We start from the raw sequence: 57093 nt of genomic DNA on the forward strand, positions 1-57093 counted from the left end.
GCCGAAGTGGCAGGTCGAGGGCCTGGTCGACTGGCAGATGCCGGACGACGACGCCTTCACCGACTACCCGCGGCTCACCACGGCGTCGAAGAAGAAGATCCTCGGGCTCAACGCCGCCAAGCTCTACGACATCCCGGTGCCGGCGGAGTGCCAGCTGCCCACCTCGGCGGACGAGCCGATGCAGCCGGGCGAGGAGCTCGTGGAGGACAAGGCGGGGGCGCAGGCGTGACGGATCTGCCTGCCCCCGAGAAGTCGAGGCAGTGGCAGGCTGTGTGGAATGCCTTGGAGACGGTGCTCGACCCGGAGCTGGACGAGCCCATCACGGATCTCGACTTCGTCGAGTCGTGCACCGTCTCCCCCGACGGGGACGTCGCCGTCGGGTTGCGGCTGCCCACGTTCTTCTGCGCGCCCAACTTCTCGTTCCTGATGGTCGCGGACGCCTACGACGCGGTGTCCGCGGTCCCCGGGGTGCGGAACGCGACGGTCACGCTGGCCGATCACCACGCGTCCGACGAGATCAACGGCGGGGTCGCGGCCCACGCGGGCTTCGTCGGGTCCTTCGCCGGTGAGGCGACGGCGGAGCTCGACGAGCTGCGGCGCACATTCCTCACCAAGGCGGCGATGGCCGGTCAGGACCGGGTCGCGCGGCCGCTGGCGGACGCCGGGGTGTTCCCGGAGGAACTGGCGGAGCTCACGCTCGGCGAGATGCCTCCGTCGGAGGAGCTGACCCGTCTCCGCGAGCGTCGTCAGTGGCTCGGCCTGCCCTGCGACGACGACGCCCCGCTGCTGCTGCACGTGGACGGCAGCCGGGTGACGACGGAGCAGGTCCCGCTGCACCTGCGCCGGGCGCGACTGCAGCGGGTCGGGATCGAGACCAACGGCGAGTACTGCAAGTCCCTGTTGCAGACCCGCTACTCGGCGGCGGCCGCAGGACGCAGCTGACGCTGTCCGTGAGCGGTAATCGTCGCCAGGGCGACGATTACCGCGCACGAGCTGCGGGGCAGGCCTCGAGGACGCGGAACAGGTTGTTCAGCCGGTAGCCGCCGGCCTTGGTGCGGAAGCGCGCGAGGCCGGCGGCCGCCGTCTTCCGCACGACAGCGGGTCCGGCCCGGTTCGCGGCGTACCGGCCGATGTCGGACAGCAGCAGCGGGCCCAGCAGCGCGTCCTCGTCCGGGTAGTCGAACGCGCAGGTCACCTCGTCGAGCGCGACGACGTCCAACCCGGCCATACCGGCGATCTTGCGGAACCGGTCCGGCTCGGTCAGCGGCGGTGGCCCACCCGGTGTGCGCCGGGCGTCGCGGGGCGGCAGGAACGCGGCGAGGGACTCCCCGAACGCCCGGACGTCGCACTCCTCCTCACGGCCCCACACGGTCGCGACGATCCGTCCTCCCGGCACGACCAGCCGGGCGGACTCGCGCAGGACCTTCAGCGGGTTCGTGACGTGCGCGAGGACCTGGATGCAGGCGACGACGTCGAACGACCCGTCCGGGAAGTCCGGCCGGTGCGCGTCCCCGGTCCGGAACTCCGCGCCGGGCACCGCGGCGGTCGCCGCGGCCACGGCCCGCCGGTCCTCGTCGATCCCGGTGACGCGCAGGCCGCGGTCGAGCGCGAACGCCGCGAACGCCCCCGGCCCGCACCCGATGTCGAGCACGGACGCGCCCGCGGGGACGCCGTCGAGCGCGCGCGCGTAGAGCGGCAGCCCCCACCCCGCGGGTTCCTCCATGGGCACCTCCGGTGCACGGGGGCGTCAGCCCCAGACGTCCTGCGCCACATCGACGATCAGCCGCAGCTTCGCGATCTCCTCGTCCGGGGTGAGGGAGTTGCCCTCGACGGTGGAGGAGAAGCCGCACTGCGGGGAGAGGCAGAGCTGCTCCAGCGGGACGTACTTCGCGGCCTCGTCGATCCGGCGCTTGAGGGCGTCCGCGTCCTCCAGCCTGCCGTTCTTCGTGGTCACGAGCCCGAGGACGACCTGCTTGCCCGGCGGGACGAAGCGCAGCGGGGCGAACCCGCCGGAGCGCTCGTCGTCGAACTCGCAGAAGAAGCCGTCGACGGCGAGCTCGCCGAAGAGGGCCTCGGCGACGAAGTCGTAGCCGCCCTCGGCCGCCCAGGAGGAGCGGAAGTTCCCGCGGCACATGTGCGTGGTCACGAACAGGTCCGACGGCCGGTCCGCGATCGCCGAATTGATCTGCCTGATGTAGCGCAGGTGCTGGTGCTCGGCGTCGTCGCCCTTGGCGGCCATCTCGGCGCGCTGGGCCGGGTCGTTGAGGTACGCGAGGCTGGTGTCGTCGAGCTGGAGGTAGCGGCAGCCGAGGTCCGCCAGGGCCCGCACCTCGTCCGCGTAGGCGGCGGAGAGGTCGTTCCAGAAATCCTCGACGTCCGGGTACACGCCGCGGTCGATCGCCGCCGTCCCGCCCCGGTAGTGGACCATGCTCGGCGACGGGATCGTCAGCTTCGGGACCGCCGTGGTGGTCTGCTCGGCGAGGAACCGGAACGCGTCGGCGAAGATCGGCTCGCGCAGCCGGACCTTCTCGGTGATCGCCAGGCCGGCCGAGGTGAACGCGCCCTCGCCCTCGGCGTTGATCATGCGGACCCGGATCTGTTCGTCCGTCTTCGTGATCCCGCCGAGCTGATAGATGAAGTCCATGTGCCACGAGGTGCGGCGGAACTCGCCGTCCGTGGCGGCCTGCAGCCCGATCTCCTCCTGCAGCGCGACGACGTCGCGGATCGCGAGGTCCTCCGCCTCGCGGAGCCCGTCGGCGTCCAGCCGGCCCTTGGCGTGCGCGGCCCGGGCGTCGAGGAGGGACTTCGGGCGGAGGAGGGAGCCGACGTGGTCGGCGCGGAAGGGGGGTTCGGTGCGGGGCGCCATGGTCCGAACCTATCGCCGGACCCGCCTCGCCGCCCGGTTCCCGACGAAGATCGACCGAAACGCCGGGAACTGACCGGACCGCGCGATCGCGACGCCCCGGATGGCAAGGTGCAGATCATGGACTTCGGCGTCGTCACCTTCCTGACCGACTACGGGATCGCCCCCCTCGAGCTGGGCCGCGCGGCCGAGGAGCGGGGCTTCGGCTCGCTGTTCCTCACCGAGCACACCCACATCCCGACGAGCCGGACGTCGCCCTGGCCGGGGGGTGCGGAGCTGCCCCGCAAGTATTCGCACACGTACGACCCGTTCGTCGCCCTGGGCGCGATCGCCGCGGTGACCGAGCGGATCACGCTGGGCACCGGGGTCTCGCTGATCAACCAGCATCACCCGATCACGCTGGCCAAGCAGGTGGCGAGCGTCGACCGCCTCTCCGGCGGCCGGTTCGAGCTCGGCGTCGGGCCCGGGTGGAACGCCGAGGAGATGGCGAACCACGGCGCGAACCCGAGGCGGCGGACGGCGGAGATGCTCGAGCGCCTCGACGCGATGCGCCTGATCTGGACGGAGGACGAGCCGGAGTTCCACGGCGAGTTCGTGGACTTCGACCCGATCTGGTCCTGGCCCAAGCCCCTCCGGCTGCCGCCGGTGCTGATCGGCGGGGGCGGGCCGAGCGTCCTCGACCGCGTGCTCTCCCACGGCGACGGTTGGATCCCGCTGCGGGTCCCCGTCTCCGGCCTCGACGAGTTCGGCCGTCGGATCGCCGAGCTGCGGGAACGCGCGGCGAAGATCGACAAGCCGGTGACCGTGACGGTCTACGGCGCGGCCCCGAAGCCGGCGGCGCTCGAGTCCTACGCGGCCGCCGGCGTCGACCGCGTCCTGTTCGAGCTGCAGGACCACGACGGCGCGAAGGACACGCTCACCGAGCTCGACGCCCTCGCCGAGCTCGCTCGCTGACGCCCACGTTCGCGTGCCCACGAACGTCTGCGTGGGCACGCGGACCTGTGCGTCAGCGGTCAGGTCGCGATCGCCGTGCCGGCGCGGCTCGCCCGGTCCGCCGCCTCCCGGACGGCGTGTTCGAGCTCCCAGCGCCGCGCGCCGAACTCCGCCCGGGTGACCGACACCCCGATCGCTCCCGCCGGCGCGCCGCCCGGCCCCCGCACGGCCACCGCGATTCCCGCGACGCCCCGATGGAACTCCTCCACCTCCACCGCCGCCCCGGCGGTGCGCACCCGCAACAGCTCGCGGTCCAGCGCCCGCCGGTCCGCCACCGTGCGCGGGGTGAGCGGGTCCAGCCCGCGCCGCCCCAGGACGTCCGCCAGCGTGGCCGGGGCGAGACCCGCGAGCACCGCCTTGCCCAGGGCCGTCGCGTGCGCCGGCGCGGGCTCGCCGACGCGCAGGTCCAGCGGCCCGGGGTGGTCGGCACACCGGTCGATGTCCGCCACCACCACGTCGACGTCCCGCAGGACGGCCAGGTAGGCGGCCGCGCCGACGCCGGAGTGCAGGTCCGCGAGGACGGCGCGGACGGCCGTCGACGGGCGGACCTGCGCGGTGAGGCTGCGGTGCAGCTCCGCGACCCGGTAGCCGAGCCCGTAGCCCCGCACCGCGTGCAGCCGCACGAGGTACCCCTCCTCGACGAGCGTGCCGAGCGCCCGGTACGCCGTCGGGAGCGGGCAGCCGAGGCGGCGTGCGATGGCCTTCGCGGTGACCCCGTCCCCCGCCGCGGCGACGGCCTCGATCACCCGCAGGGCGCGCAGGACCGAGCCACCGGTCCCGCCGTCCTCGCCCGTCACGGGACTAGTTTTGGGTACTCGTCACCGGAGGGGCAAGCAGTGGAGGACGGCATGGCGGACGACCGGAACATCCGGCACCACATCAGCGAGCTGGTCGAGGAGGAGCACCGTCTCGAGCGCGCCCACATCGGCAAGCCCCTCTCCGAGGAGGAGCAGGCCCGGCTCCAGCTGATCAACGTCGAGCTGGACCGCCTCTGGGACCTGCTCCGCCAGCGGGACGCCCGCCGCGCGGCCGGCGAGGACCCCGACGCGGCGCAGGAGCGGGACCCCTCGGTGGTGGAGAACTACCGGCAGTGAGCCCGGCCCGATCCGCGAACGGAGCCCGATCCGGGGACGGGACCCGGTCCGGCGGGATCCGCCCCGTCTCCCCCGAGGTCCTGGCCGAGCACGTCACCGCATTGGTCACCGCGCGTCCGGGCAGGGTCCGGCTGGTGGTCGACGGCGCCCCGCCGACGGGGCCGGACCGGCTGGCGGCGGCCGTCGTCGAGGCGCTGCGGCCGGCGGGGCGGGCGGCGCTGCACGTCCGCGCGGCTGACTTCCTGCGGCCCGCGTCCGTGCGGCTCGAGTACGGGCACCGGGACGAGGAGATGTTCCTCGACGGCTGGCTCGACGAGGGGGCGTTGCGTCGCGAGGTGCTCGATCCCGCCGCCCCGGACGGCGCCGGCCGGGTGCTCCCCCGGCTGTGGGACGCCGAGCGGGACCGCGCCTACCGCGAGGACTACCGCGACCTGGGCCCGTCCGGGGTGGTCGTGGTGTCGGGCTCGCTGCTCCTGGGCCGGGGCCTGCCCGTCGACATCGCGGTGCACCTGCGCATGGGAGCCGCCCAACTGCACCGCCGGACGCACGCGGACGACCTCTGGACGCTTCCCGTGTTCGAGCGGTACGAGCGCGAACGGGACCCGGGGGGCGTCGCGGACATCCTCGTGATGGCCGATCACCCGGACCGGCCCGCGGTGCGCGGGTGAAGCAGGCCCGGACATGAAGAAAGGCCCCGCGGCTGCGAGGCCTTCGATCATCGGGAGACTACGTCCCGTCGAGAGGAACTGTGGGCGAGGAGGGAGTTGAACCCTCACGTCCTTTCGGACACACGGACCTGAACCGTGCGCGTCTGCCATTCCGCCACTCGCCCTGGCGAGAGAAAAGCTAGCACGGGGCCGTTCCGGAGCCCTGCACGGGGGGTCCCCTCGCGTCGGCCGGGACCCCTGACCGGAGCGCCCGGAACGATCTTCGCCGTGATCACCCCGCGCCGACCGGCCGTGCTGTGCCTGGCGTCACACCACTCCGCGAACCGGGCTCCGAGTCCGACCGAGACGGGCTCGTGACCTGCACGTCACCGCTTTTCATCCCCCTGTCACCATGAGCCCCCGGTCGGGCGTCACCACCCGACCGGCTAGCACAGATACGATCGTGCCTGCCGGTAACACGCCGATGCGAACGGAGGAAGGTCGTTGGGCCGCGTCGATCGTTTCGAACGCCGTCTCCAGGGGATGGTGGGCGACGCCTTCGCGCGGGTCTTCGGAGGCAGTGTCGTTCCCCAGGAAGTCGCACAGGCACTGCTCAGGGAAGCCGAGGATCACATCGAGCCGCTCGCGGGAGGGCGCCTGCTGGCACCCAACCGGTACGTCGTGCAGCTCAGCCCCAGCGATCTCGATCGCATGGCCGGCGACGTGGAGGGTTCGGCGGCGGTCGTCGACTCGTTGTCCTCCCACGTCGCCGAACAACTCGCCGACCAGGGATGGGACACCTACGGCGAGGTCGTAGTCTTTCTGGAGCGCTCCGAGGCGCTGCACACGGGACAGTTCCGCACCCGCTCGTCCGTGGACCCCGACGCTTCCCGCCGGACCGCCGTTCGAGCTCGCAACGCAGGAGAAGCACCCATGAGCCAGCAACCGGGCCACCCCGAGGAGAACGGGCAGTACGGCTACGACCGTGGCGCCCCCGGCGGATACGGCCAGCAGACCTACGCACCTCCGGCGGGCGACCGCCGGGAGGGGCAGGGCCAGCAGTACGACCAGCAGGGCAACGCCTACGGCGCGCAGCAGGGTGGCGCCTACGGCCAACAGGGGTACGACCAGCAGGGCGGGCACGGCCAGCAGGGTGGCTACGGCGCCCAGCAGGGCGGCGCCTACGGAGACCAGCAGTACGGCGGCCAGCAGGGCTACCAGCAGGGCGGCTACCAGCAGCCCGGTCCCGGCCAGCCCGGATACGACCCGGGCTACGACGGCGGGCAACAGGGCGGCTACGGCGGCCAGGGCTACGCCGGTCAGCCCGGGTACGGCGGCCAGCAGCCGGGCTACGGCGGCCAGCAGTACGACCAGGGCTACGACGGCGGGTACGGCCAGCAGTACGACCAGGGCTACGACGGCGGGTACGGCCAGCAGGGCTACGCCGGCGCGCAGCAGGGCGGGTACGCCGGGGGGCAGCAGCAGGGCTGGGGCGGCGCGGGCTACGGCCAGGCGCTGCAGGCGTCGATCACCCTCGACGACGGCTCCGGCCGCAGCTACCAGCTGACCGAGGGCACCCACGTCGTCGGCCGCGGCCAGGACTCGAACTTCCGGCTCCCGGACACCGGCGTCTCGCGCCGGCACCTGGAGATCAGTTGGGACGGGCAGGCCGCGACGCTGTCGGACCTGGGCTCCACCAACGGCACCACCGTGAACGGCAACCCGGTGCAGCAGTGGCAGCTCAACGACGGTGACGTGGTCCGGGTCGGGCACTCGAGCCTGGTCTTCCGGGCCCAGGCCTGAGCGCCGCCCGGAGCGCGGGAGCGGCGCGCCGGGGACGGCGGACCGGACGTGTCGGCACGTGTTGCTACGGTCCGCGCCGGGAGAGACCGGCGCGGCCACCTGGCTTGCGCCGATGATCCGTCCGGATCGTCGGTCGGACAGACGTGGATCGGGGTAGGCGACGAGTGCCCGAGTTGGTGCTGCAGCTGACCAGAGCGGGCTTCCTCGCCCTCCTCTGGCTGTTCGTGCTGGTCGCCCTGCGGGTGGTTCGCTCCGACCTCTACGCGGCGTCGGGGCTGCGGGCGATCATGCCCGGCGGCGGGCGGGTCACCGCCCGGTCGGGTCGTGCCCGCGCGGCCCGTCAGCTCCTGGTCACCCAGGGGCCGCTGGCGGGCAGCCGGATCACCCTGGACTCCCGGCCGATCCTGATCGGCCGGGCGGACGACTCCACGCTGAAGCTGGACGACGACTACGCCTCCACCCGGCACGCGCGGATCAGCCAGCAGGGCGAGGAGTGGTACGTCGAGGATCTCGGGTCGACGAACGGCACGTATCTCGATCGGGCTAAGGTCACCGGTCCCACCCGGGTACCGCTCGGGACCCCTGTCCGTATCGGCAAGACGGTGATCGAGCTGCGCTCATGACGCTGGTCCTTCGCTACTCCGCCCGCAGCGACCGCGGCCTGGTCCGGCAGAACAACCAGGACGCGGTGTACGCCGGCCCGCGCCTGCTCGCCCTCGCCGACGGCATGGGCGGACACGCAGCCGGAGAGGTCGCGTCCTCGCTGGTCATCTCGGCGCTCGCCCCCCTGGACGAGGACGACCCGGGCGACGACCTGCTCGCCGAGCTCCGGGACGCCACCTTCCTGGGCAACGCCGCGATCACCCGGCACGTCGCCGAGGCGCCGGACCTCGAAGGCATGGGCACCACGCTCACCGCGATCCTCTTCGCCGGTTCGCGGCTCGGGATGGTGCACGTCGGGGACTCCCGCTGCTACCAGCTCCGCGGCGGGGAGTTCACCCAGATCACCAAGGACGACACGTTCGTCCAGTCCCTGATCGACGAGGGTCGGATCACCGAGGAGGAGGCGCACACGCACCCGCAGCGCTCGCTGCTGCTGCGCGCCATCACCGGCCAGGAGGTCGAGCCCTCGCTGACGATCCGCGAGGCCCGCGCCGGGGACCGCTATCTGCTCTGCTCCGACGGGCTGTCCGGCCCGGTCAGCGACGAGACGCTCGCGGACACCCTGCGCGAGTACCGGGACCCCCGCGAGTGTGCGGACCGGCTGATCGAGCTGGCGCTGCGCGGCGGCGGCCCGGACAACATCACCTGCATCGTCGCGGACGTCCTGGACGTGGACTACGGGGACGTCGCGCCGATCGTCGGGGGTTCGGTCGGCAACGGCCTGGACGACGAGCGGCCGGGCGCGGACACCGCCGCCTCCCGCGCGGCGGCCACCACGCTCCCCCGGGCCCTGCCGCGCCGCCTCGAGCCCGCCCAGGTCGCCGAGCCCCCGCGCCGGCGGAGCCGCTGGAAGATCGTCGCCGCGCTGGTCGCGGTGCTGGTGGTGCTCGGGGTGGGCGGGATGCTGGCCCGCGGCTGGGTGCTGCAGCAGTACTACGTCGGTGTCCGGGCCGAGCAGGTCGTGATCTACCAGGGCGTGCGCGGCAGTGTGCTCGGCCTGCCGCTGCAGACGGTGGCCGAGACCACGGACATCACGCTCCCCGACCTGCCCGAGGACCTGCGGACGTCGGTCCGGGACGGGATCGTCGCGACGGACGGCCTGGTGAGCGCCCGCGGCACCGTCCAGCGCCTACGGGACCGGATGCTGCCGATGTGTCCGGAGGCCACCACCCCGACGGTCGTGGTCCCGGCGCCGCCCGTGGACCCCGCCGCCCCGCCCGTCGAGACCACGCCGTTGCAGACCGTGGCCCCCGAGCCGGGGACGACCTGCCGGCCGGCGACCTGATGGCCCCGAACGTCGGCACTCCGGACGTCGGGACCGGCCGCCCCGCCGCGAACCCGTCGTCGGCCCCCGCGCTCCCCACCGGGCGCGGAATCGAGCTGGTCCTGCTCGCCTTCGCCGCGGTGACGACGACGGCGGCCCTCGTGCTCGTCGAGGCCAACCAGGAGCAGCAGCTCACCAGCTCGCTCGTCTACGTCGGGCTGGCGTACCTGGCGCTGTTCGGGATCGCGCACCTTGCCGTCCGGAAGTGGGCCCCGTACGCGGACCCGCTGATCCTGCCGTCGGTCGCCCTTCTCAACGGCCTGGGCCTGGTGATGATCCACCGCCTGGACCTGGCGGACGCGGACCGCGCCGCGCTGACCGGTGGGGACGTCCCGGCCGCGCTGATCACCCGGCAGGTCGCCTGGACCACGGTCGGGCTGGCCCTGTTCATCGCGGTGCTGTGGTTCGTCAAGGACCACCGGGCGCTGTCGCGCTACACCTACACCGCCGGCTTCGCCGGGCTCGTCCTGCTGGCCCTGCCCGGCCTGCTGCCGTCGTCGCTCTCCGAGGTCAACGGCGCGAAGATCTGGCTGCGGCTGGGCATCTTCTCGATCCAGCCCGGCGAGTTCGCGAAGCTGCTGCTGATCGTCTTCTTCGCCGGGTTCCTCGTGCAGAAACGGGACCTGTTCGCGACGGCCGGGCGCCGGTTCCTCGGCATGGAGCTGCCGCGCGCCCGGGACCTGGCGCCTCTGCTCGTCGCCTGGGGGCTCTCGGTCGGCGTGCTCGTCGTCGAGCGGGACCTCGGCACGTCGCTGCTGTTCTTCGGGATCCTGCTGGTGCTGCTCTACGCGGCCACCGAGCGGGTGTCCTGGATGATCATCGGCCTGGCGTTCTTCGCCGCCGGCGCGACGGTCGCGTACCAGCTGTTCGGGCACGTCCAGGTCCGCGTGCAGGTGTGGCTGGACCCCTTCGCGGACTTCGACAACCGCGGCTACCAGATCGGCCAGGCCCTGTTCGGGCTCGGCACCGGCGGCGTCGGCGGCACCGGGCTCGGCGCGGGCCGGCCGGACCTCGTGCCCTTCGCCGAGAGCGACTTCATGCTCTCCACGCTCGGGGAGGAGCTGGGCCTGATCGGCCTGGCCGCGATCCTCGTCGTCTACCTCGTCATGATCACCCGCGGGCTCCGGTCCGCCCTGGCCGTGCGGGACAGCTTCGGAAAGCTGCTCGCCACCGGGATGTCCTTCGTCATCGCGCTGCAGACGTTCGTCGTCATCGGCGGGGTCTCGAAGCTCATCCCGCTCACCGGCCTGACCCTGCCGTTCCTGTCCTACGGAGGCTCGTCCCTCGTCGCGAACTACGCCCTGGTGGCACTGCTGCTGCGCATCTCGAACGCGGCGCGCGCACCGCTGACCCGGCGACCCGTTCAGCCGCAGGCACCGATCGCCGAGGCCAGCACGGAGTTCGTCCAGCGTCCGGAAGTCAAGAAGGCCGACACGTGAACACCCCGATCCGCCGCATCGCCATCGCCGTGATGGCGCTGATCCTGATGCTGCTGGGCAACCTGACCTACGTCCAGGTCGTCAAGGCCGGGGACTACCGCAGTGACCCGCGCAACCAGCGCGTGCTGCTGGCCGAGTACGCGCGCAAGCGCGGCCAGATCAGCGCGGACGGCCAGGTTCTCGCCCAGAGCGTCGCGACGAACGATCGGCTGAAGTACCAGCGTCAGTACACGAACGGGCCCGCCTACGCGCCGCTGACCGGCTACTACTCGGTCGTCTACAGCTCCAGCGGGATCGAGCGGTACTCGGACTCCGTGCTCAACGGCAGCGACGACCGGCTCTTCGGCCGCAGGCTCTCGGACCTGATCACCGGCCGGGACCCGAGCGGCGGCAACGTCGTCCTGACGATCCGGCCGTCGGTGCAGGAGCGCGCCTACAAGGAGCTGGCGGACAGGGGATACGCCGGCGCCGTGGTGGCCCTCAACCCGCAGACCGGCGAGATCCTCGCGATGGCCTCGACGCCGTCGTACGACCCGAACCCACTCGCCAGTCACAGCTCGTCGGCGCAGCAGAAGGCCTGGGCGGACGCGAACGCCACGCAGCCGCCGACGCTGGTCAACCGGGCGATCTCGGAGACCTATCCCCCGGGCTCGACGTTCAAGCTGATCGACACCGCGGCCGCCCTGCAGAACGGCTACACGCCGGACAGCCAGCTCACGGCGGCCTCCAACATCACGCTGACCAACACGAACACCACGCTGGAGAACTTCGCCGGGACGCCCTGCGGGACCGGTGCGACCGCCTCGCTGCGGGACGCCCTGGCCCGTTCCTGCAACACCGCGTTCGCCGAGCTCGCCGGGAACCTCGGCGAGGACAAGATCCGCGCGCAGGCGGAGGCGTTCGGGATCGGCCAGTCCGATCTGACGGTCCCGATGCCCGTCACCGGGTCGTCGCTGGGGGACATCCCGGACACCGCCGCGCTGCAGCAGTCCGGCATCGGGCAGCGGGACGTGCGGATGACCCCGCTCCAGAACGCCATGGTGGTCGCCTCCATCGCCAACGGCGGGCAGACGATGGCTCCGCACCTGGTCAAGGAGATCCAGGGACCCGCGCTGGACGTCCTGGACACCACCCAGCCGGACCGGCTCGGCCGCTCGATGCCGGCGAACGTCGCCTCCACCCTGACGGACCTGATGGTCGGTTCGGAGAACCGGACACAGGGCGGCGGCAAGATCACCGGTGTGCAGATCGCGTCCAAGACCGGGACGGCGGAGCACGGCACGGACCCCAAGAACACCCCGCCGCACGCCTGGTACGTGGCATTCGCCCCGGCCCAGAACCCGACGGTGGCCGTGGCCGTGCTCGTGGAGAACGGCGGGAACCGGGCGCTCGAGGCCACCGGCGGCTCGGTCGCCGCACCCGTCGGCCGCGCGGTGATCGCGGAGGCGCTGCGGGGTGGGCGATGAGGCAGCAGCCACCGAGCGGGGGGCCACCGGCCGGGGCCGCCCCGTGAGCGGTCCGGGAGCCCTGGCGGCGGGGCAACGGATCGCGGACCGCTACGAGCTGGGCCGGCGCATCGCCGTCGGCGGGATGGGCGAGGTCTGGGAGGCCTCGGACATCCGGCTGGGCCGGGACGTCGCGGTGAAGGTGCTGCGCCCCGAGCTCTCCGACGACCCGGAGTTCCTGCACCGCTTCCGGGTCGAGGCGCGCACGGTGGCGTCCCTGAACCACTCCGGCGTCGCGTCGATCCACGACTACGGCGAGGACGACGCGCCGCAGGAGAACCGGCGCACCGCCTACCTGGTGATGGAGCTGGTCCGCGGCGAGCCGCTGTCCGCCCGGATCGCCCGCGGCCCGATCGACACCGAGGAGACGCTGCGGATCGTCGAGCAGGCGGCGCACGCGCTGCACGCCGCGCACGAGCGCGGGTACGTGCACCGCGACGTCAAGCCCGGGAACATCCTGCTGCGCGTCGACGGCACGGTGAAGCTCACGGACTTCGGCATCGCCAAGGCCGCCAACGCCGTCCCGGTCACCCGGTCCGGGATGGTGATGGGCACGGCGCACTACATCGCTCCCGAGCAGGCCAGCGGGGGGGAGGCGGGTCCCGAGGGGGACGTGTACTCCCTCGGCATCGTCGGCTACGAGTGCCTGGCCGGGCACCGCCCTTTTCGCGCGGACAACGCGGTGGCCGTCGCGATGATGCAGGTGCGGGACGAGCCGCCGCCGCTGCCGGACACCGTGCCCGAGCATGTCCGCTCGCTCATCGCGGCGGTGCTGGTCAAGGACCCGGCGCGGCGCTATGCCGACGGCGAGGAGTTCGCCGCCGCGGTCGCCGCCGTGCGCCGTGGCGAGGGCCCGCCGGTCCCGGTGCGGATCTCCGGTGCCTCCGGTTCGACGCCGGCCTCCCCGGCGAGCGGCCCCGTCGCGACGGTGTCGCCGAGCACCCGGCGCCCCGCAGGTTCCCGGCCCGGCACCGACGGTCCGGACACCGGCGCCCGCGCCGTGGACCGGGCCGAGCGGAAGCGGAGCCGGCGCGCCGAGAAGGCGGCCAGGCGACGCAAGGACGAGAAGGAGCGCGCCGCCGGGTCCGCCCCCGCCGTCCCGGAGCGGCAGGAGCCCGCGCCGGACCGGAGGACCGACCTGCGGAGACCGGCGGTGGAGACGTCCGCGGCCCGGGCGCCGTCGGCCACCCGGACCGCCACCCCGCCCCCCGCCGAGCCGGTCGCCGAGCCCTCGGTGGACACCGGCGGGCGGCACGCCGTCGAGAACGCGGCCGTCCGGGCACCGGACGACGCGGGCGACACCCTCGCCGAGCCGGGCACGACCGGTCCGCGCAGCGGCCCGGGTGCCGTCGCGTCCCCGGCCGCCTCCTCGTCGGGGACCGCGGCATCGGCCGCGCCCCCGACCCCCGCACCCCGGACCCCCGCACCCCGGACCCCCGCACCGCCGACCCCCGCACCGCCGACCCCACCCGGGTGGGGCGCACACGCGGACCCGCCGCGGACCTCCGGGCCGCCGACGGGCCCCGGGGCACGCCCGGGGACGCCCGCCCACTCGATCCCGCACGTGGCCCGCATCACGGACCGCCCGCCCGTCCCGCCGGCCCCGCCCACGGAGCCGTTGCGGCTGGTCCCGAGCTCGCGGGGGACCAGTTCGGTGCTGGTCGTGCTGTTCGTCGTCGTCCTGCTGGCGGCCATCGCGCTGGCGGTGTTCGCGGTGCCCCGGCTCTTCGACGAGGCCGACGGCACTCCGACGACGAGCGGTTTGCCCGGTAGCGTCTCGAGCCGGGTGGCCGTCCTCGCCGGTTCGGCGGTGGCCGACCCTCCCGCACGACGGTTCGTCGCGGCGATCGATCCGGGGGAGGCCCGGTGAGCCCGCACAGCGGGCGACCCGGCGCAGACCGATGGTCGGCCATGCGAGCCGAGCACCACCCCGTCGTGCCACCCGGCATGATGAACCGAACCTCCCGAGCGCACAGGAATCGGCACCGATGACGACCCCCCGACTGCTGTCCGAACGCTACGAACTGGGCGAGACGCTCGGTTACGGCGGCATGTCCGAGGTCCACCGCGGCATGGACACGCGGCTGAGCCGCGACGTCGCCGTCAAGGTGCTGCGCGCGGACCTCGCGCGGGACCCGCAGTTCCAGATCCGGTTCCGACGCGAGGCGCAGAACGCGGCGGCGCTGAACCACCCGGCGATCGTCGCGGTGTACGACACCGGCGAGGTGCAGAGCGAGTTCGGCCCGCTCCCCTACATCGTCATGGAGTACGTCGACGGGCAGACGCTGCGCGAGGTCGTGAAGACCTCCGGCCCGATCCCGCAGCAGCGGGTCATCGAGGTCATGGCGGACGTGTGCGCGGCGCTGGACTTCAGCCACAAGCACAGCATCATCCACCGTGACGTGAAGCCGGCGAACATCATGATCACCCGCACCGGCGCGGTGAAGGTGATGGACTTCGGCATCGCCCGCGCGCTCGGCGAGGGCCAGAACGTCACGCAGACCGCGGCCGTCATCGGCACCGCGCAGTACCTCTCCCCCGAGCAGGCGCGCGGCGAGGCGGTCGACGCCCGGTCGGATGTCTACGCCGCCGGCTGCGTGGTCTTCGAACTGCTGACGGGCGAGCCGCCCTTCACCGGGGACACCCCGGTCGCGGTCGCCTACCAGCACGTCCGGGAGGACCCGCGACGCCCGTCGGAGGTCAACCCGCAGGTTCCGCCGTCGCTGGACGCCGTGGTGCTCAAGGCACTGAGCAAGAACCCGGCCAACCGGTACCAGTCGGCCGCGGAGATGCGTGCGGACCTGATCCGGGTGCGCAACGGCCAGCAGCCGCTCGCACCGATGGTGATGACCGAGGAGGAGCGCACCACGTTCCTCAACGCGGACACGAACGGCGGCGCCACCCGGCGGATCGCGGCGGCCGGGGGTGGTGGCGGTGGCCGCCACACCGTGTCGCCCGGCGAGGTGCAGCCCTGGCAGGACGAGCCGGAGAGCAAGCACACCGGCCGCAAGATCGGTGTCGGTATCGCGGTCGCGGCGGTGCTGGCCCTCCTCGCGTTCGTCGCGTTCGAGGTCTTCGGCAGCCCCTCGACGCCCACCCAGATCGCCGTGCCGAACGTCGTCGGCGCGCTCCCGGACGCCGCGCGCGCCCAGATCTCCACCGCCGGCCTGCTCGTGAACCTCAAGCAGGAGCCGTCGACGGTCGAACTGAACGGCAAGGTCACGCGCACGGACCCGGCGTCGAACGTGCAGGTCGCGGAGCGCAGCACCGTCACCATCTTCGTCGGCACCGGCCCGGCGCAGGCCACCGTGCCTGCGCTGGACGGCAAGAGTCCCGCCGAGGCACAGACGCTGCTCGAGGCGCGCGGGCTGACGCTGGGAAACCAGACGGAGCAGGAGACGGCGGACGAGAGCAAGGTCGGGAAGATCCTCTCCTCGAACCCGGCCGCGGGTGTGGACGCCCCCGGTGGCAGCGCCGTCGCGGTCGTCCTCGGCAAGGAGCAGACCACCGTCGCGGTCCCGGACGTCAGCGGACAGACGGAGGACCAGGCCAAGCAGACGCTCACCAACGCGGGCTTCCAGACCCAGAGCACCCAGGTCGACGGCGCGGGCGAGGAGGGCTCGGTCGTGGGCACGAACCCGCAGGCCGGCTCCCGGGTGCAGAAGGGCAGCACCATCACGCTGCAGGTCTCGAAGGGCAACCGGGTCGAGATGCCCAACGTGGTGGGCCAGACCGTCAACGACGCGGCGAGGACCCTCAGCGCTGCCGGCATCAACAAGAACGTGCAGGCGCAGGGCCAGCAGGTCTCGGACTCCTCGCAGAACAACCGCGTCCTCGCCCAGTCCGTCCCCGCCGGCACCGCCATCGACCCGGACAACACCCAGATCACCCTGACGATCGGGCAGTCGGGCAACGGGGGCGGCGGCGACAACGGCGGCGGCGACGGCCTGTTCGGGAACTAGGCTGAACCCATGCGCGTCCTCGTCGTCGACAACTACGACAGCTTCGTCTACAACCTCGTCCAGTACCTCGCCCAGCTCGGCGTCGAGACCGTGGTCCGGCGCAACGACGACGTGGACCTCGACGAGCTGGACGAGGTCGGCGCCGTCCTGGTCAGCCCCGGCCCCGGCACCCCCGAGGCCGCCGGCTCCAGCATCGACGTCATCCGGGCCTCGGCCGAGCGGAACCTCCCGCTGCTCGGGGTCTGCCTCGGCCACCAGGCCATCGGCGTCGCCTGGGGCGGCGTCGTCGAGCGGGCACCGGAGCTGCTGCACGGCAAGACGTCGCTGGTGCACCACCCGGGCGTCGGCGTGCTGCGCGGCCTGCCGGACCCGTTCGTCGCCACGCGGTACCACTCGCTGTCGATCCGCCCGGACACGCTGCCGGCGGAGCTCGAGGTCACCGGCTCCACGGAGTCCGGCCTGATCATGGCCGTGCGGCACCGGGACCTGCCGATCGAGGGTGTGCAGTTCCATCCCGAGTCCGTCCTCACCCAGGGCGGGCACCGGATGCTGGCGAACTGGCTCGCGACGGCCGGGCACGTCGTCTCGGAGCCGCTGGTCGAGGACCTCGGCGCCGAGGTCGCGGCGCTCACGGCCGGCCTGCACTAGGGCCTCACCCCCGCGCGATCTCCGGCTCGACGCGCGGGATCGACCGCGGGCGTCGCCCCGGATCGGGCGCGTCGGGGTTGCAGGCCGTGAGCAGACCTCCGGCGGCCCGGCACGCTACCGTGGTCGGCGAGCACACCGACCGCCGCGGGTCGACCCTGCACCGCACGTCAGACGAGGTTCTCCGATGCCGAAGTCCAAGGTCCGCAAGAAGGCCGCCTACACGCCGCCGACCGGCCGGTCGCCCGTGAAGGTCGCCGGACCCACCCATCCCGTGTACATCGCCGTGATGCTCGGCCTGATGCTCGTCGGCTTCGCGTGGCTGGTGGTCAACTACATCGCCGGCAGCAGCATCGGCTTCATGACCGCGCTCGGCTCGTGGAACTTCCTCATCGGCTTCGCACTCATCGTGATCGGTCTCCTGATGACCATGAGATGGCGCTGAACAGCCGAAACACACGAATGTGAGACCATCCCCACTGTGGACAAGCCCTGTGGACAACCCTTACAGCTACCCTGGGTGATCCCTGCCGATGAGTGATCGGACGCGGTGGAGCCCGGCCGCCGGCCTCGTCGCCGTCGGCTGGCTGCTCACGGCGGGCGCCATCCTGTGGTGCGGGCTGCTCTTCGCCTCCGGCGCGGACCCGGCGGGCCGCCTGATCGCCGGGGTCGCCGCCGTCGGGCTGCTGCTGGCCTCGCTGTTCGGCACGGTCGCCCGGCCGCGCCTCGCCGCGGACGCCGCCGGCGTCACGGTGCGGGGGCTGCTCGGCGCGCGACCGTTCCCGTGGAGCCGGGTCCAGGGAGTGCGCGTGGTCCGTATCCGGCGGCTGGGACGCGAGACCTCGATGCTGGAGCTGGACGTCCGGGACGCCGCCGGTGCCGAACGGCTGATGGTCTTCGGGCGGCTGGACCTCAACGCGGAGCCCGAGGACGTCGCGGGCCTACTCGCCGCACGCCGCCCGGTCTAGGGCATCCGCCCGGACGTGGCGGCGGACCACCCGGACGGCCGGGCCCGGCATCACCGCGGGTGCCGCGAGACCCCCCGCTCGGAGCCTCGTGCCCGGCGGCACCGGGTTCCTACGCTGGTGAGGCCCGGTCGTCGACGAAGGAGGTTCTCGCGTGAACAGGACGCCGATGCGCGGCACGGACGGCTGCTCCACCGGTTGCGGCTGCAGCAAGCCGGATTAGGAGACGGAAAGAGGGCCGCCGGGACGTTCCCGGCGGCCCTCCGCGTGCGAGGGACTACAGCGACAGCGTGATCGCGAGCAACGCCACCACGGCGAGGCCGGCGATCGCCCCGGCCTGCACGAGGTTCCGGTTCCGGGCGGGCGCATAGACGAGCGCCGCCGTCGCGGCCGCGCCGACCACCAGCCCGCCGAGGTGCCCGGCGAGCGAGATCCCCGGGAGCACGACGCTGATCACGATGTTCACCGCGATCAGCCCGAAGGCCTGGCTCGGCGGTACCCGCATCCGGCGCAGCACCACGGCCAGGCCGCCCATCAGCCCGAACACCGCCCCGGACGCGCCGGCGACCGCCGCGTTCGGTGAGAAGAGCATCACCGCGGCCGAGCCGCCGAGCAACGAGACCAGGTAGACGGCCAGGAACCGCGTCCGGCCCAGGACGGTCTCCACGTCCCGGCCGATGACCCACAGCGCCAGCATGTTGAACACCAGGTGCAGCGGGCCGTAGTGCAGGAACCCGGCGGTGACGAGCCGCCACCAGTCACCGGCGGCGATGTCGTCGGACTGCAGGACCCAGTCCTGGAACAGCGCCGACGCGTAGTTGCCGCCGAGGCTGCCGGACTGCACGACCGTCCACGCGAAGACCAGGACGTTCAGGGCGACCAGCACCGGCGTCACGATCGGCCGCGCCCGCGAGCGCTGCTGCGCGCCGGCCAGGGTCACCCCTCGCCGGGCACCCCCCTGCCGGACCGAGCGGTTGCCCTCGGCGACGCAGTCCACGCACTGGTACCCGACGGACGCCTCGCGCAGGCAGTCCGTACAGGCGGGCCGGCCGCAGCGCGCGCAGCTCAGCCCCGTGGGCCGGTCGGGGTGCCGGGCGCAGACAGCCGGTGCGTCCGGCGGAAGGGGTCCGGCAGGGTGGGTCACGAAGCCCCTCTCCTCACGGGGGTTCCGTCAGGAGATCTCGACGTGCTGGATGACCACGTCGGTGAGCGGCCGGTCGGTCCGGTCGGTCGGGATGTTCGCGATGGCGTCGACGACGGCACGGGAGTCCGCGTCCGCGACCTCACCGAAGATCGTGTGCTTGCGGTTCAGGTGCGGCGTCGGGCCGACCGTGATGAAGAACTGCGAGCCGTTCGTGCCCGGGCCCGCGTTGGCCATGGCCAGCAGGTACGGGCGGTCGAACTTGAGCTCCGGGTGGAACTCGTCCGCGAACTGGTAGCCGGGTCCGCCGCGGCCGGTGCCCGTGGGGTCACCGCCCTGCAGCATGAACCCGCTGATGACGCGGTGGAAGATCGAGCCGTCGTAGAAGGGGCCGCTGTCCCCGCCGCTCGCATTGGGCTGCGAGTAGTCCTTCTTACCGGTCGCGAGGTCGGCGAAGTTCGCCACGGTCTTGGGGGCGTGGTCCGGGAACAGCGTGATCCGGATGTCGCCCTCGGACGTCCGCAGCGTCGCGGTCTGGTTCGAGTTGCCTGGGTCAGTCACGGTTACCATCGTGCCAGGAGCGGCGGTCCACGCCCACGCGGGAAGAGGTCCGGTCATGAGCAGGAGCATCGGCACGACCACGCACGAGGCCCTGGGGCGTGCCCGCGAGCAGGCCGGAGAGGCTCTCTCAACCCTCGGCGGCGCCGCCGAGGAGATCGCGCGCGAGGTCGCCGAGCGGATCGAGAAGGACGTCCCCGTGTTGGCCGAGAGGACCGCGGACAAGGCCAAGGGCCTGCTGGACGAGTCCGGCACCCTTCTGGACCACGCCGTCACGGCCGTCCGCAAGGACCTGGCCCGCCGCATCGACCCCGAGCCCATGCCGGTCGCGTGGTGGCGCTGGATGGCCGCGGGTGGCCTCGTCGCCGCGGTGCTCGCCGGGATCGTGTACGTGGTGCTGTCGCGCGGCCCGCAGGAGGTTTCGGTGAACGACGTCGCCGAGCCGCCGTCGACGATCCCGCCCACGGACGTCGTCGCCCCGGGAGCGGACGCCGTCTCCGCCCGCGGCAACCGCTAGGCCACCGCCCCGGCGTCGCGAAGGAACGCGGTCACGGCCTGCTCGTAGCGTTCCGGATCCGCGTTCCACGCCGCCGTGTGCTCGACATCCGGCACCTCGAGGTAGCGGATCGGCCAGCCGAGCGCGCGTCCCGCCGCCGCCAGGGCCCGACTGGAGCTCGCCGGGACGGCCGTGTCCGGACCGCTGTGCACGATGAAGGTCGGCGGCCGGTGCTTCGGCGGGGTCCGCCGCAGGTCGAAGCGGTCGAAGTCGATGCCGATCCGCCGCGTCGCGGTCGCGGTCGCCAGGGGCACCAGCGCGGGTGGGACGAGCCGGTTCGCCGCCTGCAGGCGCAGGCAGGCCCGCCAGTCCACCAGCGGCGCGTCCCACACCATCGCCTCGACGAGGTGCGCCTCGGCGGAGCGGTCCAGGAACGCCCCGCAGATGGCCGCGCCCATGGACCAGCCGACGAGCACGATCCGCCGCGCCCCGCGGGAGGTCGCGTACCGGACGGCCGCCTCCAGGTCCTCCCACTCGGTGTCCCCGAGGTGGAAGAAGCCGTCCGGGCTCGGCGGGGCCTCCGGGTCGTTGCGGTAGCTGACCACCAGCTGCGGCAACCCGAGCGCATGCAGCGCAGGGAGGATCCGCAGCGCCTCGCGCCGGGTGCCGCCACGTCCGTGGATCGCGATCGCCCAGGTCGTCCCCGCCGCGGGGACCTCCCAGGCCGGCGCGGGGCCGAGCGGGGTGTCGATCATGACCTCGTCGAACGTCAGGCCATGGGCGCCGGGATCGGGGTCGTAGGGCCCGGCGTCGACGACCGCCGGCCCGGCCGGCGGAACCGGCCCGGACAGGAGCCGACGGACCACCCCCCGCTTGTCGTCGCGCAGCACCGGCCCGAGCACCGCCAGGCCCTCCGACCAACGCAGGCCCCAGACCCCGGGCTGCAGGACGAGCCTGCTCCGGGCGAGGGTCACCGTGCCCTCGTCCGCACCCAGCACCCGCTCCGGGTAGAGCACGGAGCGGCGGGTGTCCAACAGGACCGTCGCGTAGTGGGTCCCGATGCCGAAACCCAGGCCCAGGCCCGCACCGGCCCCGATGCCCAGCCCGACCATGATCCGCGACAGGCGCGCCGAGCCGGTGATGATCCTTCACTTCCCTTCACGGTGATGGCAGAGCGTCGATGACCTCACGCTGAAGCGCGTCCACCGTACGGGTGGCGACGCCGGAGGTTGCCGGAAGATTGTCACTCGAACAGGTGAAGGTCGCCTCCAGAGCGCGATATTCCACATCTCGAACCCCCAACGTTCGTTGGGCCGCCCGAAGCACCATCGTTTTCCGAGACCCCCGATCGGAAGGATCCACCAGAGATGAGCAGTCTCGCCAGGCGCACGCTGCGTACGTCGGCCACCATTGCGGGAGTCGCCGCCATCGGCGTCGGCTTCGCGGGCCAGGCCCTCGCCGCGCCGTCGCTGCCGGAGCTGCCCGCGGCTCCGGAGCTCCCCGCGGCGCCGGAGCTGGCAGCCCCGGACCTCGCAGCTCCGGAGCTCTCCGCGCCCGAGCTCCCCTCGCCCGACTCGATGGCCCTGCCGGGCCTCTTCAACTTCGAGATGCCGACCGTGAGCACGCAGACCGCCCCCGAGGGCGACACCGCGGTGCCGGCCTCGATGCGGACCGCGGGCCTTCCCGAGGCTCCGGGTGCCCCCGAGCTCCCGGCCGCCCCTGCGTTCCCCGGCCTGGACGCGCTGCCCGCGGCCCCGTCCCTGCCCGCGGCCCCGTCGCTGTCCGAGCTCCCGGGTGCCCCGCAGGTGGCCGGCGAGCTGGCCACCCCGGCGGGCAGCATCCCGCTGGCCGGGCCGGAGCTCCCGGCGCCGGCCCTGCCCGAGCTCCCGGCGCCCGCACTCGGCGCGCCGGAGCTGGGTGCCCCCGCGCTCCCCGAGCTGGGTGCCCCGGCGCTGCCGACCCTGCCGTCGACGCAGGACCAGGACTTCGACGGCAACGACTACAAGGTCGGCGCCTCGGACGCGGTCGCGGCTCCGGACGCCGCGAGCCTCGCCTCGCAGATCGCCGGTCTCGCCGCCCTCTGATCCACCGGTGAGGTCCGCTCCCCAGATCTCACCTTCGCGAATCCCCTCAGGACCGGTCACGACGGTGTGGACCGGTTCCTGCAGGGCGCGCTGACCCCGAGCGCACGGTCGTCGACACCGATCCGGCGGCTCCTGCACTTGGCATCGACGCGGCACGTCGGGCGGCCCACCGGTCGTCCCGCGTGCCGCGTCCTTCGTGTGTCCGCAGGGTCCGGGGCGACCGGGTGCCACCCGCTCAACCGACGAACGTCTGCCAGAGCAGCACGCCGTTGAGCCCGACGATCGCCGTGGCCGCGACCGACGCCGCCACCGTCGTGATCCGCCGGTTCACCAGCTCCCCCATCACGTCGCGGCGACGGGTGAGCAGCACCAGCGGGATCAACGCGAACGGGATGCCGAAGGACAGGATCACCTGGGAGAACACCAGCGCCTTCGTGGGGTCGATGCCGAGGCCCAGCACGACGAGCGCCGGCGCCAGCGTGATCAGCCGGCGCAGGAGCAGCGGGATCCGCCGCCGGATAAACCCCTGCATGACCACCTGGCCCGCGAACGTCCCGACCCCGGCGGACGCGAAACCGGACGCCAGCAGGGCGAGGGCGAAGGCCATCGCCGCGGGGTGGTCCAGCACCCGGCCGAGCGCGGCGTGCACGCCCTCCAGGCTGCCGGTGTCCTCCGGTACGGCCGATCCGTGGAACAGCGCCGCGGCGATCACCAGCATCGCCATGTTGACCAGCCCCGCGAGGCCCATGCCGAGGGTGACGTCGATGCGCTGGTGGCGGAGCAGGAACCGACGCTCGTTGAGCGTGGTCGCGGGGTTGCGGTCCTGGGTGAGCGCCGAGTGCAGGTAGATGACGTGCGGCATGACCGTGGCGCCGAGGATGCCGGTGGCCAGCATCAGGCTCTCCGGGCCGTCGAACATCGGCACGAGGCCGGCGGCGAGCTCGTCCGGCTCCCACGGGATGCGGAGCGTCGTGACCAGGAATCCGAGCAGGATCACCGCGAACAGGCCTGCGATCGCCAGCTCGAACGGCCGCTGCCCGCGCTGGTGCAGCCCGAGCAGCGCGAACGCGACGACGCCGGTGATCACGCCACCGACGAACAGCGGCAGCCCGAACAGCAGGTGCAGCGCGACCGCGCCGCCGATGACCTCGGCGAGGTCGGTGGCGGCGGCGACGATCTCCGCCTGCACCCACATCCCCCGGCTCACCGGCTTCGGGTACTCCTCGCGGCACATCTCGGCGAGGTTGCGGCCGGTGGCGATGCCGAGCTTCGCGGACAGCCCCTGGATGAGCATCGCGAGCAGGTTCGCGCCGACGATCACCCACAGCAGCAGGTAGCCGAAGTTCGAGCCGGCGGAGAAGTTCGTGGCGAAGTTGCCGGGATCCACGTAGGCGATGGCGGCGACGAACGCCGGGCCGATCAATGTCAGGCTGCCGCGCCGCCCCCGCGCCCGGACGTCGGCCACCGCCGTCGATCGCTCGGATCTCACCGCGCTCATGCATCCCCCTCGACGACCGTGCCGAACACCAGATGGGTCAGGACCTGACCGAGCGCGAGCGGCTCGCCGCCGAGCAGCACCCGGCAGGAGCCGCCGTAGGGCTCCTGCTCACCGACCTCCAGGACGACGCCCGGGCGGACGCCCTTCTCCCCGAGGTAGCGCAGCGCGTCGCTGTCACGGTCCGAGACGCGCTCGACCCGGAAGCGGCTCCCGGCGGGCGTGCCCGCGAGCGAGCGGCCCCAGCTCTCGTCGTGGGCGCCGGCCGCGGGCGGGATGGGATCCCCGTGCGGATCGCGGGTGGGATGGCCGAGCGCGGCGTCGATGCGGGCCTCGAGCCGCTCGCTCAGCGCGTGCTCCAGCAGCTCGGCCTCGACGTGCACCTCGTCCCACGGCATGCCCAGCACGCGGGCGAGAAAGGTCTCCAGCAGCCGGTGCCGGCGGACGACGCGCAGCGCCTCCCGCTCCCCCTGTGCGGTGAGGTGCACGCCCGTCTCGCGCTCGACGAGCCGGCCGTCGCTCAGCCTCTTCATCATCGCCGAGACGGACGGGGAGGACACGTGCAGCTCGCGCGCCAACGCGCTGGTGGTGACCGCCTCCCCGCGGGTACTCAGCAGGAAGATGGTCTTCAGGTAGTCCTCGACGGCGGGCGTCATGGTTCCCACGAGCCGGATGTTAGGCACGTCTAATTCATCCGGTCGATGCGTCTTCTCAGATTGAGACGAGTGGCGCATCAGGCCGTTCGCCGTCCTGACCGATCCAGACCCTCTTTTCGTCGATGTGACATTTATCTGTGTCGAGGCTGCTCCGAGGCTTGTTTCACGAGTGACGAGAACGTTCTCGGCAGGTCTCGGAGACCGCGGTGCTCCGCGAGCTCGCGTAGCTGGTCACCGAGGGGCCCGGGCTCGTCGCCGAAGTACCGGGCGTCGACCTCCCGCGCGATCGCCGTCGCGCTGTCGACCACCTCCCGGCCCGCTCGGGTCAGCGCGATCCGGACCGCCCGGCCGTCGACCTCCGTGGGGCTGCGGCTGACCAGCCCGCGTGCGGCGAGGGTCCGGACGACCTTGGACGTCATCATCCGGTCCGCGCCGGCCTGCTCGGCCACCTCCTGCTGGATCGGCGGCCCGTGCAGGTCCTCGAGCCAGGCCACCGAGGCCAGGTGGAGGAACTGGGTGGGCGTCAGGCCGAGGGGCTGCAGGCGCGCGGCGAGGTCGGCCCGCCACGCCAGGGCGGCGTGGTGCAGCCAGAACCCGGCCGACGACAGCGGGCCGGGCTCGGGGGTCGTCACCCTCTGATGTTGTCACGGCGACATCAGCGTCGTCACGACAACAAGAAGAGATCTCGGTTGCGCCGACGGCGCGATGTCGTGAACGGTGTCCCGGCTCCGACCCTCCCGCGCCGGCGCCGACCGACGCCGGGTCACGAGGAAGGGCCGCCATGGACCACGACCGCCACTGCACCGAGATCGTCACCCAGACCGAGCTGCTCACCGCCGCGCTCCAGAACGGGGACCTGCGCGCCTCCGTGCCCTCCTGTCCCGGCTGGACCCTCACGCGACCTTCGGCTGAGCGCTCGGCGCCCCCGGGCCACACTGGTGCGCTACACCGGACGAGCTGAGGACGGTCCCGATGACCAGCGGCTTCCACGAGGGCGAGCTCGCGGTCCAGCGGCGCGCCGGGGTCGCGGGCGAGGCGTCGCGGCTCGCCGGAATGCTGGACGACCCCGATCTCGACGGAGGGATCAGTGATTTTCTCGCCGAGCGCGACGTCGCCGTGCTCACCGCCCGCGACGCGGACGGCCGCCTCTGGATCTCCCCCCTCGTCGCCGCGCCCGGGTTCCTGAACGCCCACGGCTCCCGGCTGCACGTCCACGCCTCCCCTGCCGAGGGGGATCCGTTGCACGCGCTCCCGGGCGGCCAGCGCGTCGGCCTGCTGGCGATCGAGTTCGCGAGACGCCGCCGCGTCCGGGTCAACGGCACGCTGACCGGCGCGGGCGACGACGGGCTGACGATCGCCGTCGAGCAGGCGTACGGCAACTGCCCGAAGTACATCCAGCAACGGCGGCTCGAGCGCACCGCGCGGGAGGGGCCGCGCACCGTCCGCCGGTCGTCGGCACTCGACCCGGCCGACATCGCGCTGATCGAGGCCGCGGACACCTTCTTCCTCGGCACCGTCCACCCGGCCCGCGGCGCCGACGCCTCACATCGCGGCGGCACCCCCGGTTTCCTCCGCGTCGTCGACGGCGGCGCGTTGTGGTGGCCGGACTATCCCGGCAACAACATGTTCAACAGCCTCGGCAACCTCGCCTCCGACGACACCGCCGCACTGTTGGTCGTCGACTTCGGCACCGGAGCGACGCTGCACCTGTCCGGCGCCGCGACCGTCGAGTGGACCGCGTCGGGTGCGCCGGGCGACGACGGCGGCACCGGCCGTCGCGTCCGGTTCACACCGGACCGCGTCGTGTCCGGATCGGTGGCGCTGCAGGCCGGCGACGTCGCCCGTTACGGGCGCAACCCACCGCTGACCTGATGGCGGATCGTCGGTGGCGCGTGACGCCGCGGCAGAGCAACGAGGCCGAGTGCCGGCGGCGGGGCGGGGCCGCGTGGCCGCCCGGCGAGCGCTGGAGCAGCCAGCGCGAAGATGATCAGGCCGCCGCGGCGTGACAGGCTGCTCCGCATGAGCGGATCGGACCCGAAGGCTGACCTGAAGCGGTACCTGCAGGCCGCGCGGGAGGCGCTCGTGTGGAAGCTCGACGGCCTCTCGGAGTACGACCTCCGCCGGCCTCTGACCCCGACCGGCACCAACCTGCTGGGGCTGGTCAAGCACGTGGCGAGCGTCGAGTTCGGGTACTTCGGCGCCACGTTCGACCGGCCGTCCGACGAGCCCCTGCCCTGGTTCGCCGACGACGCCGAGCCCAACGCCGACATGTGGGCCAAGGCCGAGGAGTCCCGCGAGCAGATCCTCGGTCTCTATCACCGCGCCTGGGCGCACTCCGACGCGACGATCGACGCGCTGGCGCTGGACTCCGTCGGCCACGTGCCGCACTGGCCCGCCGACCGCAGCGAGGTGACCCTGCATCTGGTCCTGATCCACCTGATCGCGGAGACCCAGCGGCACGCCGGGCACGCGGACATCGTGCGGGAGCTCGTCGACGGGGCGGTGGGGCTGCGGAACGGAAACGGCAACATGGCGCCGGTCGATCTGGACTGGTGGGAGGACTACCGCGACCGGCTGGAGCGCGTGGCGCGGGGGGCGTAGCCCCGCACCGCGCCGGTCAGGACAGGCGCTCGGTCAGCCGGACCGTGACCGTGTCCCCGGCCTGCTTGCCCAGGGCGCGACGGATCACGGCCTTCATCGGGAGCTTGTGCGTCCCGTCGCCGATCGCCATGAACGCGCTGGTGAAGGGGACCCCGTCGACGGTCCCGGCCACCTTGACCAGGCCGTGGGCGCCGAAGAACTCGGCCGAGCGCGGCATCACGGCGTAGGTCCAGCCGCCCTGGGCGGGGCTCTTCTGCAGGGCGGCGGTGAAGGTGTGGCCGAGGAGCTGGCGGCCGGGCCTTGGGGCTCATGGTTCTGGCCTCTCGTCGGGGCTGGTTCACCCGGGACGTCGAGACGGGCCCGCGGTTCTCGACACGACGGCCGGCGGTCGTCATCGTCGCGCTCGACGACTACGAGTCCCTGGAGGAAGCCGCCTACCTGCTCCGTGACCCCGAGAACGCTCGTCGGCTGCTGGCGTCGATCGATCGCCTCGAGAGCGGCACGGGCACCCCCGTGACCTTCTCGACCCTGCCGACGAGCGAAGCCCGTCTGGGACGAGGACGCCTGGGCCGACCATCTCTGGTGGCACCCCAGGACCAGACATCGGGAAACTTCAGCCCCTGAAGCACAGCTTCCGTGGCTACTGGTCCAAGCCCATCACCGACGAGCACCGACTCGTCTACGAGATCGTCGACGACGAGATCGAGTCGCAGCCTGTCGCCACCACTACGGCTACTCAGACATCCGCACCTCGGTGCCGATCGCGGCCGTCCGAGTCGACGGGCTGTGGTGGAGACGAGGGGAATCGAACCCCTAACCCCTGCCTTGCAAAGGCAGTGCTCTGCCAATTGAGCTACGTCCCCGTGCAGGTCACGGTACCCCGTGCTCCGCGGGAGCGGCGGTCAGCGCGTGGTGGCCTCGTGCCACAGGTCCTCGTCCGGCTTCGAGCGAAGCTTGGTGAGGACCAGGAACGCGGCTCCGGCTGCGGCGAGGAGAGCGAGGATCTTCTTCATCGTCCTCCACCTTCGATGACGGGTGCCGATGGGAGTGGGCCTAGCTGGATTTGAACCAGCGACCTCGTCGTTATCAGCGACGCGCTCTAACCAACTGAGCTATAGGCCCCTGCGGCATGGAGAACTCTACAGGAGCCCTCCAGTGGGTTCTGCACCCCCTCCCCCGCGGCGGTGCAGAACCCGAAACCGCTGGTCAGTCCCGCTCGGAGAGCGTGACCTCGACCCCACCGACCAGGTCCGCGGAGACGTTGTAGACGAACGCGCCCACCGTCATCGCGACGGCGAACAGCAGGCTGTTGATCGCCCCGACGACGGCCGCGAGACCGAACACCCGGCCCGCGCTGATGAGCGCGCTACCCGTCCGGGTCTCGCCGGACACGAGGTCCGCGTAGGTGCCGTTGAGCCGGTCCCAGACGCCGATGCCGTCGAGCACGCCGTATAGCACGCCGACCGCCACGAGCCAGATGAAGAACAGCACGACGGCCAGCACGAGGGCCAGCTTCAGCACCGACCACGGGTCGAACCGTTTGACCTGCAGCAACGCCTGGCGGGGGGCCCGGCTGCGGACGGCCGGCGCCTCGGGACGTCCGTCGGTGCCCTCGGGCTGACCCTGACCGCCGAGGAGCGGCGCGGCAGGCGCTGCCGGCGGCATACCGGCCGCATTGCGGTCGAGGTAGGCGGTCGGGGCCTCGCTCAGCAGGCCGTCCGCCACCGTCGGGGCCGGCGGGGCCGGGACCGGGCGCGCCTGCCGGGTGGGGGACTCGTCCTCCGGCACGCGACGCCACGGGGGCGGCGAGCCGTCCGAGGAGGGGCCGGTGTCCGGAACCGCCCCCTGCTCGGCCGGACGTTGCGTCGGCAGCTCACCGGACGCGGGGACCGCCTGGGACGACGTCTCCGGCACCGCACCGGCCTCCGGGCGCCCTGTGCTCCGCCTGGCCGGCGACGGCGACTGTGGACCGGACGAGCCGGCGGACGGCGGCGGAGCAGCCGTCCCACCGGACACCCGACCCGCCGGCGAGCCGTTGCCGGACCCGCCGTTCGCCACCGGGACACCCGCGGCCGGGGCCGGTGTGCCGTGCGCCACAGGCGTCCCGCCGGCGGGGGTCGGCGCGTCGTCGGACCCGGCCTGCCCGGACGGCGACACACGACCCACCGCCCCTCCGGGGAAGGTCTGTGAGTCCGTCGCGACGTTGCGGCCGGGCTCGGTCCCGTCGCCCGACGGCGTCGGCGGGGTCTTCTCGTTCTCGCTCACGAGGTGGGGATCTCCTCGGTCGTCGGCTGGGCGCACGGCACGGTCACGGTCTGTTCGCCGGCGGCGATCAGCTCGACGTCCCGGTCACCTCGGGGTCGTCCGCATCGTCCTCGGCATTGCGTGCCACCGCCAGTAGGGTGGCGCTCTCGCCGAGGTTCATCAGGCGCACTCCCTTGGTCTGCCGACCGGCCTTGCGCACCTCACGGGCCGAGGTCCGGATGACGCCACCGGTCGAGGTGATCGCGTACAGCTCGTCGTCGATCCCGACGATGAGCGCCCCGACCAGCGTGCCACGCCGGCGGTCGTACTGGAGGGTCAACACTCCCTTGCCGCCGCGGCCCTGCACCGGGTAGTCCTCGATCGGCGTGCGCTTCGCGTACCCGCCGGCCGTGGCGACCAGCACGAACCTGTCCGGCTGGACGACCGCGATGGACAGCAGCCGGTCCCCGGAGTTGAAGCGCATCCCCAGCACGCCGGACGTGGCGCGCCCCATGGGGCGCAGCACCTCGTCGCTGGCGGTGAAGCGGATGGACTGACCCTCGGCGGAGACGAGCAGGAGGTCGTCCTCGGCGGAGCAGAGCACCGCGCCGACCAGCTCGTCGGAGTCCCGGAGGTTGATGCCGATCAGGCCGCCGGAGCGGTTGGAGTCGAAGTCCTCCAGCTTGGACTTCTTGACCAGACCGTTTCTCGTCGCCAGGACGAGATAGGGGGACGCCTGGTAGTCCTTGATCTGCATGACCTGGGCGATGTGCTCGTCCGGCTGGAACGCGAGCAGGTTCGCGACGTGCTGGCCGCGCGCGTTCCGGTTGGCCTCGGGCAGCTCGTAGGCCTTGAGCCGGTAGACCCGGCCCTTGTTGGTGAAGAACAGCATCCAGTCGTGGGTGGAGCACACGAAGAAGTGGGCGACGATGTCGTCCTGCTTCAGCGTGGCGCCCTGCACGCCCTTGCCGCCGCGCTTCTGCGCCCGGTAGAGGTCCGTCTTGGTGCGCTTCGCGTAGCCGGTCTGCGTGATCGTGACGACCACGTCCTCGACCGCGATGAGGTCCTCGTTGGTGACGTCGCCGTCGTCCGGGACGAGCCGGCTGCGCCGCTCGTCGCCGTGCTTGTCGACGATCTCCTGCAGCTCGTCCCGGACGATCTGCCGCTGCCGCTCGGGGCGGGCGAGGATGTCCTCGTAGTCCGCGATCTCGATCTCGATCTCGGCCAGCTCGTCGACGATCTTCTGCCGCTCCAGGGCGGCCAGCCGACGCAGCTGCATGTCCAGGATCGCCTGGGCCTGGATCTCGTCGACCTCGAGCAGGCTGATCAGGCCCTGGCGCGCGACGTCGACGGTCTGCGACGCCCGGATCAGCGCGATGACCTCGTCCAGCGCGTCGAGAGCCTTGACCAGGCCACGCAGGATGTGGGCGCGCTCCTCGGCCTTGCGCAGCCGGTAGCGCGTCCGCCGGACGATGACCTCGATCTGGTGCCGGATGTAGTTCCGGACGACCTGGTCCAGCCGCAGCGTGCGGGGCACGCCGTCGACGATCGCCAGCATGTTGACGCCGAAGCTGTACTGCAGCTGGCTGTGCTTGTAGAGGTTGTTCAGCACGACCTTCGCGACCGCGTCCCGCTTGAGCGTGAACACGATCCGCATGCCGATGCGGTCCGACGACTCGTCGTTGATCTCGGAGATCCCGGCGAGCCTGCCGTCCCGGACCATCCCGGCGACCGACTCGACGAGGTTGTCCGGGTTGACCTGGTACGGCAGCTCGGTGACGACGAGGATGGTGCGCCCCTTGCCGTCCTCCTCCACCTCGACGACGGCGCGCATCCGCACCGAGCCGCGCCCCGTGCGGTAGGCGGACTCGATGCCGTCGCGGCCGACGATCAGGCCGGCGGTCGGGAAGTCCGGTCCCTTGATCCGGGCCATCAGCGCCTCGAGGAGCTCCTCGTCGGAGGCCTCGTAGTTGTCCAGCGCCCAGACGACACCCTCGCCGACCTCACGGAGGTTGTGCGGCGGGATGTTCGTGGCCATGCCGACCGCGATGCCGGAGCTGCCGTTGATCAGCAGGTTCGGCACGCGGGACGGCAGGACGACCGGCTCCTGCGTCTTGCCGTCGTAGTTGTCGAGGAAGTCGACGGTGTCTTCCTCGATGTCCTGCAGCATCGCCATCGCGAGCGGGGTGAGGCGGCACTCCGTGTACCGCATGGCGGCCGCGGGGTCGTTGCCTCGGCTGCCGAAGTTGCCCTGCCCGTCGATCAGCGGGTAGCGCATCGACCACGGCTGCGCGAGCCGGACGAGCGCGTCGTAGATCGAGCTGTCGCCGTGGGGGTGGTAGTTACCCATCACCTCGCCGACGACACGGGCGCACTTGACGTAGGAGCGGTCGGGCCGGAACCCGTTCTCCCCCATCGAGTACAGGACGCGCCGGTGCACCGGCTTGAGCCCGTCCTCGACCAGCGGCAGCGCCCGGCCGACGATGACGCTCATCGCGTAGTCGATGTAGGAGCGCTGCATCTCCTGCTGGATGTCGACCGGCTCGATCCGGTCCCCGCCGCCCGGGGGCGGCGGCGGGAGTGTGGGGTCCAGGGTGTCCGTCACGTGGTCCTTCTTCTGCTCGTGCGATCCGTACGTCCGTCTAGAACACTCGTGTGACTAGACGTCGAGGAAGCGCACGTCCTTGGCGTTGCGGGTGATGAACGAACGGCGGGACTCGACGTCCTCGCCCATCAGCACGGAGAACAGCTCGTCCGCGGTCGCGGCGTCGTCCAGGGTGACGCGCAGGAGCACCCGGTGTGCCGGGTCCATCGTGGTCTCCCACAGCTCCTTGGCGTTCATCTCGCCGAGACCCTTGTAGCGCTGCACGCCCTCTTCCTTGGGCAGCTTCTTGCCCGCGGCGCGACCGGCCTCGATCAGCCCGTCCCGCTCGCGGTCCGAGTAGGCGAACTCGGGCTCCGCGCCGCGGCCACCCCACTTGATCTTGTAGAGCGGCGGCTGCGCCAGGAAGACGTGGCCGGCCTCGACCAGCGGACGCATGAAGCGGAACAGCAGCGTCAGCAGCAGCGTGCGGATGTGCTGGCCGTCGACGTCGGCGTCCGCCATCAGCACGATCTTGTGATAGCGCAGCTTGCTGATGTCGAACTCGTCGTGGATGCCGGTGCCGAGCGCGGTGATGATCGCCTGGACCTCGGTATTCTTGAGGACGCGGTCGATCCGGGCCTTCTCGACGTTGATGATCTTGCCGCGGATCGGCAGGATCGCCTGGAACATCGAGTCCCGGCCGGACTTGGCCGAGCCGCCCGCGGAGTCGCCCTCCACGATGTAGACCTCGGACTTGATCGGGTCCGTCGAACGGCAGTCCGCCAGCTTGCCGGGAAGGCCGCCGATGTCGCCGGCGCTCTTGCGCCGGACGAGCTCGCGGGCCTTGCGCGCCGCCATCCGGGCCTGCGCCGAGGACACCGCCTTGTTCAGGATGACCTTGGCCTCGGCCGGGTTGCGCTCCAACCAGTCCGCCAGCCACTCGTTGCTGACGCGCTGGACGAACGACTTCACCTCGGTGTTGCCGAGCTTGGTCTTGGTCTGACCCTCGAACTGCGGCTCGGCGACCTTCACGCTGACGATCGCGGCGAGGCCCTCGCGGATGTCGTCCCCGGAGAGCGCCGGGTCCTTCTCCTTGAGCAGCTTCTTGTCCCGCGCGTAGCGGTTCACCGTGCTGGTGAGCGCGGAGCGGAAACCCTCCTCGTGGGTGCCGCCCTCGTGCGTGTTGATCGTGTTCGCGAACGTGTAGACGGACTCGGAGTAGCCCGAGTTCCACTGCATCGCGACCTCGACCTGGTGGCCGGCGCCCTCTCCGGTGAAGCCGATGACCTTCTTGTGGATGGCTTCCTTGGACCGGTTGATGAAGGCGACGAAGTCCTCCAGCCCGCCCGGGTAGTGGAAGACGTGCTCCTTGACCTTCGCGACGTAGCCCTCGGCGTCCGGCTCCTCCGCGTCGGAGGTGTCGCCGTTGCGCTCGTCCCGCAGGACGATCGTGAGGCCCTTGTTGAGGAAGGCCATCTCCTGCAGCCGGCGCTGGATCGTCTCGATGCTGAACGTCGTGGTCTCGAAGATCTCCGCGTCCGGCCAGAACGTGAGGGACGTGCCGGTCTTCTTCGTCTCCTCGCCCTTGCGCAGCTTCTCGGGCACCGAGTGGTTGTAGTGCTGCCGCCAGACGTTCCCGCTGACATGGATCTCGACGTCGAGCGCGCTGGACAGCGCGTTCACGACGGAGACGCCGACACCGTGCAGGCCACCGGAGACCGCATAGGACTTGCCGTCGAACTTGCCGCCCGCGTGCAGGACGGTGAGCACGACCTCGACGGCCGGCTTCTTCTCGACCGGGTGCATGTCCACCGGGATGCCGCGGCCGTCGTCGACCACGCGGACGCCGCCGTCGGCGGTCAGGGTGACCTCCACCCGCGTCGCGTAGCCGGCCATCGCCTCGTCGACCGCGTTGTCCACGACCTCCCAGATGAGGTGGTGCAGCCCGCGTTCACCGGTGGACCCGATGTACATGCCGGGGCGCTTGCGCACCGCCTCCAGGCCTTCGAGCACGGTGATCGACGACGCGCTGTAGCCGCTCTTCTTCTCCGCCACGGGCTGTTGGTCTCCTCGCCACGAGAACCGGTGCCGCCCCGCGCCGGACGCGCGGGCACACCTGCTCAACGACCGAGCGGCCCTTCCGTCATTTGCCGCGGGACGCCGACGGGCGTCGCCTGCGAGCACCGATGAGGGGAGCCGCGCGGAACACTCCCCTCATTCTACTGGTCCGGTCCGACAGGAGTGCGGCTAGGACACGGCCAGAATCGTCACAGGCGCCCGTTCGTGGACGAGGACGGGTCGCGACCGCGGATACGGGGCTCCCGAACTGCAGTCGCGGCGTCATGTCGCCCTCATTTCGGCCCTGCGGCGCGCAAGCCGGTCCGCGCGGGTGTCGGGCAGGCCGTTCACGCACCGGAGCCCTGGCGCGAGGGGGGCCTTCCCACCCCGCTCGACGGGGCTCAGCCGTAGGTGTCGCGCGGGCCGCGGCCACCCCGGACGGAGCGCGGGCCGTGCCGCCAGCTCGGGCCGCTCGGGCCGACCACCCGGATCCGCCGCACGACGTCTCTGCCCACCGCCGCGGCGAGCCGGCCGAGAAGCTGGCGCTGCAGCGTGCGCACCTGCGTCGCCCAGGCCGTCGACTCCGCCTGCAGGGTCAGCTCGCCGTCCCGCAGGGAGATCGGCGTGCAGTGGTCCGCGATGTCCGGGCCGACGAGCTCGGGCCAGCGGCTCAGCACGGTCGCGTCGGTCAGCCGGGACGACCAGCCGCGGTCCATGGACACCCGGGAGACGAGGCGGCCGAACGGCTGCGGGTCCCGGTCGTCCGGGCCCGGACCGGACCAGCGACGGCGGCGGCCGGTGCGACGGGATCCGCGCACCTGCGTCCCGCGGCGTTCGGCGTTGCGTTCCTCGCGCTGCTTGGCCGACGCCTCGCGGGCCGCCCGGAGGGCGTCGCGCGCAAGATCCGAGCCGCGACGAGCGGTGCCGGAACCCTCGTCCCCAGGGGTGTGGACAGGACTGTGCATGCCAGGTGAGGTCGACGGTCGATCGGCGTCGCTCGGCGGTTCCGAGTGACTGTCATCACCAGAAGAGTGGTAGTTATCCACAGTATCCACAGCCTTGTCCCCAGGAGAGGCCCCAAATCGGTCTCTCAGCGCCTGAAGTCCCCTCCCTCGTCAGGAGGGGTTCGTCTCCGATCCACCTGTCTCCACACGCTGCACGGCACCGCCGCCCACCGCGAACCGCGTCCCGTCCAATTCGGTCGGGACGTCCTCCGCGACGGCCGCCGTCACGATGACCTGTTCCGCCTCTGCGGCGACCGTGGCCAACGCGCGCCGCCGTGCCGCGTCCAGCTCGGCGAACACGTCGTCCAGGATCAGGACGGGTTCGACGTCGTCCGCGCGGAGCAGCCGGTAGGACGCGAGCCGGAGCGCGAGGGCCAGCGCCCAGGACTCCCCGTGGCTCGCGTACCCCTTCGCCGGCCCCTGGCCGAGCCGGAGTTCGAGATCGTCGCGGTGCGGTCCGACGAGGCAGACCCCGCGTTCGATCTCCTGCCTGCGGACCCGCGCCATCTCCTCCAGGAGCAGGGCCTCGAGCTCCACCGGGGTCGGCGGGAGCTCCCCCGGGACGGAGCACCGGTAGACCAGCCCGATCGGATCGGAGGACGGTGCGACCTCCGCGAACGCCTTCTCGGCGTGCGGCGCGATGCCGTCGACGAGCTGGAGCCGGCCGGCGAGCAGGGCCGCGCCGGTCTTCGCGAGGTGCCCGTCCCAGACGTCGAGGGTCGAGAGATCCCCGCCGCCCCCGTTGTATCTGGCGTTCTTCGCGGTCTTCAGCAACGCCGATCGCTGACGCAGCACCTTGTCGTAGTCCGAGCGCACGCCCGCGTAGCGCGGGTACCGGGCGACGAGCAGCTCGTCGAGGAAGCGCCGCCGCTCCCCCGGGTCCCCGCGGACCAGCGCGAGGTCCTCCGGCGCGAACAGCACGCTGCGCAGGATCCCGAGGACCTCGCGGGGCCGCGGGACCGGCGCGCGGTTGACCCGCGCCTTGTTCTGCCGGCCCGGCGTGATCTGCAGCTCGACGTCCAGCTGCCGGCCGAGGTGCACGACCTGCCCGCGGACGATCGCGTGCTCCGCACCGCGGCGGACCAGCGGCGCGTCGTTCGAGACCCGGTGCGACCCGAGGGTCGACAGGTACCCGACCGCCTCGACCAGGTTGGTCTTGCCGACGCCGTTCGGCCCGACCAGAACGCTGACCCCGGGCCGGAGCTCGAGCTCGGCGCGTTCCCAGGAGCGGAAGTCCTCGACGGCCAGTCTCCGCAGGTGCACCAGGCCCTGGCCTAACCCTGGGTCGAGCCGGTGCCCGAGCTCGGACCCGCGGTGTCACCCGGCCCGCCGGACGGTCCGACGCTCTTCTTCACCGCGTGCCCGCCGAACTGGTTCCGCAGGGCCGCGACGGCCTTCATCGCCGGCGACTCGTCCTGCCGCGAGGCGAACCGCGCGAACAGCGCCGCCGAGATCACGGGCAGCGGGACGGCGTGGGTGATGGCCTCCTCGATCGTCCACCGGCCCTCGCCGGAGTCGTCGACGTAGCCCTCGAGCTCCTCCAGGTGTGCGTCGTCCTTGAGCGCGTTGACCAGCAGGTCCAGCAGCCAGGAGCGGACGACCGTGCCGCGCGACCACGCCTGGATCACCGCGGGCACGTTCGTGACCAGCGCCGCGGCCTCCATCAGCTCGAAGCCCTCGGCGTAGGCCTGCATCAGGCCGTACTCGATGCCGTTGTGGACCATCTTCGAGAAGTGGCCCGCGCCGACCGGGCCCGCGTGCGCGAAGCCCTCCTCGCGCGGACCCTCGGGCCGCAGCGCGTCGAAGATCGGCATGGCGAGCGCGATGTGCTCGTCGGACCCGCCGGCCATCAGCCCGTAGCCGTTGTCCTTGCCCCAGATGCCGCCGGAGACGCCGCAGTCCAGGTAGCCGATCCCCTTGGCGGCGAGCAGCTCGGCGTTCGGGGCGTCGTCGGTGTAGCGGGAGTTGCCGCCGTCGATCACCAGGTCACCGGGCGAGAGGACCTCGCTCAGCTTCTGCACGGTGCTGCGGGTGGCGTCCCCGGACGGGACCATCACCCAGACGACCCGGGGGGACTCGAGCGCCGCCGCGAGGTCCTCCAGCGAGCCGACGTCCGTCACCTCGGGCCGGGGGTCGTAGCCGACGACCTCGTGGCCCGCCGCACGAATGCGGTCCCGCATGTTGCCGCCCATGCGGCCGAGGCCGATCAGTCCGAGTTGCACGTCCGCTGCTCCTCCGCCGGGATGGATCTGGTGCCGACCATCGTGCACCAGGGCGGACCGGCGGGCTCGCCCGGTCGGCCCGTTCCCCCGATGGCAGGCCGGTGCGTCAGCCGGGCAGTCGGACGGGCATCAGCAGGTGCAGGTAGCCGGGGTCCGGGGCGGGCTCCCCCTCGGCCGGCGGCGGGACGACCGGGCGCACCAGCGCGGGCCGGTTCGGCGTGGTGAAGGTGAGCTGGGCCCGGGCCGTGTGCAGGGCGCCGAGAGAGTCCAGCAGGTAGCCCGGGTTGAACGCGATGGTGAGCGGGTTCCCGTCGAGCATGCAGGGGAGCTCCTCCTCCGCGCTGCCGACGTCGTCCCCGCCGGCGGCGAGCCGGAGCCCCTCCTCGCCGAACTCCATCCGGATCTGGGCGACCCGGTCCGCCACGAGCGACACGCGCTTGATCGCCTCGACGAGCGCGGCCACCTCGAGCTCGGCGGAGGTGGTGTGCTCGGTGGGGATGAGCTGGCGGAACCGGGGGAACTCGGCGTCGAGCAGGCGGGTCGTGGACCGGCGGCCGCCCCCGGTCATGCCCAGCATCCCGTCGCCCGCGGACAGCGCGATCTCGACCGTGCCGGAACCGGCGAGCGTCTTCGCGACCTCGGCCAGGGTCTTGGCGGGGATCAGCACCGCGGTCGAGATCGACTCGTCCTCGGGCTGCCAGTTCAGCTCGCGGACGGCGAGCCGGAACCGGTCCGTCGCGGCGAGCGTGAGCCGCCCGCCCTCGATCTCGACCCGGACGCCGGTGAGCATCGGCAGCGTGTCGTCCCGGCCGGCCGCCACCGCGACCTGCGCGACGGCCCCGGCGAGCTGGTTCGCGTCGATCTTGCCCGCGCGCTGGGGCATCGACGGCAGCTGCGGGTAGTCCTCGACCGGCATGATCGGCAGGGAGAACCGGCTGTTCCCGCAGTTGATCGTGGCGCGCGAGCCGTCGACGACCATGTCCACCGGCTTCGACGGCAGGGCCCGCGTGATGTCCGCCAGCAGCCGCCCGGAGACGAGCACCTTGCCCGGATCGCCGATCGTCGCGTCGAGTTCGACGCGGGCCGAGGTCTCGTAGTCGAAGCCGGAGACGGTCAGCTTGTCGCCGCCCTCGCCGGTGCTGCCCTCGATGAGGACGCCGCCCAGGACCGGGACCGGGGGCCGCGCAGGCAGGCTGCGGGCGACCCACGCTGCCGCATCGGCCAGGACGTCGCGTTCGACCCGGAACTTCATGGCGGGATGGACCTTTCACCGATGGTGCTGAGTGGGACCGAAGGCGTCGGACCCTCGTCGGACGCCAGGACGGACACGGAACTCGACTGAACGTGCATCGACCGTCGCCGTGGACCGGGGCGATTGGCCCGGAGCGGTTCGAGGTCGGTCGGCCCACCGTAGAGCCTTCCGAGCCCGGGTGTCACGTCGGCCGTCGGCCGAGCGGAAGCGACCGGGTGAGGCGCGGCCGGGGACACGTTCGGGGCTCCGTCCACCGCGCTATTTCTCTTTAGATCTCTCCAAGAGAGAACTCCAGAAGCAGTAATAACACCTGTGGACAGTGTGGATGGAGCCCATCGCCGCAGGTCGCACGGCGCGGCGTCGTGGGGACGGAACCCGGGGACTACCGGTTGACGGGCCGGGCGAACCGTGGATGAACGGCGATCGGGCTCCCCTGTCCCGGATCCATCCCCCGATCCGGGGTGAGTTGTCCACGGGTTCGGGGTCGTTCGTCCACCGGCTGCAGACCGACCATCCACAGACTTGTCCCCAGATGTGGGTGAAACGTGGCCGCGCGTCCACGCTGTGCGACCGCTCGGCGGGAACAGCACGCCACGATGTCGCGCGGCGAAACCCTCAGGAACCTCACCTTGTTCACGAGCGATGACGCTCGGTCACCAAGCGAGAGCCTGCCCTCCCGTTTCGTGATCACTGCCGAGCGGCGAACGCCCGTTAGCGGCCGACGAGCGGTACACGGTGGAGCGACACGCGTGGAGTTCCGGGATACACCGGATCGAGATCGTGTCCGGATCGATGCACGCGGGGTTCGGCTGTGTCCGGCCGTCGGCTCCGGGGTCCCGGGGAGCCCCGGCCGGTGCGAGATCGGCGCTCTCCGGTCGTCTCGGCGCTGTTTCCGTGTGGGTGCTCGCTCGCCTCGGCGCGATGCGGGGAGTGAGTGGGCGATCGGTCCGGTTCGGGCGCGTTTTCCTCGCGGGGCCCTGACCTGCGGTTGTGGGGGCCTGGGGACAACTCGGCGTCGAATCGTCGTTCGGGGGTGCCGTGAAGATCGACTCACTGTCGAGCGGTGATCGACTTCAGACCCGGGGCCGGGGGTGCCGGCGGCGCGGGTGACCCACTCTGGTCCCCGCGCGCGCTCTGGTGCGACGCGCGCGGTCGACCGGGCGCGTCACGCTGGACGCCGCGCGTGGTGCGGCGCGGTGCGCGGGAAGGCTCGGCCCACGCGCGTCTCGGTGCGAGGCGCGCAGTCGATCGCGCGCGTGGAGCTGGACGGCGCGCGTGGTGCGCCCGGGCTCCGGGGCACGGCACGGACGCGCAGGTTCAGGTCAGTGGCGGGCGCGCTGCTTGATGCGCGCGGTGAGCTCCTGGACCTGCTCGAAGGTCTTGCGGCGGAGCGAGATCTCGTTGCGGATCTTCTTGTCCGCGTGCATGACGGTCGTATGGTCCCGGCCGCCGAAGGTCTGCCCGATCCGTGGCAGCGAGAGGTCCGTCAGCTCGCGGCACAGGTACATGGAGATCTGCCGCGCCTGGGCGAGCGCCTTCGTCTTGCCCGGCCCGCACAGCTCGTCGAGGGACACGTTGAAGAAGTCCGCCGTGACGGCCATGATCGTCGGCGCCGTGATCTCCGACGCCGACGCGTCCGGGATGAGGTCGCGCAGCACGATCTCCGCGAGCTGGGTGTCGACCGGCTGCCGGTTCAGCGACGCGAACGCCGTCACCCGGATCAGCGCGCCCTCGAGCTCGCGGATGTTCCGCTCGATGCGCTCGGCGATGAACTCCAGGACGTCACCGGGAACGGCGAGCCGGTCCTGGGCCGCCTTCTTCCGGAGGATCGCGATGCGCGTCTCGAGCTCGGGCGGCTGGATGTCCGTGATGAGACCCCATTCGAAGCGGGTCCGCATCCGGTCCTCGAGGGTCTCCAGCCGCTTGGGTGGCCGGTCCGAGGAGACGACGATCTGCTTGTTCGCGTTGTGCAGTGTGTTGAAGGTGTGGAAGAACTCCTCCTGGGTTCCTTCCTTCCCCTCCAGGAACTGGATGTCGTCCACCAGCAGCACGTCGACGTCGCGGTAGCGGCGCTGGAAGGCCACCTTCCGGTCGTCGCGCAGGGAGTTGATGAAGTCGTTGGTGAACTCCTCGGTACTGACGTACCGCACGCGCATGCCCGGGAACAGCCGCTGGGCGTAGTGCCCGACGGCGTGCAGCAGGTGGGTCTTGCCCAGCCCGGACTCGCCCCAGATGAAGAGCGGGTTGTACGCCCGTGCCGGCGCCTCCGCGACGGCGACGGCCGCGGCGTGGCTGAACCGGTTCGAGGCGCCGATGACGAACGTGTCGAAGATGTACTTCTCGTTCAGCCGGGTCTGCGAGCGCGGGGCGACCGGATCTCCCGCGCGGGGGGCCGAGTAGGTCGGCCACGCCTCCGGGCGGGCGGCCCCCGACGCGGCGAGGGAGCCGTGCGGGCCCTCCCCGTCGTTCGCGCCGATCCCGACGAGAGGGGTGCCGCCGGGCGGCGTCGGGACGTCGAGGCCGAGCGGTTCGCTCCCCGTGCCCGGAAGGGCGTCGCCGCCGAGGGGCATCGGCTCCGACAGGCGGTCGTCGTCGCGTTCGGGACGGGCCGGTGCCCCGCTGTTGCGCGAGGGATGGACGCGTTCCGGCGGATCCGGGACCTCGGTGCCGCCGGACGCCGCGGAGGCGTCGACGACGACGGCGAGGTTGACCTGCACGCCGAGATGACGGCCGAGCGCGTCGCTGATCGGCCGGCGCAGGATGCGCTCGATCGCGTCCTTCGCGAACTCGCTCGGCGCGGCGAGCAGTGCGGTGCCGTCGAGCAGTCCGAGCGGACGGGTCAGCCGGAGGAACGCGCGCTGTTGCGCGGAGAGCCCGGGCGAGCCGTGTTCGGGTGAGCCGGAGAGGTCCGCGATGACCTGGTTCCAGACCTGTCCGAGATCACCAGGTTGGTCGGTCACCGTCCGGCTCCTCCTCTCCCCGAGTCGTAACCGGTCCGCAATGGGCGGTCACCGGGTCGTCATTGGGTCCGACCTGCGGCCGGACGGGTGCAGGTCCGGGCATCGGGTATCCCCAGACCTATCCACACATGTGCACAGACCCTACGCAGGGCTGCGGGGCGGACCCCGGGCGGGCCCGCCCGGCTCTCTCGGAGCGGACGTGTTCCGATCCCACCGGGACGGAACTGCGAGGCGGGCACGTTAACAACACCCTGGTCGCGGCCACAAGGCGCCCCCGCGTGTCGGGTTCTCCGGGTGACGGGGCCGTCGCCCTGCGCGATCGTGGCGGCGGTTCGAGGGCTCTCGCGACGCAGGTGGTGGGGCGGTTTGACCCTCTTCCGAGCGGCTGCGTACCCTGGGACGAACCGTGTCCGTGAGGATCGGTGCGCGCTGCTGTTCGTGCTACCGCGCTCTGATCGTTCCCGGACACCGCAGCACCACCAGACCAGTACGACCAGACCTCAGTGACGACAGCTACAGACGGCCCGGCTCCACGCCAGGACGCCGTCGACCGGGAGAGCCGACCGTGAGCAAGGGCAAGCGCACTTTCCAGCCGAACAACCGCCGCCGGGCCAAGACGCACGGTTTCCGGCTGCGCATGCGTACCCGCGCGGGGCGCGCCATCCTCGCTGGGCGCCGCCGTAAGGGCCGCGCCGAGCTCTCCGCCTGATCATCGCGGCGTCGGAGTGCTTCCGGCCGACGCCCGGCTGACCCGTCGGGACGACTTCGCCTCGACGATCCGCCGTGGCCGTAGGGCCGGACGTTCCCGTCTCGTCGTACATCTTCAGGTGAGTAACACCCAGGACCCGGCCGCGCCGTCCTCTTCGGCGCGCGCCGGGTTCGTCGTGAGCAAGGCGGTCGGCAACGCCGTCGTGCGGCACCGGGTGACGCGTCGCCTCCGACACCTCGTCGCACCCCGGATCGCGGACCTGCCCGCCGGGGCGCTCCTCGTCGTCCGGGCCCTTCCGCCGGCGGCCGACGCCACGTCCGCCGAGCTGGCCGAGGACCTGGACTCCGGCCTGCGCGCCGCGCTCCGCAAACTCCGCGCGACGGCGAGCAGCCCGTGATCGGCCCCGCCTCCGACGAGCCCGTCTCCGGGCACCCCACCTCCGAGGGTTCGGGACCGGACGACGTCACCACCGACACGAGCGCGGCGGACGGCCCCCGTCCCGGGCCGGTCGCCCGCGTCCTGATCGGCGCCGTGCGCTTCTACCAGCACTGGATCTCCCCGGCGCTGCCTCCGACCTGCCGGTTCTACCCGAGCTGCAGCGCCTACGCGGTCGAGGCCGTCCAGGTGCACGGAGCGCTGCGCGGGACCGGTCTGGCAGTTCTGCGACTGTTGCGCTGCGGACCGTGGCACCCTGGCGGTGTGGACCCCGTGCCGGAACGCCGGGCGCGGGCCGGCCCCGGACCTGCGGCGTCTGCCGACCCTGCGGCGGGGGCCGCGCGCGCCCACCACGAGCCCCACGACTGCGCCAGGAACTGCGAGGAGCAAGCGCCGTGCTGAACTTCATCTACTACCCCGTGTCCTTCATCATGTGGGTCTGGCACCAGGCGTTCGGCTACGTCCTCGGCGAGGACAAGGGCATCACCTGGGCGCTGTCGGTCGTGTTCCTCGTCTTCACGCTGCGGCTGATCCTCTACAAGCCCTTCGTCGGCCAGGTCCGCTCCATGCGCAAGATGCAGGAGATGGCCCCGGAGATGCAGAAGCTCCGGAAGAAGTACGCCAACGACAAGCAGAAGCTCGCCGCGGAGATGCAGAAGCTGCAGTCCGAGAACGGCGCGAACCCGCTGGCCGGCTGCCTCCCCGTGCTCGTCCAGGTGCCGGTGTTCATCGGCCTGTTCCACGTGCTCCGCGAGTTCAGGCCGGGCAAGACGGAGAACTACTTCTTCGGCGCGGACGAGGTCAAGTCGTTCATCGACGCGGACCTGTTCGGCGCCAAGCTCGGCGCCTCGGTGGTCCCGCTGCAGGGTGCGCCCAGCCTCGAGAGCCTGGGCACGGACGTCCCGAGCATGCTGATCGTGATGATCCCGCTGATGATCGCGGCGGGCATCTTCACCCACATCACCGCGCGGCACTCCGTCGCCCGCCAGGCGGAGGCCCAGGCCGCCGCCCCGCAGGCCGCGATCATGAACAAGCTAATGCTGTACGTGTTCCCGATCGGCGTCGTCGTCGGTGCCCCGTTCCTGCCGCTCGCCATCCTCTTCTACTGGGTCTCGAACAACCTGTGGACCCTCGGCCAGCAGTACCTCGTGTACCGGAAGATCGACGCCGAGGAGACGGAGAAGCGCGAGCAGGCCGTCGCCAACCGCAACGCCCTCGCCCCGAAGCCGGGCCAGAAGCCGCAGGTGCGGCCGCAGGGGGACGACGGGTCCGAGACCCCGGTGGACGCCGAGCCGTCGGCGAACGGCAACGGCTCGACCAACGGGAACGGGAGCTCCGCCCCGGCGAAGAAGCCCGGGGCCAAGCCCGTGAGCGCCAAGCGCCAGGGCGGCCAGGGCAACCGCTCGGGTGGTGGCGGCTCGCGTCCGCAGGCCGCCCGGAACAAGGGACGCAAGCGACGCTGACGCGCCGCGGCCACGTCGTCGAGCAGCCGTACCGGCGCCGAACGTCGCAGCCGCCGCGGCGCCCACGAACCTCCGGAGCCCGCCCGGGTGCGGGCTCCTCGGTGGGCCGACGGGACAGGTCCCCGTCGGCCACCGGAACACCTCGAAGGGAGAACCACCGTGCCGAAGACGGCAGAGGAGGGCTCGGCGCCCCCCGCCACCCCCAAGGCGGACACGCCGACGTCGGGCGAGGACCAGCTGATCCGCGAGGGTGACATCGCGGGCGACTACCTCGAGCGGCTGCTGGACATCCTGGACTTCGACGGGGACATCGACCTCGACGTCGAGGCCGGCCGCGCGATCGTGAGCATCGACGGCGGCGAGGACCTGGAGAAGCTCGTCGGCGACCGGGGCAACGTCCTCGAGTCGCTACAGGAGCTCACCCGGCTCGCCGTGCAGCAGTCCTCGGGCAACCGGAGCCGGCTGATGCTGGACATCGCAGGCTGGCGTCAGCGCCGCCGGGACGAGCTGACCGAGATCGGCAAGCGGACGGCCGTCGACGTGCTGGAGACCGGCGAGCCGGTCCGGCTGCGCCCGATGACGCCGTTCGAGCGCAAGGTCGTGCACGACGCCGTCGCGGGGGTGAAGGGCGTCTTCAGCGAGAGCGAGGGCGAGGAGCCGCGCCGGCAGGTCGTCGTCTCCCGGACGAAGTGAGCGGGACCGGGCGAGCCGAACCGGTCGTGGCGCCCTCCGGTCCTCAGGGACCGGGGGGCGCTTCCGTACCCGTACCCGGCTCCGCAGCCGGCTCCGAGGAGGTCGCGTTTCACGTGGAACATCCACCGCCGGCTGCCGCCGAGGTCTTCGGCCCCCGGCTCGACGCGGCCGCCCGCTACGTCGAGCACCTGGCGACGTCCGGGGTGGAGCGAGGCCTCATCGGCCCCCGCGAGACCCCCCGGTTGTGGGATCGGCACGTGCTGAACTGTGCTGTCGTCGCGGAACTGATGCCGGACAGCGCGAACGTGGTCGATATCGGCTCGGGAGCGGGCCTGCCCGGGATACCGTTGGCGCTCGCCCGTCCCGATCTTCGGATCGTGCTCGTCGAACCGCTCGCCCGCCGGGTCGAGTGGCTCGACGAGGTCATCGCGGATCTGGGCCTGTCGCTCACCGTCGAGCGGGGCCGGGCGGAGGAGAATGCGATCAGGCGTCGATGGGAGGGGGCCGACGTGGTCACCGCTCGTGCTGTCGCACCGCTGCACCGCCTCGCCGGCTGGGCCATCCCGCTGCTCCGCCAGGGCGGCACGATGCTCGCGGTGAAGGGCGCCTCCGCACCCGAGGAGATCGCCCGGGACGCCGACGCCGTCCGGAAACTGGGCGGTGGCGCTCCGCGGGTTCTGCACTGCGGGGTGGGCGTCGTCGATCCCCCGAGCACCGTGATCGCCGTCGACCGGGAGTCCCGGCCGAGCGGGCGGGCCGGACGCCGGGACCGGAAGAAGGGGCAGCGGCCGTGACTGCTGTTCCACGTGAAACATCGAAGGAAGGTCCCCGCGTGAGCATCGGCTGGACCCCCATCGCGGAGGAGGCGGAACGCGCGGCGCGCGTCCTGCATCCGGACCGGCACTCGATGCCGAAGCCCGCGCACAGGCGTGTCCTCACCGTCGCCAACCAGAAGGGTGGCGTCGGCAAGACGACCAGCACCGTCAACATCGCCGCGGCGCTCGCGCTGCACGGCATCCGGGTGCTCGTCATCGACCTGGACCCGCAGGGCAACGCCAGCACCGCGCTCGGTGTGGAACATCGGGCGGGCACGCCGTCGATCTACGAGGCGTTGCTCGGCGAGATCAGCCTGAGCGAGGCCGCGGCGCAGAGCACGGCGTCGGAGAATCTTCTGTGCGTCCCGGCCACGATCGACCTGGCCGGGGCCGAGATCGAGCTCGTGAGCATGGTGGCCCGGGAGTCGCGGCTGAAGCAGGCCCTCTCCGACGCGGTGCTCGACGAGCTGGACGTGGACTACGTCCTCATCGACTGCCCGCCGTCACTCGGCCTGTTGACGGTCAACGCGCTCGTCGCGGCCGCCGAGGTGCTGATCCCGATCCAGTGCGAGTACTACGCGCTGGAGGGGCTCGGCCAGCTGCTCAGCAACATCGACCTCGTACGGTCGCACCTCAACACCGCGCTGCACGTCTCCACGATCCTGCTCACCATGTACGACGGGCGGACGAAGCTCGCCGATCAGGTGACGTCGGAGGTCAGGCAGCACTTCGGGGGCACGGTTCTGCGTACGGTGATCCCGCGCAGCGTCAAGGTCTCCGAGGCGCCGGGATACAGCCAGACCGTGCTCGCCTACGACCCCGGCTCGCGGGGCGCGATGAGCTACGTCGACGCCGCCCGGGAGATCGCCGCCTACGGCGCCGAGATGGGTATCCCAGAGACGAACGGGCGGTAGCGATGATGGCCGAGCGCAAGGGTGGTCTGGGCCGCGGGTTGGCCGCGCTGATCCCGACGGGCCCCCCGCCCGGCTCCCCCGGTGAGACGCCGATCCCCCGCCCGTCGACGGACGTGCCGGACCGGTGGAGCCGGCCCCTCGCCTCGGTGCCGGACAACCCGCCCGTCGACGGTGACGGGTACGGCGCCGTGTACCGCGAGATCCCCGTGGAGGCGATCCGGCCGAACGCCAAGCAGCCCCGCACCCAGTTCGACGACGAGCACCTCGCCGAGCTCGAGCACTCCATTCGCGAGTTCGGCCTGTTGCAGCCGGTCGTCGTGCGGGAGACGAGCCCCGGCAGCTTCGAGCTCGTCATGGGTGAGCGCCGCTGGCGGGCGTCCAGGCGCGCCGGGCTCGAGGTGCTGCCGGCGATCGTGCGGCAGACCGGCGACGACGCCATGCTGCGGGACGCGCTGCTGGAGAACATCCACCGCGTCCAGCTGAACCCGCTCGAGGAAGCCGCCGCCTACGAGCAGCTGCTCGGGGAGTTCGGGGTCACCCACACCGAGCTGGCGGACCGGATCGGCCGTAGCCGGCCGGTCGTCACGAACATGATCCGGTTGCTGAAGCTGCCGGTGCCGGTCCAGCGCCGGGTCGCGGCCGGCGTGCTGTCGGCCGGGCACGCCCGCGCGCTCCTCGGGCTCGACGAGGCGGAGAAGCAGGAGGAGCTCGCCGCCCGGATCGTCGCCGAGGGCATGTCGGTGCGGGCGACCGAGGAGGCCGTCGTGCTGGCACGCAGCGAGCGGGCTGCCCCGGCCCGCAAGGCCCGTCGCGCCCCGATCCACGCACCCGGGGCCGACCGGCTCGCGGAGAGCCTGTCGGACCGCTTCGACACCAGGGTCAAGGTCGAGCTCGGACAGCGCAAGGGCCGCATCGTCGTCGAGTTCGGCTCGGTCGAGGACCTGGAGCGGATCGCTCAGCTGATGGGCCGCGCCGAGGACTGAGCGCTCCCCGCCGTACAGACGAAGAGGCCCGATGATGCACGTGGAACATCGGGCCTCATGGCGTTCCGGCCGGGCACTACCCGCGTTCGACGGCGCGCTCGACGAGGGCGGCGAACAGCTCGCCGAGGTCCATCCCGGCCGCCGCGACGGCGGTCGGGAGCAGCGACGTGTCGGTGAGTCCCGGGGACACGTTCACCTCCAGGATCTGCACCCGTCCGTCGGCGTCGACGACGGCGTCCATGCGGGAGATGTCCCGGAGCCCGAGGAGCTGGTGCGCCTGGAGGGCGGTCTCCTTCAGGAGCTCGACGGTCTCCTCGGGCAGGCGGGCCGGGCAGTGGAAGGTCGCAGCACCCTGGGTGTAGCGAGCCGTGTAGTCGTACACGCCGCCCGGCACGTCGACCTCGACCGGAGGCAGGGCGCGCGGGCCGCCGGCGCCGTCGTCGACCACGGAGACGGCGACCTCCGTGCCGACGACGAACCGCTCCGCGAGGACTGTGTCCGCGTAGGCGAGACAGCTGACCATCGCGGCGGGCAGGTCCGCGGCGGCCCGGACCACCTGCGCGCCGAGGGCGGAGCCGCCCTGGTCCGGCTTCAGCATCAGGGGCAGGCCGAGACGCTCGACCATGGCGTCGAGCACGGCCTGTGCCCCGAGCTCCCGGAAGGTCGTGTGCGGGAGCGCGACCCAGTCCGGCGTGCTCAGGCCCGAGCGCGCGAGTTCGGCCTTGGCGGTCGGCTTGTCCCACGCTCGGCGGGAGGCCTGGGCCGAGGTGCCGACGAACGGGATGCCGAGAAGCTCCAGCACCGCCTGCACGGAGCCGTTCTCGCCCTCTCCCCCGTGCAGCGCGACCACGGCGGCGTCCGGCCGGTCCGTGCGCAGCCGTTCGATCAGGGACGCGTCGGCATCCCATTCACGGACGTCGATCCCGGCCTTGCGCAGCGCCCCGGCGAGCCTCCTGCCCGATCGCAGGGAAACCTCGCGCTCATGGGAGAGCCCACCCGCCAACACGGCCACGGTTCGATCGTTCACGCCGGCATTCTGCGCTACGGCCCGGAGCGGCTAGTCATGCGGCCGGCACGTGCGGGGCGATGTTCCACGTGAAACAGCAACGGGAGCCTTCGGGCTGCCCGGTCCCGGCTTCCGGGGTCCGGGGTGGTTCGGCGGAAGATCGCGCGTGGCGGTCCGTCGGCGGCGCCCGAGGAACTCGCCGGGGACCTTGAGCCCCTGCTCTTTCGTGACCGCCCACTGCACCCCCGGGCTTGCCGCGCCGCCCGGTTCTTGCGGTCGACGTGCTCGCGCATCTCTGGGCCTGTCCACGCAGGGTCGTCGTCTTGAAGGCGCGCTCCCCTGGATCGGCACGGGATGTCGCGGGACGTCGCGGGCGGGATCCGCCCGACGCGGGCGCCGGACCACCGCTTCGCGCCGAGAGGGTACGGGAATCTGCGGAGGCGCGGTCGGCCACAGCTGCCGCGTCCTCCGTCCGGCTGGTCGCCCCGTCTTCGGCAGGCGGGGCGAAATCCGAACGGCGCGGGGACACGTCGCTCCCGCGGTGCGGCGAGGCACCGGCGCGTCGTCGGAGGACCACATCCGGGATCAGTGCCGGGCGTTGATCGCCGCCGCCCTCTCGCCCTCTCGCCCGCACGCACTCACCACAGCGCAGGACGTGGTGGAGAGCCGGATGGCCTCGGCCGCTACCCCGGCGCGACGCAGGACGTGCGCGCGCTCCTTGGGATGCCGTACAAACCGGTGTCCGATCGGGTCGGATCATCAAGGCCGGCAGGTCCGGCAGGTCCGGCAGGTCCGGCAGGTCCGCCGCGAAGGCGTGTAGCGCCGGGTGCGGCCGGGGGCGTCGACGGACGACATCGGGCGGGGCGGGGTCCTCGATGTTCCACGTGAAACACCGCTCGTCGGACCGTGTCCTTGTTTCACGTGAAACGCGTGGAACAGCGCCCGCCGAATGCGCTCCCCCGCGAAGTGGCCCGGCGACCTGCAGGACCCAGCGAGTGGTGTCCACCCGCGCGCGGCGCCGCGTCGAGGTGGAAGTCGCCACCCGCGCGCCGCACCCACCGGTCGAGACGTTTCACGTGAAACACCGGGTGCTCAGCAACTCCTGGCGCGGCAATGCGGTAGAGGATCCACAGCCTCGAAATGGGGCTTTGCCGTTCGGCGTGCTCACACGGCGGCCCAGAGGAGCAGAGGGAGTCGGCCTCGGAAGGGCGATGCACCTCTGTCGCCCTCGATCGGATCGCCCTCCGGGAAGCCGACCCCAGCGCGGGAAGGCGCCGTTTCACGTGAACAGCTTCCGGAACGCCGGCGCTCCGGGCGAGGGCGCCATTCACGTGGACCAGAGCCGCTCTCCCCGGCCCACCCTTCAGCCTGTGGAGTGCGTTCGGGCAGGTGCTGGAGTCCGCACGCGAAAGGAGCGCGAGCAGCACGGCGCAACGAAGGCACCGTTTCACGTGAAACGCGCCGGGTCCGGCGGTGCTGGAGTGCGCCCCCGTTTCACGTGAAACAGCGCCAGCCGCACCGACGAGCCTCCGAACTCCTTGCGATGTCCCGCCGGCCGTCGGCGCCTCTGCTGCGGCTCGCGGTCACCACGTTCGTGCCCGTGGCGCGAAACCGCGACGCCGTACCCGGCGCGGCGGGGCGCGTAGGGCCGCATCAGCGCCGATACCCCGCCCACTGCGGCCGCTGATCCCAGGGTCCCATCGCGCGCAACGCGCCCCGGGAGCGCCGGAGAGGCGGAGAGGCGCTCTCAGGGCCCGCTGTGGTCGGCCTGGAGAGAGGGTGGATCAGGCGGTGTCCGGGGACGGGGCCTGCGGTCCCTGGCCCAGCACCACGCGGGCAGGCCTCCCCTGCACCCCGAACGTCTTCATCACGTCCAGCTCCGCCTCGAGCACGGCGGCGAACCGCCGGACGCCCTCGGCGATGCGCTCCGGCGTCGGGTAGCAGTAGGAGAGCCGCAGCTGACGGCTGCCGAGGCCGTCCGCGTAGAAGCCCGTGCCGGACGCGTACGCGACCCGCGCGGTGACGGCGCGGGGCAGCATCGCCTTGCTGTCAACGCCTTCGGGAACGGTGAGCCAGACGTAGAAGCCGCCGTCCGGGACCGTCCAGGTGCAGCCCTCGGGCAAGTGGGTCTCGAGCGCGGTGAGCATCGCGTCCCGGCGCTCCCGGTACACCTCGGTGAACGTCTTGATCTGGGCGCGCCAGTCGTGGTTCTCGAGGTACCGGGACACGAGCATCTGCGTGAAGCTCGGCGGGCACAGCGTCGCGGACTCCGCGGCCAGCACCAGCCGGTCCCGCACGGCCGGCGGGACGAGCGCCCAGCCGACCCGCAGCCCCGACGCGAACGTCTTGGAGAAGGAGCCGAGGTACACGACGTCCCGGTCCATCGACCGCAGCGCCGGGTAGACCGTCCCCGTGAAGCCGAGCAGGCCGTACGGGTTGTCCTCGACGACACCGACGCCGTACTCGGCGCACAGGTCCAGGACGCGCTGCCGGCGGTCGACGGCCATCGTCACGCCGGCGGGGTTGTGGAAGTTCGGGATCGTGTAGAGGAACTTCGGCGTGATCCCCTGGGCGGCGAGGCCGCGCAGCGCGTTCTCCAGGAGCTCCGGCACCAGCCCGAGCTCGTCCATCGCCACGTGGACGACGCGCGCCTGGTAGGCCGCGAAGCTGCCCAGCGCGCCGACGTACGAGGGCCCCTCGGCGAGGATGACGTCGTCCGGGTCGCAGAAGATCCGCGTGATCAGGTCCAGGGCCATCTGCGACCCGACGGTGACGACGACGTCGTCCGGATCGGCCTCGATCCCCTCCTCGCGCATCACCTCGCAGATCTGCTCGCGCAGCCGCGGGACGCCCTGCGCGGAGCCGTACTGCAGGGCCACCTGGCCGTCCCGCGCCACCAGATCGGCGACCTCGGCGGACAGCGACTCGAGCGGCAGCGCCGCCAGGTTGGGCATCCCACCGGCCAGCGAGACGACCTCGGGCCGGCTCGCGACGGCGAACAGGGCCCGGATCTCGGAGGCGATCATCCCCGAGGTGCGGGTGGCGAACCGCTCGGTGGGAGGTACGAGCGCCCCCGCTGCCGCCGCTGCCGCCGCCCGCGAGACGGGGAACTCGGGCTGGCTGTACGGCGGGATCGACACGGGGATCCTCCTGCTCACGGGGAAAGGACCCGGCGAGTGTAACCGGGACGGGTGGTCCTCCTGCCCTTCGGCGAGGCTGGGCCGCCGGTCGCCTCACTCGGGGTGTTGTGTGGAGCTGTATCGATTTAAGCTCGTCGAGCGCCGGGGGCATCCGGTACAGCTGTCAGTGCAGCATCTGTCAGTGCAGTGTCGTCACGACGGCCGCCCGTACTCCGGGCGGCCTGCCGGAGGTCCTCTCGTTGTCCTGGCACGTCGACTCACTCAACTTGGACAATCTCGACGACCTGCCCAAGCGGTGTCGTCGCTGTGTCTTCTGGGAGCTCTCGCCGCACCTCTCCCGGCAGGCGGAGGACTTCGCCTCCACGGAGCTGGAGAAGGAGGCCTGGATCTCGGAGATCCTCCTCGAGTGGGGCTCCTGCGGGAAGGTCGTCTACATGCGCGGCGTCCCCGCCGGCTATGTCGTGTACGCGCCGCCGTCGGCCGTCCCCCGCGCCGAGGAGATGCCGACCGGTCCCGTGAGCGCGGACGCGGTTCTCCTCACCACGATGCAGGTGATGCCGGAGTTCGCCGGCGAGGGCCTCGGCCGGATGCTCGCTCAGGCGGTCGTGAAGGACCTCACCCGCCGCGGCGTCAAGGCGGTCGAGGCGTTCGGGGACGCGCGGCCCGGATCGGAGCCGGGCTGCGTCATGCCCGCGGACTTCCTCCGCCGCGTCGGCTTCAAGACCGTCCGGCCGCACCCGCGCTGGCCCCGGCTGCGGATGGAGCTCCGTTCGGGGATCACGTGGAAGGAGGACGTCGAGCACGCGCTCGAGCAACTCCTCGGGACCGTGACCATTCCGATGCAGGCTGCGGCGCCGGTCGAGCGCCCCGCACCCCGGGTACCGGCCCCGGCCCAGGTGCTGCCAGCGACGTTCTGAGGGCTCGCTGAGCGCCCCGTCAGCGGCCTGGAAGATCCATCCGAGACACCGAGGGCCGGGAACGAGCGAATGCCCGTTCCCGGCCCTCAGATCGTCGTAGGGGCGAGTACGCCCCGGAGCGACCGGACTTAGATCGCCTGTGCCTGGCCCCGGCCCAGCTCGCGGGCGAGCACGTCGGAGAACGTGAACGTCCCGGTCGGCTGGTCGTCCTGACCGAGCAGGTACAGCCGTTTGACGGCGACGAGGATGCCCTCGGCCACGATGTCCCGGAACGCCGGGTCCAGTAGCTTCTGCCGGTCCCCCATGTTAGTCAGGTAACCGATCTCCACCCGGACCGTGGGCATGCGCGTCAGCCGCAGCAGCTCCCACGTCCGCGCCTGGCTGCCGCAGTTCAGCATCGCGGTGCGGGTGAGCAGCTCGCGCTGGATCAGCCCGGCGAGCGCCTCGCCCACGGTGGACGTCGCGCCCGAGCCGTTGCCGAAGTGGAAGGTCGCGAGCCCCTGAGCGTGCATGCTGTGGTTCGCGTCGGTGTGCAGGGAGAGGACGAGATCCGCGCCGGCGGCGTTCGCGAACGTGGCGCGCTCGGCGTCCGCGGGGCAGGTGTCCTCGCGGCGGGAGAGCAGCGCCTCCATGCCGGTGGCGGCCATCCGCCCGACGAGGCGGCGCCCGAGGTCCCAGACGAGGTCCGCCTCGTCGACCCCGGAGACCTGAACCCCACGGTCCTGTCCGCCGTGCCCCGGGTCCACCACGATCCGCTTGCCCCGCAGCCGGGGTCCGGCGCGCCGCAGGAGCTCCTGCTCGCGCAGCAGCCCGGGCCGGCCACCGGTCACCTTGCGGCCGAGCTGCCGCAGTGAGCGCAGCGTCGCCGGCCCGCACACGCCGTCCGGCGTCAGCCCGTAGTCGCGCTGGAACCCGCGCAGGGCGTTCTCGGTCATGTCGTCGAACACGCCGCCCGGGCGGCCCGGGTCGTACCCGAGCTCGAGCAGCCGTTCCTGGAGCTGGGCGACGTCGTCGCCGCTCATCGGGGAGGAGACCAGCAGCGCGAGCATGCGGTCCCCGAGCTTCCAGCTCGCCTCACGCAACGCGCGGTAGGTGGCGTGCCCGACGATGCCGTCGGTGATCAGCCCCCGGCGTTGCTGGAAGGCCTGGACGGCGTGCTCGACGTCGTCGTCGAAGTAGTTCTCGGACGGTGCCGGCCCGGGAGGGGCCAACAGGCCGTACTCCCGCAGCTTCGCCCGGATCTCGACGACCGCCGGACCACTGTCCCCGCGGCGGAGCAGCTGCATGCACCCCTCGCTCGATCGATCGTGGCGCCCCTCGAACACCCCCGGCGTGGTGCCCGGGACGCTTTCGGCGACGCACCGTCACCGCCGGATCTCCCGGCGTCGGCCGTCGACCATTGTGCCCTGCCCCTTCCCGGTCGGGCGACAGCGGGGCGTACACGGGCGTGTCCCGACCGTTGCCGGCCGGGACACGCTGGAGGTTTTCCCGGCTCAGCCGAGGTGGTCGGACAGATCGGAGAGCAGCGCGGCCTTCGGCTTCGCGCCCACGATCTGCTTCACCGGCTCGCCGTTCTTGAAGAGGATCATCGTCGGGATCGACATGACCTGGTAGTCACGCGCCGTGGCCGGGTTCGCGTCGATGTCGAGCTTCGCGACGGTCAGCGTCTCGGCGTGCTCGCCGGCGATCTCGTCGAGGACCGGGGCGACCATCTTGCACGGACCGCACCAGGTGGCCCAGAAGTCGACCAGGACGGCCTTGTCGCTCTTCAGGACGTCCGCCTCGAAGGAGGCGTCGGTGACGTCCACGGTGTTCTTGCCCATCAGATGATCTCCTCGGATCGGTGTGGCGAGGTCGAAGTTCAGCTCAGGACGGCGGCGACGTCCTGGGAGGACGAGCCGTACCCGCCGCCGGCGAGCTCGGGGTCGATCGGCTCCTCCGCCAGCCAGCGCTCGGCGTCGATCGCGGCGGAACAGCCGGAGCCGGCCGCGGTGACGGCCTGCCGGTAGGTGTGGTCCACGAGGTCGCCACAGGCGAAGACGCCCGGGAGGTTCGTGTACGTGGTGGGCGACTTGGTCTTCACGTAGCCGGCGTCGTCCAGCTCGACCTGGCCCTTCACCAGCTCCGAGCGCGGGTCGTGGCCGATCGCGACGAACATGCCGGTGACGTCCAGCGTCGACTCCTCGCCGGTGACCGTGTCCTTCAGCTTCAGTGCGGACACGCTCTTGTCCCCGACGACCTCGGTGACGGCCTTGTTCGTCTCCCAGCGCATCTTCGGGTCGTTCTGCGCGCGCTCGAGCATGATGCGCGAGGCACGGAAGTCGTCCCGGCGGTGGATGATCGTGACGGACTTCGCGAAGCGGGTGAGGAACGTGGCCTCCTCCATCGCGGAGTCCCCGCCGCCGACGACGGTGATGTCCTGGTCCCGGAAGAAGAAGCCGTCACAGGTGGCGCAGGCGCTGACGCCGCGGCCGAGGAGCTGCTGCTCTCCGGGAATGTTCAGGTAGCGCGCCGCGGCACCCATCGCGAGGACGACGGCACGAGCCCGATAGGTCACGCCGTTGGCGGTGACCTCCTTGACCGCGCCCTCGAGCTTCACCTCTTCGACGTCCTCCGCGCGCAGCTCGGCGCCGAAACGCTTGGCCTGCCCGCGCATCTGCTCCATCAGGTCGGGACCCATGATCCCGTCCGTGAAGCCCGGGTAGTTCTCGACCTCGGTGGTGGTCATCAGCGCGCCACCGAACTGCGTCCCCTCGAACACGAGCGGTTCGAGCTGGGCCCGGGCGGCGTAGACGGCTGCGGTGTAGCCGGCGGGCCCGGACCCGATGATGATCAGATTGCGCACCTGGTCGGCGCTGCTGCTCTGGGTGGTCACGGGTTCTTTGTCCTTTCGCCGGTCGCAGACTGCTCAACGTGATCCTAGGAGCGGTGATTCCCCGTGCCACGCCCGCGGCCACCCGCTGGTGAGTCCGATCACCCACCCAGGACGGAGTCGACGAGCAGGGCACCGCCGGCGGCGGGAGTGTCGAGGCCGCATCCGGGCTCGGCGAGGACCACCCGGAACCGCCCCAGAACCCCTGTCGTCATGACGACGAGAACCCCTGACCTGCCGTTCATCGTAGTCTCCCGGGTGCCGACGACCGGTCCCGGCGGGGCCGCGCCGACGACTGACAGGCACGCGCCGAGCCGGGAGCGGTCGGTGAACGGGCCGCTGGGCGGGGCGGCCAGTGTCGCGGCGACCGCCCCCGCGAGATCGGGCGCGGCGTCCCCCGGATCGGCGGGCCCCTGCGCCACGGGCAGCGCGAGCGCGACCGCGACCGCGGCCGCGGCGGCCGTGAGCACCACGGGCCGGCGCCGTCGTGCCGCGGGAGCCCTCGGCGCCCGAGCCACCCCGTCCGCCTCCCGGTCGACCCGGTCGAGCTCCTCCGCGAGCCGCCCCGCGAGGTCCCTGGGCATCCGCAGGGGCGGTTCGGCGGCCAGCTCGGCCCGGGTGGCGGCCAGCGCCCTGCGGACGATCTGCGGGTCGCTCACGGCGCCTCCTCCCACAGATGGCCCAGGATCGGCGCCAGGCGGCGCCGTCCCCGCGCACACCGGCTCTTCACCGTCCCGGCCGGTATCCCGAGGATCTCCGCGGCCTCGGCCACCGGGCAACCCTGGACGTCGACCAGGACCACCGCCACCCGCTGCTCGACGGGCAGCAGGGCCAGTGCGTCCGTGACCGTGATCCGGGTGACCAGGCCGGCGGCGAGGTCCCGCGGGTCCGCGAGGTCCGCCGCGGGCCGGGCTGCGGCCGGCGGCCGGACCCGGCGGGACCGCACGAGGTCCAGGCACTTGTTGACGACGATGCGGTGCAGCCACGTCGACACCGACGCGTCCCCGCGGAACCGGGCCGCGCCCCGGTAGGCGGACACCACCGCCTCCTGCAGGACGTCCTTCGCGTCCTCGGGATCGCGCAGGATCCGCAGCGCGACGGACCAGAGCCGGTCCCCGTGCCGGCGGACCAGCTCGTCGAACGCCGCCCGCTCCCCGGCGAGATGCGCGTCCAGCAGCTCCTGGTCCGCCCGCACCGGGCCGGGCGCGGGGCCCCGAGGTGGACTGGTGGGTGCGGACACGGGGCGACGCTAGGCCGGTGCCCCTGCTCCCCGTGGCGGTTCCGGGGAGCCGTTAGCGACAGTGAATGCGGGTCGGACGGAACGCGGGTCAGACGTCCGCACGGTAGAAGGTCAGCTCGTCGATCTCGGTGACGTTGTCGATGCCGCCCCCGCCGAGCTTCGTGATCCAGACCAGGACGTGCTCCACGGGCTGGCTGTCCGCGAGCGAGATCGTGGTGCTGCCGGACTTCAGCGTCTGCTTCGCGAGCAGCACCGTCTCGCCCAGCTGCGCGTTCTCCGAAGGAGCCGACCGGATCTCGACGACGGTGCCGTCGCTGGGGGACTGGACGGTCAGCCGGGAGAGCTGCTCGACGGACACGAACGACGTCATGATCCCGATGCCCGGCTTGAGCGCGGGGAACGGCTGCCGGTACTCCGCGGTGGCCCAGCTGGTGGTGAGGTTGCCGTCGACGGCTCGGGACACCCGGGCCGCGTTGTCGCTGTCCCCGACCGGGTCGAACACCCTGGCCTGCGGATTCGCGATCGCGACGCCGGGGGTCGGCGGGGCGGCCCGGTTGTCCTGGCCGGGGGTGGCGGACCCGCCGACGACGATTGCCGGCCCGCCCCCGCCGTTCCCGAACAGGGCCCCGAGCTGCACGCCCAGGTACC

General features: G+C 72.2%; 54 protein-coding genes, 3 tRNA genes and 2 pseudogenes (1 of these 59 only partly in view). 29 read left to right on the forward strand and 30 right to left on the reverse strand.

All coding sequences use genetic code 11. The features are described from left to right. A pseudogene (locus tag JWP64_RS27270) lies at window positions 1-229 on the forward strand (amidohydrolase); the annotation flags it as partial. Continuing rightward, complete coding sequence (locus tag JWP64_RS27275; protein ID WP_297502801.1) at window positions 226-942, forward strand: iron-sulfur cluster assembly protein; 717 nt, start codon at window positions 226-228, stop codon at window positions 940-942. The pseudogene JWP64_RS27270 and the gene JWP64_RS27275, both read left to right, overlap by 4 nt. Before the next feature lie 37 nt (window positions 943-979). On the opposite strand, the gene JWP64_RS27280 is transcribed toward JWP64_RS27275, so the two are convergent. Beyond that, on the reverse strand, window positions 980-1723 hold the full coding sequence (locus tag JWP64_RS27280) for a class I SAM-dependent methyltransferase (protein WP_297502802.1): 744 nt from the start codon (window positions 1721-1723) through the stop codon (window positions 980-982). Window positions 1724-1747: 24 nt separating this feature from the next. Then, entirely contained in the window at window positions 1748-2866 is a 1119-nt protein-coding gene (locus JWP64_RS27285) for a 5-methyltetrahydropteroyltriglutamate--homocysteine S-methyltransferase (RefSeq protein ID WP_297502803.1), read from the reverse strand. Between the two features lie 117 nt (window positions 2867-2983). On the opposite strand from JWP64_RS27285, the gene JWP64_RS27290 reads away from it, so the two are divergent. Beyond that, window positions 2984-3817, forward strand: a complete 834-nt coding sequence (locus JWP64_RS27290) for an LLM class F420-dependent oxidoreductase (protein ID WP_297502804.1) — start codon at window positions 2984-2986, stop codon at window positions 3815-3817. A 59-nt stretch (window positions 3818-3876) separates the two neighbouring features. Here the strand turns inward: JWP64_RS27290 and JWP64_RS27295 are convergent, their stop codons facing one another. Beyond that, window positions 3877-4653: an IclR family transcriptional regulator gene (locus JWP64_RS27295; protein ID WP_297502805.1), complete on the reverse strand. Its 777-nt coding sequence runs from the start codon at window positions 4651-4653 to the stop codon at window positions 3877-3879. A gap of 51 nt (window positions 4654-4704) precedes the next feature. Between JWP64_RS27295 and JWP64_RS27300 the strand changes: the two genes are divergently transcribed. Both JWP64_RS27300 and JWP64_RS27305 read left to right on the forward strand, forming a co-directional pair. Beyond that, on the forward strand, window positions 4705-4950 hold the full coding sequence (locus JWP64_RS27300; protein WP_297502806.1) for a DUF2630 family protein: 246 nt from the start codon (window positions 4705-4707) through the stop codon (window positions 4948-4950). Next, window positions 4947-5618 carry a uridine kinase gene (locus JWP64_RS27305; protein ID WP_297502808.1) on the forward strand — a complete coding sequence of 224 codons (672 nt, stop codon included), beginning with the start codon at window positions 4947-4949 and terminating at the stop codon, window positions 5616-5618. Before JWP64_RS27300 ends, JWP64_RS27305 begins: the two co-directional genes overlap by 4 nt. Window positions 5619-5699: 81 nt before the next feature. Here the strand turns inward: JWP64_RS27305 and JWP64_RS27310 are convergent. Further along, window positions 5700-5782 (reverse strand) — tRNA-Leu (locus JWP64_RS27310). Window positions 5783-6101: 319 nt separating this feature from the next. Here JWP64_RS27310 and JWP64_RS27315 point away from each other — a divergent pair. The 10 genes and pseudogenes from JWP64_RS27315 (at window position 6102) to JWP64_RS27360 (ending at window position 17906) form a co-directional block, all read left to right on the forward strand. Next, window positions 6102-7400 (forward strand): DUF3662 and FHA domain-containing protein, encoded by a 1299-nt coding sequence (locus JWP64_RS27315; protein ID WP_297502810.1) that lies wholly within the window; start codon window positions 6102-6104, stop codon window positions 7398-7400. A gap of 164 nt (window positions 7401-7564) precedes the next feature. Beyond that, window positions 7565-8023 (forward strand): FHA domain-containing protein, encoded by a 459-nt coding sequence (locus JWP64_RS27320; RefSeq protein ID WP_297502812.1) that lies wholly within the window; start codon window positions 7565-7567, stop codon window positions 8021-8023. Continuing rightward, window positions 8020-9348, forward strand: a complete 1329-nt coding sequence (locus JWP64_RS27325) for a PP2C family serine/threonine-protein phosphatase (protein ID WP_297502814.1) — start codon at window positions 8020-8022, stop codon at window positions 9346-9348. The genes JWP64_RS27320 and JWP64_RS27325 overlap by 4 nt, the downstream gene beginning before the upstream one ends. Further along, window positions 9348-10826, forward strand: a complete 1479-nt coding sequence (locus JWP64_RS27330; RefSeq protein WP_297502817.1) for an FtsW/RodA/SpoVE family cell cycle protein — start codon at window positions 9348-9350, stop codon at window positions 10824-10826. Before JWP64_RS27325 ends, JWP64_RS27330 begins: the two co-directional genes overlap by 1 nt. Further along, complete coding sequence (locus tag JWP64_RS27335; RefSeq protein ID WP_297502819.1) at window positions 10823-12292, forward strand: penicillin-binding protein 2; 1470 nt, start codon at window positions 10823-10825, stop codon at window positions 12290-12292. The genes JWP64_RS27330 and JWP64_RS27335 overlap by 4 nt, the downstream gene beginning before the upstream one ends. 61 nt (window positions 12293-12353) lie before the next feature. After that, window positions 12354-13178: pseudogene (locus JWP64_RS27340) on the forward strand (serine/threonine-protein kinase); the annotation flags it as partial. Between the two features lie 1141 nt (window positions 13179-14319). Beyond that, a complete protein-coding gene (pknB, locus tag JWP64_RS27345) occupies window positions 14320-16293 on the forward strand; it encodes a Stk1 family PASTA domain-containing Ser/Thr kinase (protein WP_297502821.1) in 1974 nt (657 codons plus the stop codon). Window positions 16294-16302: 9 nt separating this feature from the next. Further along, window positions 16303-16941: an aminodeoxychorismate/anthranilate synthase component II gene (locus tag JWP64_RS27350; RefSeq protein WP_297502823.1), complete on the forward strand. Its 639-nt coding sequence runs from the start codon at window positions 16303-16305 to the stop codon at window positions 16939-16941. A gap of 184 nt (window positions 16942-17125) precedes the next feature. Continuing rightward, window positions 17126-17383 (forward strand): cell division protein CrgA, encoded by a 258-nt coding sequence (gene crgA / locus JWP64_RS27355; RefSeq protein ID WP_297502825.1) that lies wholly within the window; start codon window positions 17126-17128, stop codon window positions 17381-17383. Between the two features lie 88 nt (window positions 17384-17471). Beyond that, window positions 17472-17906, forward strand: a complete 435-nt coding sequence (locus JWP64_RS27360) for a PH domain-containing protein (protein ID WP_297502826.1) — start codon at window positions 17472-17474, stop codon at window positions 17904-17906. 274 nt (window positions 17907-18180) lie between these two features. Here the strand turns inward: JWP64_RS27360 and JWP64_RS27365 are convergent, their stop codons facing one another. Both JWP64_RS27365 and JWP64_RS27370 read right to left on the reverse strand, forming a co-directional pair. Further along, entirely contained in the window at window positions 18181-19047 is an 867-nt protein-coding gene (locus tag JWP64_RS27365; protein ID WP_297502827.1) for a rhomboid family intramembrane serine protease, read from the reverse strand. A 27-nt stretch (window positions 19048-19074) separates the two neighbouring features. Beyond that, entirely contained in the window at window positions 19075-19614 is a 540-nt protein-coding gene (locus tag JWP64_RS27370) for a peptidylprolyl isomerase (protein WP_297502828.1), read from the reverse strand. Between the two features lie 46 nt (window positions 19615-19660). Here JWP64_RS27370 and JWP64_RS27375 point away from each other — a divergent pair, with 46 nt between their 5' ends. Further along, the gene (locus JWP64_RS27375; protein ID WP_297502829.1) at window positions 19661-20119 is read left to right on the forward strand and encodes a hypothetical protein; all 459 of its coding nucleotides are present in this window, start codon (window positions 19661-19663) and stop codon (window positions 20117-20119) included. Here the strand turns inward: JWP64_RS27375 and JWP64_RS27380 are convergent. After that, a complete protein-coding gene (locus JWP64_RS27380) occupies window positions 20116-21210 on the reverse strand; it encodes a prolyl oligopeptidase family serine peptidase (RefSeq protein ID WP_297502830.1) in 1095 nt (364 codons plus the stop codon). The two genes, JWP64_RS27375 and JWP64_RS27380, sit on opposite strands and share 4 nt — an antisense overlap. A gap of 255 nt (window positions 21211-21465) precedes the next feature. Here JWP64_RS27380 and JWP64_RS27385 point away from each other — a divergent pair, with 255 nt between their 5' ends. Continuing rightward, complete coding sequence (locus JWP64_RS27385; RefSeq protein ID WP_297502831.1) at window positions 21466-22182, forward strand: hypothetical protein; 717 nt, start codon at window positions 21466-21468, stop codon at window positions 22180-22182. Between the two features lie 235 nt (window positions 22183-22417). Here JWP64_RS27385 and JWP64_RS27390 read toward each other — a convergent pair whose 3' ends face one another. The 3 genes from JWP64_RS27390 to JWP64_RS27400 all read right to left on the reverse strand — a co-directional run bounded on the left by JWP64_RS27390 (window position 22418) and on the right by JWP64_RS27400 (window position 24965). Then, window positions 22418-23680, reverse strand: coding sequence for an Nramp family divalent metal transporter (locus JWP64_RS27390; RefSeq protein ID WP_297502832.1), 1263 nt, complete (start codon window positions 23678-23680; stop codon window positions 22418-22420). Continuing rightward, window positions 23677-24333, reverse strand: a complete 657-nt coding sequence (locus tag JWP64_RS27395) for a metal-dependent transcriptional regulator (RefSeq protein WP_297502903.1) — start codon at window positions 24331-24333, stop codon at window positions 23677-23679. Before JWP64_RS27395 ends, JWP64_RS27390 begins: the two co-directional genes overlap by 4 nt. Before the next feature lie 131 nt (window positions 24334-24464). Beyond that, complete coding sequence (locus JWP64_RS27400; RefSeq protein ID WP_297502833.1) at window positions 24465-24965, reverse strand: MarR family transcriptional regulator; 501 nt, start codon at window positions 24963-24965, stop codon at window positions 24465-24467. Window positions 24966-25305: 340 nt separating this feature from the next. On the opposite strand from JWP64_RS27400, the gene JWP64_RS27405 reads away from it, so the two are divergent. Both JWP64_RS27405 and JWP64_RS27410 read left to right on the forward strand, forming a co-directional pair. Next, entirely contained in the window at window positions 25306-26205 is a 900-nt protein-coding gene (locus JWP64_RS27405) for a pyridoxamine 5'-phosphate oxidase family protein (RefSeq protein ID WP_297502834.1), read from the forward strand. A 147-nt stretch (window positions 26206-26352) separates the two neighbouring features. Then, window positions 26353-26934, forward strand: a complete 582-nt coding sequence (locus JWP64_RS27410; protein WP_297502835.1) for a DinB family protein — start codon at window positions 26353-26355, stop codon at window positions 26932-26934. Window positions 26935-26950: 16 nt separating this feature from the next. Here JWP64_RS27410 and JWP64_RS27415 read toward each other — a convergent pair whose 3' ends face one another. Beyond that, on the reverse strand, window positions 26951-27193 hold the full coding sequence (locus JWP64_RS27415) for a DUF1905 domain-containing protein (protein WP_297502904.1): 243 nt from the start codon (window positions 27191-27193) through the stop codon (window positions 26951-26953). Between the two features lie 50 nt (window positions 27194-27243). On the opposite strand from JWP64_RS27415, the gene JWP64_RS27420 reads away from it, so the two are divergent. Beyond that, window positions 27244-27558, forward strand: coding sequence for a type II toxin-antitoxin system Phd/YefM family antitoxin (locus tag JWP64_RS27420; protein WP_297502905.1), 315 nt, complete (start codon window positions 27244-27246; stop codon window positions 27556-27558). A gap of 163 nt (window positions 27559-27721) precedes the next feature. On the opposite strand, the gene JWP64_RS27425 is transcribed toward JWP64_RS27420, so the two are convergent. The 11 genes from JWP64_RS27425 to dnaA form a co-directional block, all read right to left on the reverse strand. Further along, window positions 27722-27797, reverse strand: a tRNA-Ala gene (locus JWP64_RS27425). 39 nt (window positions 27798-27836) lie between these two features. Continuing rightward, a complete protein-coding gene (locus tag JWP64_RS27430; RefSeq protein WP_297502836.1) occupies window positions 27837-27947 on the reverse strand; it encodes a DLW-39 family protein in 111 nt (36 codons plus the stop codon). Window positions 27948-27982: 35 nt separating this feature from the next. Then, window positions 27983-28056, reverse strand: a tRNA-Ile gene (locus JWP64_RS27435). 84 nt (window positions 28057-28140) lie between these two features. After that, complete coding sequence (locus tag JWP64_RS27440) at window positions 28141-28806, reverse strand: DUF3566 domain-containing protein (protein WP_297502906.1); 666 nt, start codon at window positions 28804-28806, stop codon at window positions 28141-28143. Window positions 28807-29266: 460 nt separating this feature from the next. Next, window positions 29267-31783: a DNA gyrase subunit A gene (gene gyrA, locus JWP64_RS27445; protein WP_297502837.1), complete on the reverse strand. Its 2517-nt coding sequence runs from the start codon at window positions 31781-31783 to the stop codon at window positions 29267-29269. Window positions 31784-31837: 54 nt separating this feature from the next. Next, the gene (gene gyrB, locus JWP64_RS27450) at window positions 31838-33817 is read right to left on the reverse strand and encodes a DNA topoisomerase (ATP-hydrolyzing) subunit B (RefSeq protein ID WP_297502838.1); all 1980 of its coding nucleotides are present in this window, start codon (window positions 33815-33817) and stop codon (window positions 31838-31840) included. A 404-nt stretch (window positions 33818-34221) separates the two neighbouring features. Beyond that, on the reverse strand, window positions 34222-34785 hold the full coding sequence (locus JWP64_RS27455) for a DciA family protein (RefSeq protein ID WP_297502839.1): 564 nt from the start codon (window positions 34783-34785) through the stop codon (window positions 34222-34224). 150 nt (window positions 34786-34935) lie between these two features. Next, window positions 34936-36087: a DNA replication/repair protein RecF gene (gene recF, locus JWP64_RS27460; RefSeq protein ID WP_297502840.1), complete on the reverse strand. Its 1152-nt coding sequence runs from the start codon at window positions 36085-36087 to the stop codon at window positions 34936-34938. Between the two features lie 11 nt (window positions 36088-36098). After that, complete coding sequence (gnd, locus tag JWP64_RS27465; RefSeq protein ID WP_297502907.1) at window positions 36099-37073, reverse strand: phosphogluconate dehydrogenase (NAD(+)-dependent, decarboxylating); 975 nt, start codon at window positions 37071-37073, stop codon at window positions 36099-36101. A gap of 79 nt (window positions 37074-37152) precedes the next feature. Beyond that, entirely contained in the window at window positions 37153-38298 is a 1146-nt protein-coding gene (gene dnaN, locus JWP64_RS27470; protein WP_297502841.1) for a DNA polymerase III subunit beta, read from the reverse strand. Window positions 38299-39620: 1322 nt separating this feature from the next. Next, window positions 39621-41258 (reverse strand): chromosomal replication initiator protein DnaA, encoded by a 1638-nt coding sequence (gene dnaA / locus JWP64_RS27475; RefSeq protein ID WP_297502842.1) that lies wholly within the window; start codon window positions 41256-41258, stop codon window positions 39621-39623. Window positions 41259-41823: 565 nt separating this feature from the next. Between dnaA and rpmH the strand changes: the two genes are divergently transcribed. The 8 genes from rpmH (at window position 41824) to JWP64_RS27515 (ending at window position 47270) form a co-directional block, all read left to right on the forward strand. Next, window positions 41824-41967, forward strand: a complete 144-nt coding sequence (gene rpmH, locus JWP64_RS27480; protein WP_020663687.1) for a 50S ribosomal protein L34 — start codon at window positions 41824-41826, stop codon at window positions 41965-41967. 16 nt (window positions 41968-41983) lie between these two features. Continuing rightward, window positions 41984-42364 carry a ribonuclease P protein component gene (gene rnpA / locus JWP64_RS27485; RefSeq protein WP_297502843.1) on the forward strand — a complete coding sequence of 127 codons (381 nt, stop codon included), beginning with the start codon at window positions 41984-41986 and terminating at the stop codon, window positions 42362-42364. A 122-nt stretch (window positions 42365-42486) separates the two neighbouring features. Next, window positions 42487-42804, forward strand: coding sequence for a membrane protein insertion efficiency factor YidD (yidD, locus tag JWP64_RS27490; RefSeq protein ID WP_297502908.1), 318 nt, complete (start codon window positions 42487-42489; stop codon window positions 42802-42804). After that, complete coding sequence (yidC, locus tag JWP64_RS27495) at window positions 42798-43865, forward strand: membrane protein insertase YidC (protein WP_297502844.1); 1068 nt, start codon at window positions 42798-42800, stop codon at window positions 43863-43865. Before yidD ends, yidC begins: the two co-directional genes overlap by 7 nt. Window positions 43866-44024: 159 nt before the next feature. After that, complete coding sequence (locus tag JWP64_RS27500) at window positions 44025-44558, forward strand: R3H domain-containing nucleic acid-binding protein (RefSeq protein WP_297502845.1); 534 nt, start codon at window positions 44025-44027, stop codon at window positions 44556-44558. A 113-nt stretch (window positions 44559-44671) separates the two neighbouring features. Next, entirely contained in the window at window positions 44672-45352 is a 681-nt protein-coding gene (rsmG, locus tag JWP64_RS27505; RefSeq protein ID WP_297502846.1) for a 16S rRNA (guanine(527)-N(7))-methyltransferase RsmG, read from the forward strand. Window positions 45353-45390: 38 nt separating this feature from the next. Continuing rightward, window positions 45391-46287, forward strand: coding sequence for a ParA family protein (locus JWP64_RS27510; protein ID WP_297502847.1), 897 nt, complete (start codon window positions 45391-45393; stop codon window positions 46285-46287). A 5-nt stretch (window positions 46288-46292) separates the two neighbouring features. Next, window positions 46293-47270, forward strand: a complete 978-nt coding sequence (locus JWP64_RS27515) for a ParB/RepB/Spo0J family partition protein (RefSeq protein ID WP_297502848.1) — start codon at window positions 46293-46295, stop codon at window positions 47268-47270. 76 nt (window positions 47271-47346) lie between these two features. Here JWP64_RS27515 and JWP64_RS27520 read toward each other — a convergent pair whose 3' ends face one another. Beyond that, window positions 47347-48297: a D-alanine--D-alanine ligase gene (locus JWP64_RS27520; protein WP_297502849.1), complete on the reverse strand. Its 951-nt coding sequence runs from the start codon at window positions 48295-48297 to the stop codon at window positions 47347-47349. Between the two features lie 1763 nt (window positions 48298-50060). Then, entirely contained in the window at window positions 50061-51416 is a 1356-nt protein-coding gene (locus JWP64_RS27525; protein ID WP_297502850.1) for a PLP-dependent aminotransferase family protein, read from the reverse strand. A gap of 239 nt (window positions 51417-51655) precedes the next feature. Between JWP64_RS27525 and JWP64_RS27530 the strand changes: the two genes are divergently transcribed. Beyond that, window positions 51656-52333 carry a GNAT family N-acetyltransferase gene (locus JWP64_RS27530; protein ID WP_297502851.1) on the forward strand — a complete coding sequence of 226 codons (678 nt, stop codon included), beginning with the start codon at window positions 51656-51658 and terminating at the stop codon, window positions 52331-52333. 128 nt (window positions 52334-52461) lie between these two features. On the opposite strand, the gene JWP64_RS27535 is transcribed toward JWP64_RS27530, so the two are convergent. The 6 genes from JWP64_RS27535 to JWP64_RS27560 form a co-directional block, all read right to left on the reverse strand. Continuing rightward, window positions 52462-53619, reverse strand: a complete 1158-nt coding sequence (locus tag JWP64_RS27535) for an N-acetylmuramoyl-L-alanine amidase (protein WP_297502852.1) — start codon at window positions 53617-53619, stop codon at window positions 52462-52464. Window positions 53620-53826: 207 nt separating this feature from the next. Further along, window positions 53827-54156: a thioredoxin gene (trxA, locus tag JWP64_RS27540; RefSeq protein WP_297502853.1), complete on the reverse strand. Its 330-nt coding sequence runs from the start codon at window positions 54154-54156 to the stop codon at window positions 53827-53829. A 38-nt stretch (window positions 54157-54194) separates the two neighbouring features. After that, on the reverse strand, window positions 54195-55208 hold the full coding sequence (gene trxB / locus JWP64_RS27545) for a thioredoxin-disulfide reductase (protein WP_297502854.1): 1014 nt from the start codon (window positions 55206-55208) through the stop codon (window positions 54195-54197). 98 nt (window positions 55209-55306) lie between these two features. Further along, window positions 55307-55864, reverse strand: a complete 558-nt coding sequence (locus JWP64_RS27550) for a hypothetical protein (RefSeq protein WP_297502855.1) — start codon at window positions 55862-55864, stop codon at window positions 55307-55309. Further along, window positions 55861-56445 (reverse strand): RNA polymerase sigma factor SigM, encoded by a 585-nt coding sequence (sigM, locus tag JWP64_RS27555; RefSeq protein ID WP_297502856.1) that lies wholly within the window; start codon window positions 56443-56445, stop codon window positions 55861-55863. Before sigM ends, JWP64_RS27550 begins: the two co-directional genes overlap by 4 nt. 88 nt (window positions 56446-56533) lie before the next feature. Then, on the reverse strand, window positions 56534-57093 hold the 3' end of the coding sequence (locus JWP64_RS27560) for a protein kinase family protein (protein WP_297502857.1). It continues 1033 nt past the right edge of the window; only the last 560 of its 1593 coding nucleotides appear in the window; the start codon falls outside the window, past its right edge; the stop codon is at window positions 56534-56536.

Origin of the sequence: Pseudonocardia sp. (assembly GCF_025465255.1) — a bacterium.
In the GTDB taxonomy this organism is placed as follows: Bacteria; Actinomycetota; Actinomycetes; order Mycobacteriales; family Pseudonocardiaceae; genus Pseudonocardia.

Bases quoted from the DNA above. Each gene is read 5' to 3' on its own strand.
- JWP64_RS27280 (WP_297502802.1), bottom strand. From the start codon at position 1,723: ATGGAGGAACCCGCGGGGTGGGGGCTGCCGCTCTACGCGCGCGCGCTC.
- JWP64_RS27285 (WP_297502803.1), bottom strand. From the start codon at position 2,866: ATGGCGCCCCGCACCGAACCCCCCTTCCGCGCCGACCACGTCGGCTCC.
- JWP64_RS27290 (WP_297502804.1), top strand. From the start codon at position 2,984: ATGGACTTCGGCGTCGTCACCTTCCTGACCGACTACGGGATCGCCCCC.
- JWP64_RS27300 (WP_297502806.1), top strand. From the start codon at position 4,705: ATGGCGGACGACCGGAACATCCGGCACCACATCAGCGAGCTGGTCGAG.
- JWP64_RS27325 (WP_297502814.1), top strand. From the start codon at position 8,020: ATGACGCTGGTCCTTCGCTACTCCGCCCGCAGCGACCGCGGCCTGGTC.
- JWP64_RS27330 (WP_297502817.1), top strand. From the start codon at position 9,348: ATGGCCCCGAACGTCGGCACTCCGGACGTCGGGACCGGCCGCCCCGCC.
- pknB (WP_297502821.1), top strand. From the start codon at position 14,320: ATGACGACCCCCCGACTGCTGTCCGAACGCTACGAACTGGGCGAGACG.
- JWP64_RS27350 (WP_297502823.1), top strand. From the start codon at position 16,303: ATGCGCGTCCTCGTCGTCGACAACTACGACAGCTTCGTCTACAACCTC.
- crgA (WP_297502825.1), top strand. From the start codon at position 17,126: ATGCCGAAGTCCAAGGTCCGCAAGAAGGCCGCCTACACGCCGCCGACC.
- JWP64_RS27360 (WP_297502826.1), top strand. From the start codon at position 17,472: ATGAGTGATCGGACGCGGTGGAGCCCGGCCGCCGGCCTCGTCGCCGTC.
- JWP64_RS27370 (WP_297502828.1), bottom strand. From the start codon at position 19,614: ATGGTAACCGTGACTGACCCAGGCAACTCGAACCAGACCGCGACGCTG.
- JWP64_RS27375 (WP_297502829.1), top strand. From the start codon at position 19,661: ATGAGCAGGAGCATCGGCACGACCACGCACGAGGCCCTGGGGCGTGCC.
- JWP64_RS27380 (WP_297502830.1), bottom strand. From the start codon at position 21,210: ATGGTCGGGCTGGGCATCGGGGCCGGTGCGGGCCTGGGCCTGGGTTTC.
- JWP64_RS27385 (WP_297502831.1), top strand. From the start codon at position 21,466: ATGAGCAGTCTCGCCAGGCGCACGCTGCGTACGTCGGCCACCATTGCG.
- JWP64_RS27390 (WP_297502832.1), bottom strand. From the start codon at position 23,680: ATGAGCGCGGTGAGATCCGAGCGATCGACGGCGGTGGCCGACGTCCGG.
- JWP64_RS27395 (WP_297502903.1), bottom strand. From the start codon at position 24,333: ATGACGCCCGCCGTCGAGGACTACCTGAAGACCATCTTCCTGCTGAGT.
- JWP64_RS27405 (WP_297502834.1), top strand. From the start codon at position 25,306: ATGACCAGCGGCTTCCACGAGGGCGAGCTCGCGGTCCAGCGGCGCGCC.
- JWP64_RS27410 (WP_297502835.1), top strand. From the start codon at position 26,353: ATGAGCGGATCGGACCCGAAGGCTGACCTGAAGCGGTACCTGCAGGCC.
- JWP64_RS27420 (WP_297502905.1), top strand. From the start codon at position 27,244: ATGGTTCTGGCCTCTCGTCGGGGCTGGTTCACCCGGGACGTCGAGACG.
- JWP64_RS27430 (WP_297502836.1), bottom strand. From the start codon at position 27,947: ATGAAGAAGATCCTCGCTCTCCTCGCCGCAGCCGGAGCCGCGTTCCTG.
- JWP64_RS27455 (WP_297502839.1), bottom strand. From the start codon at position 34,785: ATGCACAGTCCTGTCCACACCCCTGGGGACGAGGGTTCCGGCACCGCT.
- dnaN (WP_297502841.1), bottom strand. From the start codon at position 38,298: ATGAAGTTCCGGGTCGAACGCGACGTCCTGGCCGATGCGGCAGCGTGG.
- JWP64_RS27515 (WP_297502848.1), top strand. From the start codon at position 46,293: ATGGCCGAGCGCAAGGGTGGTCTGGGCCGCGGGTTGGCCGCGCTGATC.
- JWP64_RS27535 (WP_297502852.1), bottom strand. From the start codon at position 53,619: ATGCAGCTGCTCCGCCGCGGGGACAGTGGTCCGGCGGTCGTCGAGATC.
- trxA (WP_297502853.1), bottom strand. From the start codon at position 54,156: ATGGGCAAGAACACCGTGGACGTCACCGACGCCTCCTTCGAGGCGGAC.